At 43.8% G+C, this 57,645-nt stretch carries 53 protein-coding genes (1 of these 53 cut by a window edge); 34 read left to right on the forward strand and 19 right to left on the reverse strand.

Translation table 11 applies throughout. From position 1 onward, the window contains the following. The 7 genes from BET10_RS16150 to BET10_RS16180 all read left to right on the forward strand — a co-directional run. Positions 1–952, forward strand: partial view of a sensor histidine kinase gene (locus tag BET10_RS16150; protein ID WP_070986627.1) — the 3' portion only. The gene continues 74 nt to the left of window position 1, outside the view; the window shows 952 of its 1,026 coding nt (coding positions 75–1,026); its start codon lies beyond the left edge, outside the window; it ends in the stop codon at positions 950–952. Continuing rightward, complete coding sequence (locus tag BET10_RS16155; protein ID WP_070986628.1) at positions 949–1,614, forward strand: LytR/AlgR family response regulator transcription factor; 666 nt, start codon at positions 949–951, stop codon at positions 1,612–1,614. The genes BET10_RS16150 and BET10_RS16155 overlap by 4 nt, the downstream gene beginning before the upstream one ends. Before the next feature lie 98 nt (positions 1,615–1,712). Then, positions 1,713–2,270 (forward strand): type IV pilus modification protein PilV, encoded by a 558-nt coding sequence (gene pilV / locus BET10_RS16160; RefSeq protein ID WP_070986629.1) that lies wholly within the window; start codon positions 1,713–1,715, stop codon positions 2,268–2,270. 4 nt (positions 2,271–2,274) lie between these two features. Further along, a complete protein-coding gene (locus tag BET10_RS16165; protein WP_070986630.1) occupies positions 2,275–3,267 on the forward strand; it encodes a PilW family protein in 993 nt (330 codons plus the stop codon). Beyond that, the gene (locus tag BET10_RS16170) at positions 3,255–3,728 is read left to right on the forward strand and encodes a pilus assembly protein PilX (protein ID WP_070986631.1); all 474 of its coding nucleotides are present in this window, start codon (positions 3,255–3,257) and stop codon (positions 3,726–3,728) included. Before BET10_RS16165 ends, BET10_RS16170 begins: the two co-directional genes overlap by 13 nt. Before the next feature lies 1 nt (position 3,729). After that, positions 3,730–6,762 (forward strand): pilus assembly protein, encoded by a 3,033-nt coding sequence (locus BET10_RS16175; protein WP_096348961.1) that lies wholly within the window; start codon positions 3,730–3,732, stop codon positions 6,760–6,762. Beyond that, the gene (locus tag BET10_RS16180) at positions 6,749–7,168 is read left to right on the forward strand and encodes a type IV pilin protein (RefSeq protein WP_070986632.1); all 420 of its coding nucleotides are present in this window, start codon (positions 6,749–6,751) and stop codon (positions 7,166–7,168) included. Before BET10_RS16175 ends, BET10_RS16180 begins: the two co-directional genes overlap by 14 nt. 1 nt (position 7,169) lies before the next feature. On the opposite strand, the gene BET10_RS16185 is transcribed toward BET10_RS16180, so the two are convergent. After that, positions 7,170–7,688, reverse strand: coding sequence for a GspH/FimT family pseudopilin (locus tag BET10_RS16185; protein ID WP_170829169.1), 519 nt, complete (start codon positions 7,686–7,688; stop codon positions 7,170–7,172). Between the two features lie 86 nt (positions 7,689–7,774). Then, positions 7,775–8,323 carry a GspH/FimT family pseudopilin gene (locus BET10_RS16190; protein ID WP_070986634.1) on the reverse strand — a complete coding sequence of 183 codons (549 nt, stop codon included), beginning with the start codon at positions 8,321–8,323 and terminating at the stop codon, positions 7,775–7,777. A gap of 130 nt (positions 8,324–8,453) precedes the next feature. Here BET10_RS16190 and glnB point away from each other — a divergent pair, with 130 nt between their 5' ends. Beyond that, positions 8,454–8,792 carry a nitrogen regulatory protein P-II gene (glnB, locus tag BET10_RS16195; protein ID WP_070986635.1) on the forward strand — a complete coding sequence of 113 codons (339 nt, stop codon included), beginning with the start codon at positions 8,454–8,456 and terminating at the stop codon, positions 8,790–8,792. A gap of 85 nt (positions 8,793–8,877) precedes the next feature. On the opposite strand, the gene BET10_RS16200 is transcribed toward glnB, so the two are convergent. Then, on the reverse strand, positions 8,878–9,636 hold the full coding sequence (locus tag BET10_RS16200) for an outer membrane protein assembly factor BamD (protein ID WP_070986636.1): 759 nt from the start codon (positions 9,634–9,636) through the stop codon (positions 8,878–8,880). Between the two features lie 123 nt (positions 9,637–9,759). Here BET10_RS16200 and rluD point away from each other — a divergent pair, with 123 nt between their 5' ends. From rluD to BET10_RS16220, 4 genes are all read left to right on the forward strand, one after another. Beyond that, positions 9,760–10,737, forward strand: coding sequence for a 23S rRNA pseudouridine(1911/1915/1917) synthase RluD (rluD, locus tag BET10_RS16205; RefSeq protein WP_070986637.1), 978 nt, complete (start codon positions 9,760–9,762; stop codon positions 10,735–10,737). A 9-nt stretch (positions 10,738–10,746) separates the two neighbouring features. Beyond that, positions 10,747–11,472: a peptidoglycan editing factor PgeF gene (pgeF, locus tag BET10_RS16210; RefSeq protein ID WP_070986638.1), complete on the forward strand. Its 726-nt coding sequence runs from the start codon at positions 10,747–10,749 to the stop codon at positions 11,470–11,472. A gap of 89 nt (positions 11,473–11,561) precedes the next feature. After that, on the forward strand, positions 11,562–14,135 hold the full coding sequence (gene clpB / locus BET10_RS16215; protein ID WP_070986639.1) for an ATP-dependent chaperone ClpB: 2,574 nt from the start codon (positions 11,562–11,564) through the stop codon (positions 14,133–14,135). A gap of 435 nt (positions 14,136–14,570) precedes the next feature. Then, positions 14,571–15,341 carry a response regulator gene (locus BET10_RS16220; protein ID WP_070986640.1) on the forward strand — a complete coding sequence of 257 codons (771 nt, stop codon included), beginning with the start codon at positions 14,571–14,573 and terminating at the stop codon, positions 15,339–15,341. A gap of 76 nt (positions 15,342–15,417) precedes the next feature. Here the strand turns inward: BET10_RS16220 and BET10_RS16225 are convergent, their stop codons facing one another. Then, a complete protein-coding gene (locus BET10_RS16225; protein WP_070986641.1) occupies positions 15,418–16,965 on the reverse strand; it encodes a methyl-accepting chemotaxis protein in 1,548 nt (515 codons plus the stop codon). Between the two features lie 201 nt (positions 16,966–17,166). On the opposite strand from BET10_RS16225, the gene BET10_RS16230 reads away from it, so the two are divergent. The 5 genes from BET10_RS16230 to BET10_RS16250 all read left to right on the forward strand — a co-directional run bounded on the left by BET10_RS16230 (position 17,167) and on the right by BET10_RS16250 (position 24,278). After that, the gene (locus BET10_RS16230) at positions 17,167–18,105 is read left to right on the forward strand and encodes an NADP-dependent oxidoreductase (RefSeq protein ID WP_070986642.1); all 939 of its coding nucleotides are present in this window, start codon (positions 17,167–17,169) and stop codon (positions 18,103–18,105) included. Positions 18,106–18,164: 59 nt separating this feature from the next. Then, complete coding sequence (gene gshA, locus BET10_RS16235; protein ID WP_070986937.1) at positions 18,165–19,742, forward strand: glutamate--cysteine ligase; 1,578 nt, start codon at positions 18,165–18,167, stop codon at positions 19,740–19,742. Between the two features lie 123 nt (positions 19,743–19,865). After that, positions 19,866–20,474, forward strand: a complete 609-nt coding sequence (locus BET10_RS16240) for a transglycosylase SLT domain-containing protein (protein ID WP_070986643.1) — start codon at positions 19,866–19,868, stop codon at positions 20,472–20,474. Positions 20,475–20,672: 198 nt separating this feature from the next. Next, complete coding sequence (locus BET10_RS16245) at positions 20,673–23,633, forward strand: pentapeptide repeat-containing protein (RefSeq protein ID WP_070986644.1); 2,961 nt, start codon at positions 20,673–20,675, stop codon at positions 23,631–23,633. A 105-nt stretch (positions 23,634–23,738) separates the two neighbouring features. Further along, on the forward strand, positions 23,739–24,278 hold the full coding sequence (locus tag BET10_RS16250; RefSeq protein WP_070986645.1) for an SRPBCC family protein: 540 nt from the start codon (positions 23,739–23,741) through the stop codon (positions 24,276–24,278). Positions 24,279–24,350: 72 nt separating this feature from the next. Here BET10_RS16250 and BET10_RS16255 read toward each other — a convergent pair whose 3' ends face one another. After that, positions 24,351–24,740: a hypothetical protein gene (locus tag BET10_RS16255; protein WP_070986646.1), complete on the reverse strand. Its 390-nt coding sequence runs from the start codon at positions 24,738–24,740 to the stop codon at positions 24,351–24,353. A gap of 154 nt (positions 24,741–24,894) precedes the next feature. Here BET10_RS16255 and BET10_RS16260 point away from each other — a divergent pair, with 154 nt between their 5' ends. Then, complete coding sequence (locus BET10_RS16260) at positions 24,895–25,647, forward strand: Nif3-like dinuclear metal center hexameric protein (protein WP_070986647.1); 753 nt, start codon at positions 24,895–24,897, stop codon at positions 25,645–25,647. A gap of 22 nt (positions 25,648–25,669) precedes the next feature. Here BET10_RS16260 and BET10_RS16265 read toward each other — a convergent pair whose 3' ends face one another. Then, a complete protein-coding gene (locus tag BET10_RS16265) occupies positions 25,670–26,419 on the reverse strand; it encodes a YdcF family protein (RefSeq protein ID WP_070986648.1) in 750 nt (249 codons plus the stop codon). A gap of 59 nt (positions 26,420–26,478) precedes the next feature. After that, positions 26,479–27,366, reverse strand: a complete 888-nt coding sequence (locus BET10_RS16270) for a LysR substrate-binding domain-containing protein (RefSeq protein ID WP_070986649.1) — start codon at positions 27,364–27,366, stop codon at positions 26,479–26,481. Positions 27,367–27,653: 287 nt separating this feature from the next. Between BET10_RS16270 and metE the strand changes: the two genes are divergently transcribed. Further along, on the forward strand, positions 27,654–29,927 hold the full coding sequence (metE, locus tag BET10_RS16275) for a 5-methyltetrahydropteroyltriglutamate--homocysteine S-methyltransferase (protein WP_070986650.1): 2,274 nt from the start codon (positions 27,654–27,656) through the stop codon (positions 29,925–29,927). Between the two features lie 75 nt (positions 29,928–30,002). Here metE and BET10_RS16280 read toward each other — a convergent pair whose 3' ends face one another. Further along, positions 30,003–32,378: a bifunctional diguanylate cyclase/phosphodiesterase gene (locus tag BET10_RS16280; RefSeq protein WP_070986651.1), complete on the reverse strand. Its 2,376-nt coding sequence runs from the start codon at positions 32,376–32,378 to the stop codon at positions 30,003–30,005. A 187-nt stretch (positions 32,379–32,565) separates the two neighbouring features. Here BET10_RS16280 and pyrC point away from each other — a divergent pair, with 187 nt between their 5' ends. The 4 genes from pyrC (at position 32,566) to radD (ending at position 36,502) form a co-directional block, all read left to right on the forward strand. Next, positions 32,566–33,606 carry a dihydroorotase gene (gene pyrC / locus BET10_RS16285; protein ID WP_070986652.1) on the forward strand — a complete coding sequence of 347 codons (1,041 nt, stop codon included), beginning with the start codon at positions 32,566–32,568 and terminating at the stop codon, positions 33,604–33,606. Positions 33,607–33,923: 317 nt separating this feature from the next. Then, the gene (locus BET10_RS16290) at positions 33,924–34,133 is read left to right on the forward strand and encodes a cold-shock protein (protein WP_070986653.1); all 210 of its coding nucleotides are present in this window, start codon (positions 33,924–33,926) and stop codon (positions 34,131–34,133) included. 203 nt (positions 34,134–34,336) lie between these two features. After that, positions 34,337–34,642: an H-NS histone family protein gene (locus BET10_RS16295; protein WP_070986654.1), complete on the forward strand. Its 306-nt coding sequence runs from the start codon at positions 34,337–34,339 to the stop codon at positions 34,640–34,642. Between the two features lie 114 nt (positions 34,643–34,756). Then, positions 34,757–36,502, forward strand: a complete 1,746-nt coding sequence (radD, locus tag BET10_RS16300) for a DNA repair helicase RadD (protein ID WP_070986655.1) — start codon at positions 34,757–34,759, stop codon at positions 36,500–36,502. Between the two features lie 32 nt (positions 36,503–36,534). On the opposite strand, the gene BET10_RS16305 is transcribed toward radD, so the two are convergent. Then, positions 36,535–36,864 carry a ribonuclease E inhibitor RraB gene (locus BET10_RS16305; protein WP_070986656.1) on the reverse strand — a complete coding sequence of 110 codons (330 nt, stop codon included), beginning with the start codon at positions 36,862–36,864 and terminating at the stop codon, positions 36,535–36,537. A gap of 162 nt (positions 36,865–37,026) precedes the next feature. Here BET10_RS16305 and BET10_RS16310 point away from each other — a divergent pair, with 162 nt between their 5' ends. From BET10_RS16310 to BET10_RS16320, 3 genes are read left to right on the forward strand one after another with little or no spacing between them, the layout of a single operon-like run. Beyond that, positions 37,027–38,763 carry an autotransporter assembly complex protein TamA gene (locus BET10_RS16310; RefSeq protein WP_070986657.1) on the forward strand — a complete coding sequence of 579 codons (1,737 nt, stop codon included), beginning with the start codon at positions 37,027–37,029 and terminating at the stop codon, positions 38,761–38,763. Continuing rightward, entirely contained in the window at positions 38,763–42,440 is a 3,678-nt protein-coding gene (tamB, locus tag BET10_RS16315) for an autotransporter assembly complex protein TamB (RefSeq protein ID WP_070986658.1), read from the forward strand. Before BET10_RS16310 ends, tamB begins: the two co-directional genes overlap by 1 nt. Before the next feature lie 50 nt (positions 42,441–42,490). After that, positions 42,491–43,360, forward strand: a complete 870-nt coding sequence (locus tag BET10_RS16320; protein WP_070986659.1) for a peptidylprolyl isomerase — start codon at positions 42,491–42,493, stop codon at positions 43,358–43,360. Here the strand turns inward: BET10_RS16320 and queF are convergent. Next, positions 43,347–44,192: an NADPH-dependent 7-cyano-7-deazaguanine reductase QueF gene (queF, locus tag BET10_RS16325; RefSeq protein ID WP_070986660.1), complete on the reverse strand. Its 846-nt coding sequence runs from the start codon at positions 44,190–44,192 to the stop codon at positions 43,347–43,349. The two genes, BET10_RS16320 and queF, sit on opposite strands and share 14 nt — an antisense overlap. A 61-nt stretch (positions 44,193–44,253) precedes the next feature. Between queF and syd the strand changes: the two genes are divergently transcribed. Then, a complete protein-coding gene (gene syd / locus BET10_RS16330; protein WP_070986661.1) occupies positions 44,254–44,793 on the forward strand; it encodes a SecY-interacting protein in 540 nt (179 codons plus the stop codon). 1 nt (position 44,794) lies between these two features. Here the strand turns inward: syd and BET10_RS16335 are convergent, their stop codons facing one another. Genes BET10_RS16335 through BET10_RS16345 form a run of 3 tightly spaced genes read right to left on the reverse strand, consistent with a single transcriptional unit; the run spans position 44,795 to position 46,106 of the window. Further along, the gene (locus tag BET10_RS16335; protein WP_070986662.1) at positions 44,795–45,568 is read right to left on the reverse strand and encodes a Zn-ribbon-containing protein; all 774 of its coding nucleotides are present in this window, start codon (positions 45,566–45,568) and stop codon (positions 44,795–44,797) included. 1 nt (position 45,569) lies between these two features. Continuing rightward, positions 45,570–45,830, reverse strand: a complete 261-nt coding sequence (locus BET10_RS16340) for a hypothetical protein (protein WP_070986663.1) — start codon at positions 45,828–45,830, stop codon at positions 45,570–45,572. A 48-nt stretch (positions 45,831–45,878) separates the two neighbouring features. Continuing rightward, a complete protein-coding gene (locus BET10_RS16345; protein WP_070986664.1) occupies positions 45,879–46,106 on the reverse strand; it encodes a DUF2789 domain-containing protein in 228 nt (75 codons plus the stop codon). Positions 46,107–46,208: 102 nt separating this feature from the next. On the opposite strand from BET10_RS16345, the gene BET10_RS16350 reads away from it, so the two are divergent. After that, positions 46,209–46,859 (forward strand): N-acetyltransferase, encoded by a 651-nt coding sequence (locus BET10_RS16350; RefSeq protein ID WP_070986665.1) that lies wholly within the window; start codon positions 46,209–46,211, stop codon positions 46,857–46,859. Positions 46,860–47,458: 599 nt separating this feature from the next. Here BET10_RS16350 and BET10_RS16360 read toward each other — a convergent pair. The 3 genes from BET10_RS16360 to BET10_RS16370 form a co-directional block, all read right to left on the reverse strand. After that, on the reverse strand, positions 47,459–48,496 hold the full coding sequence (locus tag BET10_RS16360; protein WP_070986667.1) for a S66 family peptidase: 1,038 nt from the start codon (positions 48,494–48,496) through the stop codon (positions 47,459–47,461). A gap of 74 nt (positions 48,497–48,570) precedes the next feature. Further along, the gene (locus BET10_RS16365; protein ID WP_070986668.1) at positions 48,571–48,876 is read right to left on the reverse strand and encodes a DUF3301 domain-containing protein; all 306 of its coding nucleotides are present in this window, start codon (positions 48,874–48,876) and stop codon (positions 48,571–48,573) included. Next, positions 48,877–49,905: a DUF3549 family protein gene (locus tag BET10_RS16370; RefSeq protein WP_070986669.1), complete on the reverse strand. Its 1,029-nt coding sequence runs from the start codon at positions 49,903–49,905 to the stop codon at positions 48,877–48,879. 128 nt (positions 49,906–50,033) lie between these two features. Between BET10_RS16370 and BET10_RS16375 the strand changes: the two genes are divergently transcribed. From BET10_RS16375 to BET10_RS16385, 3 genes are read left to right on the forward strand one after another with little or no spacing between them, the layout of a single operon-like run. Continuing rightward, a complete protein-coding gene (locus BET10_RS16375; protein WP_070986670.1) occupies positions 50,034–50,369 on the forward strand; it encodes a YqcC family protein in 336 nt (111 codons plus the stop codon). Continuing rightward, entirely contained in the window at positions 50,363–51,097 is a 735-nt protein-coding gene (gene truC, locus BET10_RS16380; RefSeq protein WP_070986671.1) for a tRNA pseudouridine(65) synthase TruC, read from the forward strand. The genes BET10_RS16375 and truC overlap by 7 nt, the downstream gene beginning before the upstream one ends. Then, positions 51,097–51,540: a flavodoxin gene (locus BET10_RS16385; RefSeq protein ID WP_070986672.1), complete on the forward strand. Its 444-nt coding sequence runs from the start codon at positions 51,097–51,099 to the stop codon at positions 51,538–51,540. The genes truC and BET10_RS16385 overlap by 1 nt, the downstream gene beginning before the upstream one ends. Before the next feature lie 74 nt (positions 51,541–51,614). Here the strand turns inward: BET10_RS16385 and BET10_RS16390 are convergent, their stop codons facing one another. Continuing rightward, the gene (locus tag BET10_RS16390) at positions 51,615–53,180 is read right to left on the reverse strand and encodes a lytic transglycosylase (protein WP_070986673.1); all 1,566 of its coding nucleotides are present in this window, start codon (positions 53,178–53,180) and stop codon (positions 51,615–51,617) included. 85 nt (positions 53,181–53,265) lie between these two features. Continuing rightward, positions 53,266–54,033, reverse strand: coding sequence for a hydroxyacylglutathione hydrolase (gene gloB / locus BET10_RS16395; RefSeq protein ID WP_070986674.1), 768 nt, complete (start codon positions 54,031–54,033; stop codon positions 53,266–53,268). A gap of 52 nt (positions 54,034–54,085) precedes the next feature. On the opposite strand from gloB, the gene BET10_RS16400 reads away from it, so the two are divergent. Next, a complete protein-coding gene (locus BET10_RS16400) occupies positions 54,086–54,841 on the forward strand; it encodes a class I SAM-dependent methyltransferase (RefSeq protein WP_070986675.1) in 756 nt (251 codons plus the stop codon). A gap of 9 nt (positions 54,842–54,850) precedes the next feature. Here the strand turns inward: BET10_RS16400 and rnhA are convergent, their stop codons facing one another. Then, the gene (gene rnhA / locus BET10_RS16405; protein ID WP_070986676.1) at positions 54,851–55,330 is read right to left on the reverse strand and encodes a ribonuclease HI; all 480 of its coding nucleotides are present in this window, start codon (positions 55,328–55,330) and stop codon (positions 54,851–54,853) included. A gap of 70 nt (positions 55,331–55,400) precedes the next feature. On the opposite strand from rnhA, the gene dnaQ reads away from it, so the two are divergent. Together dnaQ and BET10_RS16415 are read left to right on the forward strand one after the other, a co-directional pair. Then, positions 55,401–56,108, forward strand: coding sequence for a DNA polymerase III subunit epsilon (dnaQ, locus tag BET10_RS16410; protein WP_070986677.1), 708 nt, complete (start codon positions 55,401–55,403; stop codon positions 56,106–56,108). Between the two features lie 11 nt (positions 56,109–56,119). After that, positions 56,120–57,496, forward strand: coding sequence for a TIGR03503 family protein (locus BET10_RS16415; RefSeq protein WP_070986678.1), 1,377 nt, complete (start codon positions 56,120–56,122; stop codon positions 57,494–57,496). Positions 57,497–57,645: the final 149 nt, after the last annotated feature.

Below are 57,645 nucleotides of genomic sequence, written 5' to 3' on the forward strand. Positions count from 1 at the left end.
GATCACCTCTCAAATTCTCGCCTGTGTACTGGCGTTTGCACCATTGAGTTATGAAAGTGTTTGGGTTCGCTTAGGGATATTCAGCTTATTTATTCATTGTGTGAGTGCTGTTGGCTTCAGCACACTTTATTGCCTACGTAATAAAGTGAGTCGCTATGGCTTTGTGAGCCAAGTAATGCTAACGCTCGTTATATTTCAGTGTATAACCATGCTGATAAGTGTTGTTGTTAGTTATTATTCTGCTCTTTATGATGGTATTTTTGATTGGACATTTGTGCTGAAAAATATGGCGATATGTTTGTTTGTATCGTTGTTTTTTATTCACTCAATGACGATTTTTTTGGATAAGCTACAAACCGTCGAAACGCTCTCAAAAGTGGAGTTTGAAGCGCTGAGTGCCCGAATTCGACCACACTTTTTGTATAACAGCTTAAACACCATTGCTGAACTTGCTCATTGCAATGCCGATGACGCAGAGCAAGCGGTACTCACTTTAGCGCAGCTATGTAAGGCAACGATGCGCGCACAACAATTAGCCTTGTTAAGTGATGAATTACAGCTCGCAAAGCAATATTTAGCGCTAGAGCGTTGGCGCTTTGGTGAGCGATTAACAGTCAACTGGTTTGTGCCTGAGTCTATCCCTAGGATTCAACTGCCGGTATTAACGGTTCAGCCTCTGTTGGAAAATGCGGTTATTTATGGCGTAGAGCCTGCTGCTCAAGCCACGCAGATCGATGTGGGTCTACATATAGAAAAGCAGTATGTGGTGCTTACTATCAAAAATGGTTATAACAGGACTCGAAAAGCAACTCATCAAGGCCAAGGCATTGCCCAAAACAATATCCGCGCTAGGTTAGCACATCATTTTGGCGAACGTGCAAGCTTGGAGATTGAACAAGGCGAGCATGTATACACGGTTACCCTGTGTGTGCCTCTGGATCACTTGTCATGAAGTATTTGGTGGTGGACGATGAACCATTAGCACGTCAGCGAATTCAACGCCTGTTATCACCTTTATCTGATTACGAATGCTGTGCACAAACGGGCAATGCAGAAGAAGTTATATCATTGGTTGAGTGCCATCAACCACAGTTGGTGCTGCTGGATATTAGCATGCCGGGCATGGATGGATTAGAGGTTGCCAAGCGACTCAGTACGATGGACCCCTCCCCGAAAGTGGTTTTTATTAGTGCGCATCCTGAGTACGCTTTAGAGGCATTTGGGGTGTTTGCCAGCGGTTATCTGGTTAAGCCCGTTCAGCAAAGCGAATTGCACGCATTGTTAAGACATTTGTTTCCACCAAGAATCAAGTACTCAATTGGTAATCATATTCGTTGGCTGGAAGTGGCTGACGTATTAGTTGCTCGCGCTGAGGATAAATATACGCAGCTGTTTTTTGAAGGCGGGGAAGCGGTGGTTGATATGAGCCTTAAACAGTTGCAGATACGTTATCCTGAGCATTTTGTACAGGTACATAGAAACACGTTAGTAAAGCGTACTCAGATGCAATCACTTACTTACGATGGTGATGGTTACTACGTCTATGTAACTGGGTACCCCGAGGCCATCGCGGTTAGTCGTCGGGCTGCACAAGCGATTAAATCAAGCTCTTAACCGTTTATCGGTCCATTGAACCGTTTATCTGTAAACTGCTTGCTTATGTTTTGCAAAATTATAGGCTAACCTCATGAAGCTCCTTTTTTCGTTGTATTATGCGGATAACATCGTCTCACAATAAAGGCTTTACATTACTTGAGGTATTGATTGCATTTATGGTGCTAAGCTTTGGCCTGCTAGGTGCCGTCGCACTGCAAGCGAAGGCGAAGCAAGCTAGCTTTGATGCCATGCAAAGAGCCGCAGCGCTCGCCTTAGCTAAGGATATAGTTCAACGCTTGAGAGTGAATGATACACAGGCGCTTAGTACCCACTATAAAGTCGTTTTTAGTAGTTCTTCCACTTTAAACCCAGTCAACAGGTGCTTTAGTCAGCAGTGTGATTCTGCCAGTATTGCAGCTATGGACATTGAGCATTGGCGTCAGGCTATTCGCGCCAGAGAAAATACCGGTTCTTTAGATAATACCACTGTGTGCATTACGCCTTCTGTGGTCGGCGGCACGCGTAACCGAGGTTACAACGTAGAGGTTGTGGTTGCTTGGCAAGGTAAACAAGCAATGAAAGCAAGCTCAGATAATCAAGCAATTAACTGCGGTGAAAAAAACGATAAACGTAGACTCGTGGTGATTAACAGTTATGTGCTGGTGAGGGCTTAAGTACATGCGAGTGAAGGGCTTTTCCATTGTTGAGCTATTGATAGCACTGTTTATTGGCACCTTGATACTCGGGGGCGTGGTCGCAACCTATGTGAGCATGAAAGTGACCACCAGAGATACGCTTGCCATTGGTGAGATGCAAGAAACAGGACGCTTGGCGTTGTCTATTTTAGCACGCGATATTGAGCAGGTTGGATTTTGGGGCACCTTTTACGAAGCTGGATTTAGTGAAGAGAACGTGACGATGGCAGAATCTGTCGGTAATCCAAGAGGAGATTGCTTTGGTGGTATCAACAACGGCAGCTTTCCTGATAGAGCGCCTTCCAATTTTCGTTCTATTTATGCTGCCGTAGCCACCGATAATACCCTTAACTGTATCTCAAATGCGAAGAAAAGCACCGAGGCCGTGCAACTTAAGTTTTTAGAAGGTAATCAGTTGCCAAACGTGGCTGCCATGCAAACAAATCGTTACTACTTTATTGCCGATCAGGAGCAGGCAATATTCACTTCTGGTCAGCAACGCACGGCATTACCTACCGTAAACTCTACGCTTTGGCCATACAGCCATCATGTTTACTACGTCAGTGAGCAGCAAGTGACGCTGCGTGATCAAACGATTACTATTCCGGTATTATCACGTCGGCGCTTAACGGTGAATGGCGGTATGATCAGTGAAACGGTCATGGAAGGTGTCGAAGACTTACGTTTGGTGTTTGGGCTTGATACCAATGCAGATAACCGAGTGGATAGTTACCGTAGTACTGAGGACATGACCGCTGCTGATTGGGAGCGGCTCAATGGTATTTTAACCGTGCAACTATTTATTTTGGTCAGAGCACTGGAGCCCGATCCCGATTTAAAGCTCGCAAATCAAACCTACATCTTAGGATCAGACCCTGACAAGCGGGTACATACATTCAACGATAACTTTCGTCGCACGGTGTTTTCTACCACCATCAGGCTTAACAATATGGGGTCAATATTATGGCGCTTGTAAAGCAGCAAAGAGGTATTGTTTTGATCACTGCGATGATCATGATAGTGGCGGTAACTGCAATAGCAGTCACCTTGATGAGCACCAGTAGCATTGATTTGAAAATTACTAATGCAGCGCAAGAACGTGAAGAAGCTGAGAGCTTGTTAATGGGTGAGGTGCAAAGGGCGGTGGCACAGCAAGCCGCGCTTGCAGAGCAAAGCTTATTTACGTTTAGCCGAGAACAGTTAGAACAAGGTAACAACACCTTTGACGGACAGAACGGGGCCACAAATAGGGTAACAAGCCTTAATAATGGCCCGATGGAAATTAGCTGCCCACGTTCGTACAGCGCGACAAACGGATTGATATGTAACATGACGCAACTTGAAACCACTATCAACTACGGTAGTAAAGACCAATACACCATCACTGTGGTAACGGGCGTAGGACAAGAAATGCTCAGTGTAAAAGAGGGTCGTTAAGATGATGAAGTGGTGGCTACTTTTACTCACAGTTATGGCTTCTCATGCGTTGGCTGAAGATATTGAACTATACATAAAACGCAATGCGGATGTGACTAAAAAGCCGAGAGTTATGGTGGTGTTTGATACCTCTGGGAGTATGGCGTTCTCGAGTACCACAGGGGAGGATTGTGGATATGACTATTTTTATGATACGTATATTTTATGTGCGGATAACCGTTTAGGTGTGGCCAAGACCGCTATCACAACGTTAGTTAACGATAATCCAGATATTGATTTTGGGCTTATGCGTTTTAACGACAGTAATGGTGGTTATATATTGGCTGGCCTTGGCTCAAATACCAATAAAATTAAAAACCAGATCAATGCACTTGAGGCCAATGGGGCCACCCCTTTGAGCGAAACTCTTTGGGAGGCATATTTATACTTAACTGGTGGTAGTCGCTATTATTCTTGGTATTGGCCATCGTCGCAGCGAGACACGAGTGTTGAACGTTACAGCAAATATATTTCCCCGTTTGAGTCGATTGCAGCTGATCCAAATATTTGTAGCAGCTCGGCGAATTTGATTGTGATGACGGATGGTGACCCTTCTAACGACAGCCAAAGCAATTGGAATATTGCAACAGAATACTGGAACACATTTTCAAAAAGCGCGACCACCGTACACGATAGCTATATGCCCGCACTTGCGGAAATTATTCGTCATAAGGAAGATTTATATACTCAAGCAGGTAGTGTGGAAGATAGAGGGCGGGTGTACACCATAGGTTTTGGTCGTGGTATGAGCGATGAAGGTACCGAAATCTTGCAAAAAACTGCGGATTTGGGAGGGGGGATTTATACGCAAGCGAATACACCACATGAACTATCAGAAGCGTTAAAAAATCAAATCGACAATATTCGTCAGCTCAACGACAGCTTTTCGTCACCGTCAGTTTCGACCAGTAGCTCTGATCACACCCGAAGTGGCGAGTCTTTGTATTACACTATGTTCTATCCTGAGAGCCACACTCGTTGGCAAGGTAACCTTAAAAAACTTAAGTTTTCAGATGATAAAGTGGTGGATATGCACGGTGCGCCAGCCCTTGATGAAAAAGGCTTAATTAAGGCAAGTGCAACCACTTTTTGGTCGCAAAGTGGCTCTCAAGATGGTAACAGCGTGAAACGTGGCGGGGTTAATTATCAGCTTAGTCAGCAAATCACACGAACTATTTATTCTGACTTTGGTACTGACGCGTTACTTCCGTTGACCATTCGACAGGGGCGCACTAGATATAAAAATAGAAATAAATTTGCTCGAAAGTTTGGCACGAATGCTTCGCAGCTGCAAAACACCATAGACTGGCTTTATGGCAAAGATGTTGACGATGAAGATCAGGATAATAATACCCAAGAACGCCGTGATACCATATTTGGTGACCCGCTGCACTCAAAGCCAGTATCTATGGATTATGGCAATGGTGACATACGTATAGTTGTTGGCACCAACGACGGATTTTTACACATGTTTAAGGACAGTGGAAATACCGTACAAGAAAGCTGGGCCTTTATGCCGGAGTATTTATTTAAAAATGTTTCGGATATACGTAACAGTAAACCAGATACAAAACTTTATGGTATGGACGGACCGTTGACCATTTACTTTCATGATACGCAAAAAAATGGCGTGGTAGATGGCAACGATAAAGTATGGTTGTTTGCCGGCATGCGCCGTGGTGGGGCGCGATATTATGCCTTTGATATTACCTCTCCAGATAGCCCTAAGCTGATGTGGGGAGGGCCCTTAGTTGGCGGTCAAGGGGGCTTTGAAGAACTCGGTCAAAGCTGGTCAAAGCCTGAAGTTACGTTTGTTGAAGCAAAGGGTGACTCACCGGTGCTTATCTTTGGAGCAGGGTATGATACTGGCAAAGATAACTACACCAAAGCCACCGATCAGATTGGACGTGGCATCTTTGTGTTGGACGCAGCAACGGGTGCCCTTGTCTGGTCTTTGACGCCAAAAACAGGCTATAAGGGGGCACATAGCGTGGCTGGAGATGTTGCTATGTTGGACTCAAACTATGATGGTTATACCGATAGGCTCTATTTTGCTGATACGGGAGGGGATGTGTGGCGGGTTGATATGCCAAGTGCTGCGCCCAACGATAGTAAAAAGCCTTGGACGCACCATAAGCTTGCCCAATTGGCACAAAATGGTAGTAGTGGCGATCGGCGCTTTTTTTACAAGCCCGCCGTAGTGAGAACATTTTTCAGTAAAGTAACGGTTACAACAACCCCTGATGGTAGCGTCAAAACGCGTAAAGATACGCCATACGAGGCGGTGATGTTAGGCTCTGGTAACCGCTCACGGCCCACATTAACGGGTGTTAATGACTACCTGTTTATGATCAGAGATGAGCACACTGTCACCCAGTCATTTCAAACGAATGTACCCGAGGTTATCACAATTGGCAATTTAATGGATATCACCGGTGACCCATTTGCGTTGCAGCGCAGTAGTCTTGAAGGATTTACCAATGTTGAAGCAACACTGGGCGCTTTTAAGGGATGGAAGTACGCGCTATCTGGCAATGAAAAGTCGCTGGCAGCACCTGTCGTTGCTGGTGGTATTGCTTATTTTACCTCGTTTACCCCACCTGCGAATGTCAGTCGTTGCGAGGTATCGACAGGAAAGGGCCACATGTACGCGTTTCACCTGCATTATGGCACACAAGTGTATGAACAATTGAAATATGAAACCACCCACACAGTACCAGATACACCAAAAGTTTACTTTAGCTGTGAAGGTGGAAGTGAGAGCGAAAGCTGTAAAACGGTGGTACGTATGGTCGGTCCTGCACTAGACACTACCGTGAATAGTCAAGATGGTGGCCCCTCTGCGGGGACCCCATGGACTCCATCGGCGCTGGTGGACGACCCTGTACCAGTGCTGGTTGATGGCAAGGTTTCTCTGGTCAAACCAAGTTTGGACTTTGGTTTAACAACACGACAAATGTTTATCTATAAAAAAGAGCAAAATGATGAAAAGTAACAACAGGATGGATGGATTTACATTGCTTGAAGCGCTGATTGTTTTGGTGATCTTAGGTATCGTCCTATCAATCGCCTATCCAAGCTACCAAACTCATTTAATGAAAGCTGCTAGAGCAGAAGCAATGGTGTTGTTACTGGATGCGGCAAACAGACAGGAGCAATATTTTATTGATAATAGAGTGTATACCAGCACTTTATCAGACATAGGTGTGCCAGAGAAAACAGAGAACGGTTACTATTCTTTGTCTGTGACAGTGAATGATGATGAGTTTGAAGTGAAAGCGAAACCCATTGCAGGACCCGTCAAAGATGATCAGCAATGTACCGAGCTAACAATTAATGAACTAGGCCAAAAGCTCAGCTCTGGGAGTGGCACAAACGAACTATGTTGGAATCAACAATAAATCACAAAGGGCATTTGTCTGTGTCTCTCAGGCGCGCCCTGCCTGAATTGCTGATACTCATCTCTAAACCCGCGGATAGTCCTTGATACTCAGGCAAACAGTAAACAAAGGTGCCATTAGTGAAGCCCTTAATTGAGCCATCGCGGTTAAACACAATCGCGCGACGTGGGTAAACTAAATTGTCCGTTGTGTGAATTGGCTCAAGTTCATATAGGCGCTTGTCTTTGGCATCAAATACTGTTGGCTCACCGCCATCAATAAAAACTGTGATGGATTTGTGCCATTGATCCTCTTGACAGCGGTTGTGCTCAAGATGGCATACCGTCGCTTGAAAACCTGTAGCACTGGCATGTGCTTTAGCAAGGCTTAAGGCATGTTTAATGCGCTTCAGGGCATATTCTGGTCGGTGTTCAGAAACGATTTCACCATAGCTAGACAGGGCGAGTGTAAGTAAAGTAGCCATGATAGCCATAGTTAAAAGTGATTCAAATAGGGTTAACCCTGCTTCCTTGCTGAGCATAGCGATGTCCATCCTTGGACCTTTATTGCTGCTAATTTAGTTAAGGCTAGTGCATATACAAGTAAACACAAGGCAAACTTTGGATGTTAGTTACATTTGTCTTGGCTTGTGCCATTGAACAATGCATTACCAGATAGCGTCACGGTGAGCATTTGATTGTTTTTATCCTCAGCGCTTGGACAATACACAAACTTACCGGCAGCGCTGGTAATTTGCCCGCTGCCATCAAAACGGATCAAAGAAGCGGTAAATTTCAGGGTATCCGCGCTATGTACGGGACCTAACGCACGTATAATGGTTTCTTCGTCACTATTAAATTGACCATCGTTATTAAGATCAACAAATGTTGCTATGGCATTATTTGCCCAGCTTGGTTGGCAAGCAAAGTCGCTTTTGTCTCGTAGTTTCTCTGCGTTTACAGGACATAAGATGACAATTTGGTCATCGGCGGCTGCTTTTGCTCGCGCAAACGTAATATTACGTTTCAGTTCAGTTAGATATGACTCTGCTCGATTGCTATCGAGTAAATTGTTATTCGCATAAAAGGCAATTGAAGCCAAAGTGGCTAAAATGACAAGAGCGATGAGCAACTCAATTAGAGTGAACCCGCGAAGCTTTAACAAGTGAGGGCGCATATTCAACAGTGGCTCCAACTTTAATTTTCTTCATTATGGCGTGGTTTTTTACCCTAACGCAATGACTTTGTTTGCTAACATTTTTAGGATTGATTAAAATCGACGCACCATCACAGTAAAGTACAAAACCATGAAAAAAATAGAAGCGATAATTAAACCATTTAAGTTAGATGACGTAAGAGAAGCTTTGTCAGACGTTGGTATTACGGGTATGACCGTGTGTGAAGTAAAGGGCTTTGGCCGTCAAAAGGGTCACACTGAGCTATACCGTGGCGCGGAATACATGGTGGATTTTTTACCTAAGGTAAAGCTTGATATCGTGCTGGCTGACGAAGATGTAGAGCGTGCGATTGATGTTATCCTGAAAACTGCTCAAACCGGTAAAATCGGCGATGGTAAAATCTTTGTGACTGAAGTTGAGCGCGTGGTGCGAATTCGTACTGGTGAAGAAGACGAAGACGCGATTTAACTCTGTTATAGCTGTAAGACTCAATAAAAAATCCCCGCTTATATTGCGGGGATTTTTTATATTCGTTTCACGCTGGTTGATGAGGTTAGCGTTTGTTTAGCTCTCTAGTTTGACGGGCATGTTCGCTCAAGTCACTTAAGCCTAGTTTTTCGTAGCTCTTTTCCATGATTTCCAATGCACTGTCGAGGTAGCTACTTTGTGAGTAATGTTCAACAACATACTTACCGCGGTTTGCTGCGGCCAAGTAAGCTTCACGTTCAAAGTAATACTGTGCCACTTTTAATTCATAGCGTGCCATCTTGTTTAACAACCAAACGAGGCGCTTTTTAGCTTCTGGTACATAAGCGCTATCAGGGTAGCTGTTAATTAGGGTGGATAAATCTTGGAACGCCACGCGCGTGCGGTTGGCATCGCGGTCCGCTCTATCAACACCGAAATAGTCTTGGAATGCGTTTTCGTCTGCTTTGATATTGACCAAGCCACGCATGTAGTACATGTAATCAAGATTTTTATGGTTTGGATTTAAACGTATAAAACGGTCGATGCTTGCCAGCGCTTGATCAGTATTGCCTGTCTGGTAATAAGCAAATACCAAATCCATCTGCACTTGACGAGAATACGGACCAAAAGGGTATCGAGCATTAATTGCACTTAACAATTCAATTGCGCGCGCATACAAGCCTGAGTCTAAAGTTTGTTTGGCATCTTCATATAACGCTTGGGCTGATTTATTGGGTACGCGTTCTATTTCATCTTGCTCTGGCGCTGAAGAACAGGCCGCTAAGCCTAAAAATGAGGCGCTAAGTACAATGGCAAAGGCGCGCGTCCTTAAGTTATTAGTCATTTTATTTTACTACCTTTGTTGTCTTCGGCTAGGCCAAGTCGGTAAAACCGAGTAAACTATGCATTTATGCGATTCTAACCCAGTCGAGCACAGCTTGCACTGGTAAATTAGGTAAAGTTACAGATGTCAGAGCAAATTTCCCTTCAAGCTGAAGTCCCAACCGAATTAGGTGGTAAACGTCTAGACCAAATATTGGCGCAATTGTTCCCTGATTTTTCACGTTCAAGAATAAAAACTTGGATTTTAGATGATAAAGTCACCGTCGATGGCGCAGTGCTCAATACACCTAGAGAGAAGCTACTCGGTGGAGAAGTGGTTGCAATCGAAACTCAGATTGAAGCCCCACGCGAATATGAGGCGCAAGATATCGCACTAGACATTGTGTACGAAGACGATGATATCCTAGTGATTAACAAGCCAATGGGCTTGGTGGTGCACCCAGGTGCAGGTAATCCAGATGGCACAGTACTGAATGCGTTGTTACATCATCATCCAGATATTATAAATGTGCCTAGGGCCGGTATCGTGCACCGTTTAGATAAAGACACAACAGGGTTAATGGTGGTTGCAAAAACTATTCAGGCGCAAACCCATTTGGTGAAAAATCTTCAAGCACGAGAAAACTTTACCCGTGAGTATGAAGCAATATGTAACGGCACCATGACAGCAGGTGGTATGGTTGAAAAGCCAATCGGCCGCCATGCAACAAAACGTACCCATATGGCGATTCACGAAATGGGTAAGCCAGCTATCACTCATTACCGAGTTGCGGAAAAGTTTCGCGCTCATACGCGTTTACGTTTGCGTCTTGAAACGGGTCGTACCCACCAGATTCGTGTTCATATGGCATATTTGAATCACCCCTTGATTGGTGATCAGCTCTATGGTGGCCGTCCACGTCCTCCTCGCAATGCTACGCCTGAGTTGTTTGCACAGTTGAGAGACTTCAAGCGTCAAGCGCTGCATGCAATTAAGTTGAGTATTGCACACCCCATAACGGGGGAGATGATGACTTGGCAAGCGCCTGTTCCAGAGGACATGCAAATTTTGACTCAGGCGTTGCGTGAAGATACTAAGATTAACCCTGACCTGTCATTGTAAGGATAGTTGATGATACTGCCCAATTGGCCCATACAGCATCGAGTCAGTGCGTTGTCAACAACACGCCTCGGTGGCTATTCAAATGAGCCTTTTGACAGTTTTAACTTAGGCTATCATGTTGGTGATGAAATCACTGCGGTGGATAGCAATCATCAGCGGTTACTTGAGTACTTGCCTCGGCCTGCGCAGTGGCTTGAGCAAATACATAGCGCAAAGGTCATAACGGTAACAAGCCGTACAACTGCTACCGTTTGGCCGCAAGCTGATGCGTTATACACTCGTGTAGCACAACAGCCATTGGCGATAATGACGGCGGATTGTTTGCCCATTCTGCTCGCTAATGAACAAGGCACGGAAGTGGCCGCCATTCATGGTGGCTGGCGGCCTTTAGTGCAGGGTATTGTTGCCAATACACTAAGTCTATTTGACAGTCCTGCTGAACAACTATACGCGTGGCTTGGGCCAGCGATAGGGCCACTGACATTTGAAGTCGGTAGCGAGGTCAAGACACAGTTTTGCGAACAAAACGATGCACATAGCAGTGACTTTAGCGCGCAGGGTGATGGTAAATATCTTGCTGATATTTACGGTATTGCGCGCAAGCAATTGGCATGCTCTGGTGTTGCTCGCATCTTTGGCGGGCAATTTTGCACTGTCAGCCAAAGAGAGCTATTTTTTTCTTATCGTCGTGACGGGCAAACTGGACGCATGGCCAGTTTGATCTGGCGCAATTAATCCCATTTTCCTCGCTTTCGTTACTTGAACATTCGCACAACAATACCCATTAATTAACTAGTTATTAGTTTTTGATAGGTAGATGCACGATGCGTTTAGACAGATTTACCAGTAAATTTCAGGCGGCGCTCTCAGATGCGCAATCTCTTGCGCTAGGCAGAGATCACCAGTTTATTGAGCCTGTACACCTGATGTATGCGTTGTTACAGCAAAATGGCTCTAGTGTTCGCGCATTGCTTGCTCAGGCGGGCGTAAGCGCGGATGAGTTAAACAGTAAACTTTCTCAGGCCATTGAGAAAGTTTTTAAAGTTGAAGGGATAGGCGGTGACGTTCAGTTATCCAACAATCTAGTTTCGCTGATTAACTTGTGTGACAAGTACGCGCAAAAGCGTAAAGATCAATACATCTCCAGTGAATTGTTCGTATTTGCAGCCTGTGAAGATAAAGGGCCTTTGGGCGATATCTTCAAATCGTTAAATATCACTCAGCCGAAAATAGAAGCTGCAATCAAAGCGATTCGTGGTGGCCAAAAAGTTGATAGCCCTAATGCAGAAGACACCCGTCAATCATTAGAAAAATACACCATCGATCTGACCGAGCGAGCAGAGCAAGGTAAGCTAGACCCTGTGATCGGGCGTGATGATGAAATTCGTCGCACTATTCAGGTTTTGCAGCGTCGTACCAAAAATAACCCGGTATTAATTGGTGAACCGGGGGTGGGTAAAACAGCCATTGTTGAGGGGCTTGCACAGCGTATTATTAACGGTGAAGTGCCTGAAGGTTTAAAGAGCAAGCGAGTACTCTCGTTGGATCTTGGGGCGTTAGTTGCTGGCGCTAAATATCGTGGTGAGTTTGAAGAAAGGCTCAAATCAGTGCTAAATGAGCTGGCTAAAGAAGAAGGCCAGGTTATCTTGTTTATTGATGAGGTCCATACCATGGTTGGCGCCGGTAAAACTGATGGCGCTATGGATGCGGGCAACATGTTAAAGCCTGCATTGGCACGCGGTGAGCTGCATTGTGTCGGAGCAACCACCCTTGATGAGTATCGCCAGTACATAGAAAAAGATGCAGCGCTTGAGCGCCGTTTCCAAAAGGTATTCGTCAGTGAACCAAGCGTTGAAGATACCATTGCGATATTGCGTGGCCTAAAAGAGCGCTATGAGCTACATCATTCGGTGGACATTACCGATCCTGCCATTGTTGCAGCGGCAAATCTGTCACATCGTTATATCAGCGATAGACAACTCCCAGATAAAGCGATTGACTTAATTGATGAAGCTGGCAGCTCTATTCGTTTGCAAATTGATTCTAAACCGGAGCAGTTAGACAAATTAGAGCGCCGTATCATTCAGCTAAAACTTGAGGACAATGCGCTGGCAAAAGAGAAAGATGAAGCCAGCCAAAAGCGTCGTAGTGAGATGCAATCGCTGATCTCAGACTTAGAAACAGAGTACAAGGAGCTTGATGAGGTATGGAATGCTGAAAAAGCCTCATTGCAAGGCACACAGGTGATCAAGGCTGAGTTGGAACAAGCACGTTTGGACTTAGAAGTTGCGCGCCGTGCGAGTGATTTGCAGCGTATGTCTGAATTACAATACGGCCGAATCCCTGAACTGGAGCGCAAGCTAGACCTCGCGTCTCAGGCCGAAATGCAAGAAATGAGCCTGTTGAAAAATCAGGTCGGGGAAGATGAAATTGCCGAAATCCTATCTCGCTGGACAGGGATCCCTGTAGCAAAAATGCTTCAAGGAGAGCGTGAAAAGTTGCTTCAAATGGAAGATGAACTTCACAAAAAGGTCATTGGTCAAGATGAAGCTGTGAACGCGGTTGCCAACGCGATTCGTCGTTCTCGTGCAGGCTTGGCTGATCCGAACCGTCCTATTGGCTCGTTCTTGTTCTTGGGACCAACAGGCGTGGGTAAAACCGAGTTGACCAAAGCATTGGCGCATTTTATGTTTGACACTGAAGATGCCATGGTGCGTATAGACATGTCAGAGTTTATGGAGAAGCACTCCGTTGCTCGTTTGGTCGGTGCACCTCCAGGTTATGTAGGGTATGAGGAAGGTGGCTACTTGACCGAAGCTGTACGTCGCCGACCTTATTCTGTGGTGTTACTTGATGAGGTTGAAAAAGCACACCCTGATGTATTCAATATTTTATTGCAAGTGCTAGATGACGGGCGTTTAACAGACGGACAGGGGCGCACGGTTGATTTCAAAAACACGGTAATCATTATGACCTCCAACCTTGGCTCAGATATCATTCAGGAGCAGGCGAGCAATAACGACTACGCAATGCTTAAAGAGCTAGTGATGGGCGTTTTAGCAAGCCAATTTAGACCTGAGTTTATCAATCGTATTGATGAAACTGTGGTCTTCCATCCATTAATCAATGAGCATATCAAACAGATTGCCAGTATTCAGTTAGAAAAATTGGAGTCTAGGCTTAACGATAAGGGTTATCAGTTTACCCTAACGCCTGCGGCGCTTGAAAAAATTGCAGCCAGTGGTTTTGACCCAGTATTTGGTGCGAGACCGTTGAAACGGGCTGTACAGCAATACATCGAAAACCCACTTGCACAGCGCTTGTTATCAGGTGAATTTACCAGTGGTGATAATATTACCGTCGATGTACAGGACGATGATATTATCTTTGTAAAATAAACAGTTAGGCAGGCCAAAGTGACGACCACTGATGGCCTGCCATTTAATTTAAGCTGGTGTTGTTACATCCATTAACACCTCCAACCACCCTGCCCTCATTCTTTTTTCTATATATAGTTGTTTTTTTATACGCAAAAATGAGTATAATCACTGTGCGCTGGGGCTAGCAGGTTTTACCTCCCCCCAATCTTGAAGGATCTAGGTTTAAGTCGTTTTTTGTTTCACTACTTGATAGTGAAGATGAACCTGTAGGTCTTTACCTACCCATTTATTTCTATGAGAACACACTAATTGTTTACCAAATAACAGCAATGTAATTGTTGTTATCAGAGCTGGGTGTGCTACAACTAAGTTATGAAGGAATCGCTAACGTTGCCGTATCATGTTCGCGTTTTATGATTACCGTGTTCTCTTATCCTATTAACGGAGCATTAAATGCAAGATGTGAGCTTCTTGGTCGTTGACGATTGTCAATTGGTACGTAACCTAGTGCGGAACACCCTAGAAAATCGTTTGGGTGCTGAGAATGTTTATACCGCCACTAATGGCAAGGAAGCGCTCGAACTGCTCAATGCAAGAAGCATTGATATTATTATTGCGGACTGGCAGATGCCAAAAATGGATGGCGATGAGTTACTTCGTACAATTCGCAAATCAGACAAGCACAAGTTAACCCCATTTATCATGATGAGCTCGTTAGGCGATAAAGAACACGTACTGGCAGCCATTCAAAATGGGGTATCACAGTATGTGATGAAACCATTTAGCGCAGATAAGCTCGAAGATGCAATTCATAAATCATGGAATTCGGCGAATCGACGCGGTGCTGTTCGCTTGTCCGCCCTACCTGAGCATAGGGTGCGTATTCAGACCAGTAACCGTAAGTTAGCTGGCATAGTAAAAAATATCAGTCATACGGGGATGTTGATAGAGTTAACCTACAGCCGTGAACTTAACTTGTTTAATAACTACTCGATTGAGCTGGATATTTTCGATTTAAACCACGAAGGTAATATGCTTATTGAGCCACTATACGGCGTACCCGTTCGTCTTATAGCGGTTGAGCCTAGCACTAGTAAAGCGAATGTTTGTCAAATGGGGATCCGCTTTAACCGAGAAATGTTGCACGAAACAGTGAAAGGCAAACTGGACTATCTACTGAAGAATCTGGGGCAAGATAGCGGCGACCTTATTCAAGATAACTAGTTGCTAAATATCGCTAGTTGTGACGTAAAAAAGCCTGCAATATGCAGGCTTTTATCGTTGATTGAACCATATCCGTTTAAGTCCTAAACGTTAGTATCATTCCTGATATCTTATTGGCACTTTCTACCAGTTTGGCTGCATCCTCTGCAACACGGTAGCTAAGTTGCAGGTTGTCATTACCGTGCTTACTAATATTACCGATATTCTCGTTGATTTCGCAGCTTACCACTTGCTGTTGTTCAGCGGCAGCTGAGATTTCTTGCGCTGATTGAGCTATTTCACTGATTTGGTTGAAAATGGTTTCCAGTGCTTGTTGGCTTTGTTGACTGGCCTGCGCACAGTTATCAGCTCTGTCTTTGGTACTTTGCATTACCTTTGACCAACTAAATAGCGTATCCTGAATTTCTTTGACAGACGCATAAATGTGACTGGTTGCATTTTGTGTCCTCGAAGACAGTGCCCTAACTTCGTCTGCTACCACAGCAAACCCTCGACCATGCTCTCCTGCACGAGCAGCTTCAATTGCAGCGTTAAGCGCTAGCAAATTAGTTTGTTCGGCAATACCCTCGATTTCAGTCATTACCTTGCCAATTTTATCTGCTTCATTGGCCAGTGAGGTTGCTGTTTGCGCCGCTTCGTCTACTTGTCCAGCCAGAGTATTAACCATGTGACTGTTTTCCGCCATGGTGGACTTAATATCCTTACAATGCTGTTGTGTTGTCTCTACTTTTTGTGCGGTTGCGCCGGTATTGTGTGAGATGTCGCCAATGGTGCTACTCATTTGCGACATTGCCGTTGCGATTGAGTCTAAGCGCTGGCTTTGTGCCTGAATTCCTTGTTCCGTGCTACTTGATTTTTCATCCAAGCCAGTAGCAATACTTTTAAAGGTAAAAGTTGCATCTTTCATACGGCCCAATACGGTGCGTAGTTTTGCCTGTAGCATACCTTGGCTATACTGTGCCACGCTAAAAGGGTGATGGCCGTTGTATACATATCTCGATACTGAATCGAATTGTGCTTGTTGATCACGTAATGCTTTTGGGGTTCTAATGAGTTCGTCGTAATTAACCGCCACAAGCAAGGCAAAAGTAAGCAGCAGCAGTAGAGCGGCACTAGTACCAAAAGACCAAAATGTTGCAATAACGGCTGCGATGGTGATTACTCCACTCAGTGCTCTGCGTAAACTGTATTGTTCGCTCCAGTGCCAAATGTTCTTGCCTTGATTAATTGCATCATATAACTTTTGAGCACGTTGTTTGAGCCCTGTGTCAGGGCGCACGCGTACGGATTGATAACCAGTTAACTGTCCATGTTCAAAAATAGGGGTTACAAATGCGTCAACCCAGTAGTATCGGCCATCTTTACAGCGGTTTTTCACAACCCCACGCCACGAATGACCTGCTTTGAGTTTGTCCCAAAGCTCCTTAAAAGCAGCTTTGGGCATATCAGGATGACGAACGATATTGTGATTTTTGCCAACTAACTCTTCGCGGGAGAACCCAGATACCGAGCAAAATGCATCGTTGGCGTAGGTTGTTACGCCACGAAGGTCAGTAGTTGAGACCAATTGTTGGCTATCATCAAAAGTCACTTCTTCATTAATTGTATTTTGTCCACGACGCATAATTTCTCCCTATGGATAACGAGTTAGGCAATTTTAGTCACTAACACGTTTACCACCTAATAAAATCACCAAGGTTGATGACTTTGTTAAGTTACGTTGTCCTGAGTGGTAGTGATAGACAGGCGTAATCATACCATTAAGATTTTCATTAATTGTGTTAGATTATAGCGAGTTATAGAGTAAGGCAACAAGGCGAGTATCATGACAGAGTTAAACTACGTGTACGGGATTGAACAATTTGGTGATGTAGACCAAATTGTGGCGCGACAGATTGTCGAAAAAGCGTTGGAGGAGCAAGGTGTACGAATTGAGGTATTGGCCTCCAGCGTTAATCCGATTGATATTAAAACACGTATGGGGCTGGGCTTTGTTGCGGCACAAAAACCAGTGAACGATTTCATGGGTCTTGGTTATGATGTCTATGGGCGCATAAAGGCGCTAGGCAGTCAGGTGAAAAACTTTGCTGTAGGTCAGTATGTTATTGGTATGGTGGGGTTTGCACATCATCCCGGCTGCTATGCACAACAGGTTGATGCTCACGTGAGTGAAATTATTCCATTGGCGCAGAAAGAAAATTCTGCAATAGCGGGTCTTTGTTTGAGCGGTTTAACTGCTTATCAAGCTTTGCAGTGTGTTCCGGTTAGTTTAGAGATACCTATCTACATTAATGCGCCTACGGGTGGCGTTGGACATTTAGCGGTGCAGCTAGCCAAGCTTGAAGGTAGAAAAGTGATAGCGCTTTCGAGTCGGCCCAATCATGAGTTGTTGGCCAAGTTGGACGTTGAAGTGATGGATTATGATTCTTTTTTCGATACGCCAAGAACGGGTCAGTTGCTCGATTTAGTCGGTGGAGACAGAGCGATTGAGTTACTTGATAATCTAACCGCAGGGAGTGAGGTGGTCACGGTTCCAACAATTAGTAAAGAGCAGGTATGTGAACATGCAAAGCGTAAACAAATCAATGCACAGGGGATGGTTGTTGAGGCAAACTGCGATGACCTCAATAAATTGTATCGAGCGGTTAGAAGTGGCAAACTGACTGTGCATATGGATAAACAGTTTGCACTACCTGAGGTAGCTGACGCACACCGTTACATGGAAAAAGGCGTGCATAGCGGAAAAGTCATTATTTTGGCTTGAGTATTCCTAGTTTAGCCCCCATAACTTTGGCATTGCCTTATTTGGCCGAGGATATTTTTTTGATAACAACAGATTTACAGACAATACTTGCAGCATTGTCGATGCCTGAGCACAAGCATACCATCAGAGGTATTAAGCGTGGAATAGAGCGAGAGGCCTTAAGGATTGAACGCGATGGTAAGATTGCTCAAACCCCTCATCCAAAAGGCGCGGGACATCCATTAACACACAGTAGCATTACAACCGATTTTTCCGAGTCTTTGTTGGAATTCATCACGCCGGTGAGTGAATTTCCAGAGCAAACTTTGAGCCAATTGCAAGAACTACAAAAGTACACTCTGTCTAAAATGGGTGACGAGTTGCTTTGGCCGATGAGTATGCCTTGTTTTATCAACGATCAGAGCGACATCGCGCTGGCACAGTTTGGTGATTCAAACATTGGTCGCATGAAAACGCTATATCGCGAAGGCCTCAAGAATCGTTACGGTAGTATGATGCAGGCGATAGCGGGTGTGCATTTTAATATCTCATTTCCCGATTCGCTTTGGCAAAGCTTGCAAACAGTTGAAAGCAATACTTCACCGTTACAGCACTTTATATCAGATAAGTACTTGGGCCTGATCCGCAACTTTAAGCGAGAGCTATGGCTGGTTAGTTACCTATTCGGAGCATCTCCTGCGTTGTGCTCGTCATTTTTGCAGGGCAAAGAAAGTCATTTACCGTTTAAAAAGCTAGGCACAGGTACTTTGTATCTTGAGCATGGCACGGCGCTACGTCTTGGTGATCTTGGGTATACAAACAGCGCACAGTCGTCTTTGAAAGTGATGTATAACAGCTTAGATGAGTATATTGCTGGATTACGTGAGGCAATACGTTGTCATTCAGACCTCTACGGGGAGTTAGATGACTACACCAGTGAGACCCCCAAGCAGCTCAATAAAAATATTTTGCAAATTGAGAATGAGTTCTACTCTCCAATTAGGCCAAAACGTAATGCACTGAGCGGTGAGCCGCCCACGCATGCCCTAGAGCGTGGCGGTATTGAGTATGTGGAAATTCGCGCGCTGGACGTGAACCCATTTGTAGATACGGGTATTAGCATCGAGCAGATAAACTTCTTGGATGTATTTTTAACGTATTGTTTGCTGAAACCTTCACCAGAAATGAGTTGGGATGAGCAAAAGTTAAGTCAGGAGAATCTAACCACTGTAGTAAATCAGGGCAGGGACCCAGAAGTGAAATTACTGCAGGGCAACCATCAAGTCACGTTAAGACAGTGGGCTGAGCATATCTTTACTGACCTTAAAGATGTGGCTAAATGGATGGATGAGGCTTATGGTAGTGACAAGTATGTTAATACAATCAATGAATTAAGCTCATGGGCTTCACAGCCAGAAAAAACTTTCTCGGGCCGCTTGCTTTCGGAGCTAAAGCAAAAGCAGCAGGACGGTGGTGTATTAGCGCTTGATTTAGCAGCTAAATATAAGGCATCTTATCAAGACGTAAGCTATTCAGAATATAGTGAACAGGGTCTTGATCTTGCAGCAGATGAGTCACAGCAAGCAGCAATTGCAATTAAGGACAATGACGATAAGGATTTTGTAGCTTTCTTGAGAGATTATTTTGCCAGAGCCTAGGCAAAAAAAAGCGCAGCCTAATAAGCTGCGCAAATAAATTTCAGGGATGAAACAATGCTAAACTGCTGCATTCATAGGTTAAGACAGGCATTATTTATAAAAGTTCAATGGGTTCGTAAAAAAATGCAAAAATTTATAATTTTATTGCCTGTAGTGTTACTTCTAGCTGGTTGTGCAACAGCTCCACCAAAACAACCCAATGATATCTGTAAGATTTTTAAGGAAAAAGAAGATTGGTACTACGATGCGCGTGATGCTCAAGACAAATGGGGATCGCCAAAACATGTATTAATGGCAATGATGTACCAAGAAAGCTCCTTCAAACATGATGCTGCACCACCTATGGAATACTTCTTATGGTTTATTCCAGTTGGGCGTGCAAGTTCTGCATATGGCTATTCTCAAGCTAAAACTCCGACATGGAGTGATTATATTCGTGAAACGGGTAACTCAGGTGCAGATAGAGATGACTTTGAAGATGCTATCGACTTTATGGCTTGGTTTGTTTATAAAACTCATAAAATCAATGGTGTTTCTAAATGGGACGCTTATGCACAATACCTCAATTATCATGAAGGTTGGGGTGGGTATAAGCGCGGCACATACCGAAAGAAGAAGTGGTTGATGGCCGTGGCCAATAAGGTTAAGCATCGTGCAAGCCGTTATGGCGCACAGCTCAAACGCTGTGAAGAAGACTTAGACAAAAACTGGTTTGAACGTTTGTTTGGTTAAATTTTATTGAGAGGCTGCTATTGCGGCCTCTCACTCCCTCCTTTTACTGTGCAAACATTACCCGCACGATAAACTTCCTAAGTAATATTTCAATTGATTAACGACATGAAAGTACTGGATATTTAAATTTACCTGCGTATTGTAGTTAAAAGTTATTATTTTGTGCGTCATGGTTACGCCTCATTGCAAGGACCCGTTATGAGCAATCAGTATGATCTAACTTTGGAACAGCCCGTTTCAATTTGGAATAAGCCACTTGAGCTACCTATCAAAGAGCTATTTAAAAGCCTAGGTAAGGCGACGGTTGCTGGTGTATTTGCTGACAGCAAAGGCCTATATGAAAACTTTGTTGAGGCCTCCAGCGTTTTAGGGTTTGAGAAAAACCCACAGCAAGCTGCGTGGGTATTGGTGTTTAAAAGCCTGCAAGCGACGCTTTGTGAATTAGTACCTGATTATCAAGACTTATTTGAGTGTGAGCTTGATGATACAGGGGTTGAAGCACTGAGTGATAATATGGCTAAACAGCTGAACGACGTGCCACTTGGGATTAATCCTGACTTCTTTGACTACCCTGAAAACCTGTCGTTATTTGCGCATATCAAACCGGCCATTACTTTTTGGCTTGAAAGCTTAGGGATGCGCGCACAAGACGCAGAAGGTTTTTTCGCTCGTTTAAAACAAAGCTTTGCTTTGGCACTACATAAAGAATGGCACAACAACCGAGAAGATTACCTATGCGTTGCTGAGCACCTGCAAAGCCCTTTTGCAAGCTGCACCAAAGAGCAGCGAGGTTGGCATGTGTATAAGGTGTGGTTACAAGAACAGGTTAACCAACGCATGTTTGCTGAGGCGTTTAGTCTCAGCCAAGTGTATGTCAATCTTAATGCCTACTATAAAGTGGCGGTGGATAACGATGAGCAAGAGCTGCTGCGTAGCACAGTGTCTAATACAAAAAAACAGGTTGTTGACCTGCACGCTGAAATAAACAATTGGGCGATACAGTTTAATAAGAGTTGCGCCATTAAAGTGATTAGTGGGGGTCCTGGTTCCGGTAAGTCATCATTTGCGAAAATGTTTGCAGCCACTATGGTGCGCGAGCGCCCAGAAATACGTGTGGTGTTTATTCCGCTGCACCACTTTGACCCAAGCGATGACCTACTTAATGCGCTCGCCCGTTATGTAGAATCAGACCCATACTTACCCACTAACCCATTGAATAAGAAACAAAAAGAACATCGAGTGTTGTTGATTTTTGACGGACTAGATGAGCTTGCTATGCAAGGCAAATTAGCGGCTGAGACCGCTAACCACTTTGTTGAAGAAGTGATCAGTAAAATAAACCGCTTTAACGATGCGGGTTTCCAATGGCAAGCATTGATCACGGGTCGAGAGATGGCGGTTCAGTCGGTAGCAGCAAAGCTTAGGGGGTTACAACAGCTATTGTATGTGCTGCCCTATTTTGTAGAGCAGGATGAAGATACGGATGATAGCGAGTATATCGACCCTGAGAAATTGCTGGCAACGGATTTGCGTGATACTTGGTGGCAAAACTATGGTCGGGCCAAAGGAGTAAGCTATGAAAAGCTACCCGAACCATTGGCTATCAGCCAACTGCAACCCATTACGCAGGAGCCGCTACTGAATTACTTGGTGGCGTTGAGTTTTGAGCGTGGGGAAGTAGTTTTTGATGAGCACTTAACGCTTAACCAAATCTATCAGGATTTGTTAGATGCGGTGTATCACAGGCAGTGGGATCATGGTGGCTATAAGCAAACGAGAGACCTAGAGAAGCCGCATTTTATCCGCGTGTTAGAAGAAATTGCCTTAGCAGTTTGGCATGGTAATGGCCGTGTGGCCAGCATTAGCAAAATTCAGCAACAATGTGAGAGCAGCCGCGTCACAAAATATCTAGAGGTATTTCAAGAAAGCGCTAAATCGGGGATCTCTCGTTTATTGACCGCGTTTTACTTTCGCCAAAGTGAGTTATTAGACGGGCAAGATAAAACCTTTGAATTTACTCACAAAAGCTTTGGTGAGTACTTAATTGCTCGGCGCATTGTGCGTGAAGTGGCAGCAATTACCAGTGAGGTCAATCGCAACATCGCAGACCCAGATGTGGGCTACGATCAGATAAGCGCACAGGCACGCTGGGCAAAACTCAGTGGCCCCACAGCATTAGATGAGTATATATTTAATTTTTTGGTAGATGAGGTGGGTTTACGTCACATAGACGATGTGCAGCAATGGCAAACATGTTTTGCGGGACTGTTCTCGCGGACACTGCGCAAAGGCATGCCCGTTGAAGAGCTTCAATTGGCCACATTTAGTGAGATGCAAAAATATGCCCGTAATGCCGAAGTGGCGCTGCTGGCGATTCATCATGCTTGTGGCTGTGCTACCGAAAATGTTTCGGATTTGAGCTTAGAAAATAGGTATAGCTTTTCTCAGTGGCTTTTACGGGCACAGGGGGCAGGGGTGGCTAGAGACTATTTACCTGCTCGGTGCTTTACTCATATCGATTTACAACAGTGCAATTTTGAATTCAAAGATCTAAGAAAGGCTAATTTACAAAATAGTAATCTAAATGGGGTCAGCTTTGTGGGGGGGTATTTAGCTCAAGCTAGGTTGCAAGGCGTGAGCGCGATAGAAAGTAGCTGGGTGGGCGCGTCTTTGACTTTTGCTAATGCGTCTTATGCAGATTTCGCGAGCGCTGAATTTGACCACGCTAATATGCGTCACTGTGTACTAAACTCAGCCTGTTTTGAAGGCGCGACATTTATTCAAGCTCGCTTATTGGGTTCAACGTTCATCAATGCAAATTTAACCAATGCAAATTTAACCGATGCAGATTTAAGGCATGCAGATTTAACCAAGGCAGATTTAACCAAGGCAGATTTAACCGATGCGGATTTAACCAATGCGGATTTAACCAATGCAAATTTAACCGATGCAGATTTAACCGATGCAGATTTAACCGATGCAGATTTAACCAATGCAGATTTAAGGTATGCAGATTTAACCGATGCAGATTTAACCAATGCTATTTTAGATCACGCCAAGCTTCGCGGGGCTACATTAAAAGGTACAGTTTTAATCGGTGTAGACTTAAGCAAGGTTGACCTAAGTGAGGTGGATTTATCTGAGGCAATTATGGAGTAAGCTTTTTTATGCTAACTTCCAAGCAACAAGCATCTTAGTGAGTTTTCTCTTGAAGCTGTAAAATCGTCTATGCTTGATGATGGATAATTAAAAAAGGACCAAAGCATGTTCAAAAAAATAATAATCATTTTGCTGCTGATTATCGCCTCACCATTTATTCTCGCGCTGTTTGTGGCTGATAGCTATCATGTGGAACGTGAAGTGGAGATTGAGCAACCCCTCGAGCAGGTATTTTCTTATATCAAGTTGTTAAAAAACCAAAGTAACTACAGTACGTGGGCGCAGATGGACCCAGCTATGGAAGCCGAGTACCGAGGAGAGGACGGCACCGTGGGTTTTGTTTCTGCTTGGCGAAGTAAGCACCCTGAGGTTGGGGTAGGCGAGCAGGAGATCATCAAGATTGACGAAAACAAACGTATCGATTTTGAACTGCGCTTTAAAGAGCCGTTCCAGTCAACCGATCCTGCTTATATGATCACTGAATCCACCCTCAATGGTACAAAAGTTAAGTGGGGTTTTAACGGTCATATGGATTACCCGATGAATTTAATGTTGTTACTTATGGACTTTGAGCAAATGTTGGGTGATGACTTACAAGTGGGGCTAGACAATCTCAAAGAGGTGCTTGAACATCCAGTAGAATAACTGGACGAAAGCAAAATTCAGACATAAAAAAACCGCAAGATGCGGTTTTTTTATAGCTACAAAACGTGAGTGTTAAACAACACCACGTGGCAGGCGACAATCATGGTCTTTACCAGCAAGCTCAGCTATCCAAAACTCTTCGGCTGTATAGCCTTCAGCGTTTTCTTTAACGACTTTAAAAGCCGCTTTCTTTTGTGCTTTTGCAGGAGCAGCTTTGCTTGTTTTTGCTTTTTTAGCTGGAGCCGCTTTCTTTGCAGGTGCTGCCTTTGGTGCTTCACTCTTAGTTGAAGAACCAGAAGTAAGCTCTTCTGTCAGTGCTGCTACGTCAGCAAGACGCAGGTTTTTCCCGCCATCAATGCTGTACCAACCAGGTTTGGTTGTGATCTCAGGCTTTTTGCCGTGGGCAGCTTCGTAAGCAGCTTCAAAAGCGCTTAATACTTCAGTTTTATCTAGTTTACTCATCGTAGATCCTAGTCGTTTTATACGCGGGATTAAGATTAATGAGTAGTTATACCCATATTTGCGCAATTTTTCAATTTTTTAAGGGTTTTGCTTCCATTTTGGCTGTATAAACGCCAGAATTTGACAAATTTTCAGAAATAATACTGGTAACTTCATGAAACGTTCAGAATTTACACACACTCTAACTGAGCTGTTAAAACCCGACGCAATCCGAGATTTTGCCCCGAATGGTCTGCAAGTCGAAGGAGCAGAAAATATTCGCAAGATTGTGACAGGGGTGACTGCCAGTCAGGCATTGGTTGATACTGCAGTAGAGCTACAAGCGGATACTATTTTGGTTCACCATGGCTATTTTTGGAAAGGTGAGTCACAAGTGATCACCGGCATGAAAAAGCGCCGTATTGCAACGTTGCTAGCCAATGATATCAATTTATATGGCTATCACCTCCCGCTTGATATCCACCCAGAGCTTGGAAATAACGCACAGCTTGCAAAACTTTTGGATATTGAGGTGCTAGGTGGGCTTGAAAGCGGGCCGACAAGTGTTCCAGTCCATGGGCGATTAAGAACCCCAATGTCTGGTGAAGTATTTGCTGAAAAGATTGCCACCGTGCTTAATCGCAAGCCACTCATTAACATTGTCAGAGATAAACCTATAGAAACCATAGCTTGGTGCACAGGCGGTGGGCAAGGTTACATTGATTTGGCTGCCAGCCGAGGCGTTGATGCCTATCTAACAGGTGAAGCCTCAGAGCAGACGATTCATAGCTCCAATGAACAAGGTATTGATTTTTTTGCGGCAGGGCACCATGCTACAGAGCGTTACGGTATCAAGGCGCTTGGTGAATACTTAGCTGAGCAATACGGCTTTGACGTCACCTTTACTGATATTGATAACCCAGTTTAAACAAAGCTTTTTAAAGAGGCGCTTAGAGCGCCTCTGGATCGATTATTCGTCGAACCTTTATCCAAAGCGTTCCTAACATTTCATGATAATGCGTGGTGACAGCTTCAAGTACGGAGACTTGCGCAATAAACTGCTTATAATCTGGCGCGTTATGCAGATTATGAAACTGTGTTGGGGCTGCAATCGTATCGACCCCTTGCGCCCAGAATAAATTCTTTGCGCGTGCCATATGGCTGGCTGACGTCACTAAGGCAACCTGCCTATCCACTAAATAGGGCGCTAACAGTTTTGCTTCGTCTTTAGTATCCATAGCGGATGGGTTAGCACGTACTCGAACGCTTGGGATACCCAGCGCTATTGCTGTCTGTTTCATAAGTGGGGCACTTTGGTGACCCGACACAATCAGCTCGGCACTCTTATAGTGATGTGCCAATCTTAGCCCTTCGATAAGTCTGGCTGATGAACAGCCTGTGAGCTGCGCATTGGCAAGTTGCTGACTATTAGGATGGACGCCGCAACCAAGTACCACGATTTTGTCTATTTTTGGGTGTTTGCTGACATCGAAGGTGTGCCATTGTGATTCAGCAGAGGTGGTAATCTTACTGGCAAAAAATGGGGTGCTGATACACCACAGCGCGATCACCGTAAGCCAGAGCATAATATATGACTTCAGGTTGGCTTTGCTTACAAATAACAAACATATTGCAACAATAATTAATGACAGTGGTAGTGGCATCAGTAGGCCACCAAGCACTTTCTTAAACAAAAACATAAGAAACCCAATCAATTAGCTTGGGTTCAGTTTAGTTAATATTACACAAAAATCATAGCTTAACGAGAATTGTTCTGTTTACAGGTGTTTAAAAAGTGTCTGTACACAGGGTTATCCTTCATGGTTTTTTTCATCGCTAGGTACATTGGGCGATTAAGACCAAGCGCCCCAAGAGGGATAGATTTAATAAGGCCTTGGCTTTCATAAGGGGTAACCAGCCAATCTGGTAATGCTGCGACGCCCATGCCCGCACTGACAAGTTGAAAAATGAGTAGCCCTTGGTCAACGGTTTTCAATGTACCGTCAAAGCGTGCATTTTGTATAAAGTGTTTGAAGATGTCTTGTCTCTCGCGCGGAATAGGGTAGGAGATAATGGTTTCATCTTTAAGATCTAATGCGGTTACATAGGCTTTTTTAGCCAATTCATGGTCGGGTGAGACAATCAGCTTGAGTTTGAAATCAAACAGGTGCGCATATTCAAGTTTATCTTGCTCACGCATGTCCGAAGTGAGCACCAAATCCAGCTCATCTTCTAATAGTTCAGGGATCGCGTCGTAGCTAAAGCCCCGCTCGTAGTCGACTTTGATATCAGGCCAAAAGTTATTAAATTCTTTTATGGTTGGTAATAACCAGTGAAAACATGCATGGCATTCAACGCTGAGTCTCAGTTGAGAAATTGGCTGATTTAGGCTCTCTTTTAAACGACATTTTGTTGCTTCTACACGAGGTAACACGTCATTGGCAAGTTCTAGTAATAACATACCTTGTGGTGTAAAACGCACCGGTTGGGTCTTTCTTTCGAATAACTGACAATCAAGTTTATTTTCTAAGTCTTTAATTTGATGTGACAAAGCTGATTGCGTCAAGAACAACTCACGGGCCGTATTAACAAGCGAACCAGTGTCTTTAAGGGTTGCGATGGTTTTCAAATGCTTTATGTCGATCATCTTTAATAAATCTCATTATTAGTGTGAGTTAAACTCAGATTGCTCTGCTTGAATCTCAGTCATTACCTAATAGTAACGTCTAGACGTCTAGAAAACTAGCAATCGATGATTAATTTTTAACAAAATCACTATAGCATTATTTTTGACAGCGTTGTCATTATTTATTTAACTTTTTTTCAAAAAATACAAATTAATTTTATTCAACTTCCTCCTGAGAAAGCATCATTTGTATTCACACTGCTCATCAAATAGATTTCTAGACATCTACACATTCAAAGGAGAGAGGCATGACACAAATACATAACTTGGGTTTTCCCCGCATCGGAAAAAAGCGCGAACTAAAATTTGCCATAGAAGCATATTGGGCAGGCAAGATCACACAGGATGAACTGATTGAAAAAGGACGTGAAATTAGAGCGCAAAACTGGAAGTTGCAGGCTCAAGCTGGCGTAGAGCTTTTACCCGTAGGGGACTTTGCTTGGTATGACCATGTTTTAAATACAAGTTTATTGCTCGGAGCCGTGCCTGAGCGCCATCGCAACCATAACGAAGAAATCAACTTAGACACGCTATTTCGTATTGGTAGAGGTAAGGCCCCAACTGGGTGTGCCTGCGCCGCCAGTGAAATGACGAAATGGTTTAATACTAATTACCATTATATTGTACCTGAGCTAGAACAAGACCAAACCTTTACGCTATCTTGGTCTGAGCTATTTGAGCAGGTTGAAGAAGCACAAGCGTTAGGGCATCAGGTTAAACCTGTGCTGGTAGGCCCCGTTACTTACTTACACTTGTCAAAATGTGCTAAGGAGCCATTTGAGAAGTTGGCTTTACTTGAACGTATTTTGCCAGTGTATCAACAGGCTTTAAGCAAGCTTGCAGATTTGGGCGTTGAATGGGTGCAAATTGACGAGCCAGTCCTTGCTTTGGAGGTCAGCGATGACTATCGTGCGGCACTAAAAAAGAGTTTTGAGCTGCAGTCAGGTCGGGGTGTAAAGCTACTACTGGCGACTTATTTCGACTCAGTGAGTGATTATCTTGCAGACATTAGCGAATATCAGGTTGATGGCGTACATTTTGACTGTGTCGCAGGCCAGTATGATATTGCGCAATTGCATGAGACATTGAGGCCTGAGCAAGTACTGTCATTAGGTGTTGTTAACGGTCGAAACATTTGGCGTACTGACTTACAAGCTCTTTACCAGAGCATTGTAGGTGTGGCTACTAAGCGAAAAGATAAGCTTTGGCTTGCGCCTTCTTGTTCACTATTGCATACGCCGGTTGACTTAGAGCAAGAGACGAAACTTGATAGCGAGCTACGCTCATGGTTGGCATTTGCGACCCAAAAAGGGCAAGAGCTGGCACTGTTAAAAAAAGCGTTAGTTGCTCAAGATGAACAGCTTCTGGAGGAATACAGTGCACCAGTTAAAGCTCGGTTGACTTCATCACGTGTTAACAATCAAGTAGTACAACAACGCGTAGCTGCTTTGACTGAGCGTGATGGACAAAGAAATAGTGAGTTTGCTAAGCGTATCGAAGCACAACAAGCATCCTTATCTTTGCCTTTATTGCCAACGACAACGATAGGCTCGTTTCCACAAACAAAGGCTATTCGTGCAGCAAGGCGTGATTTTAAAGCGGGTAATCTGCCATTTGAGCAATATCAAGCGCAAATGGAGGCTGAGATTCGCTATGCGGTGGAGGAGCAAGAGGCACTGGATTTAGATGTGTTGGTGCACGGTGAAGCTGAGCGTAACGACATGGTTGAGTACTTTGGTGAATTGCTAGAAGGCTTTGCGTTTACTCAATTTGGTTGGGTACAAAGTTATGGTTCACGCTGTGTAAAACCCCCCGTTATTTGGGGAGATGTATCTCGTCAAAAGCCAATGACAGTGGCTTGGACGAAGTACGCACAGTCACTGACCGAGAAAAAGATGAAAGGCATGCTAACAGGGCCTGTGACAATCTTGTTTTGGTCTTTCGTTCGTGATGACCTAGACAAGCCCTGTATCGCTAACCAAATCGCATTGGCCCTAAGAGATGAAGTAGTTGATTTACAAAATGCTGGCATCGATATTATTCAAATTGATGAACCCGCATTTAGAGAGGGGATGCCACTTAAGGCGAGTCAGTGGCAAAGTTATTTGGATTGGGCGGCGTATGCTTTCAGGGTGTCAGCCAGTGGTGTTGAAGACAAAACTCAGATCCATACGCATATGTGCTATGCCGAGTTTAATGACATTATCGCAGCGATAGCTGATATGGATGCGGACGTCATCACCATTGAAACTTCTCGTTCAAATATGGAGTTGCTAGCGGCGTTTGAGCACTTTGATTATCCGAATGATATTGGACCGGGCGTGTATGATATTCACAGTCCTAATGTACCAGAAGTGGACTGGATGAAAGCGCTGATACATAAAGCGGCTCAGAAAATTCCGGTTCAGCGTTTATGGGTTAACCCAGATTGTGGCCTCAAAACTCGGGCTTGGGAAGAAACTCGTCAGGCGCTGGCTAATATGGTGAGCGCTACCAAGGAATTGCGTAACGAACTTGGTTGATTAAGCTAAAATAAAAAAGCCCATATCAGCATGGGCTTTTTCACGATATGTCTGCTCTGAAATGTATCAACATTCTTAAATCGACAAGGTCATTTGGGTGTTGTCAATTAGAAATTGCATAGCTTGTTTTGCTGGCAGCGGTTTAGAAACCATAAAACCTTGACCAAATTGACAGCCCTTACGTTTTAACAAAGCCCACTGTTTCGGGTTCTCTATGCCTTCTGCAACCACTTTTAAGTCAAGTGAGCGGGCCAGTGACAGAATAGCATCGACCAAAGGGTTTTCTTTGTGAGTTAGTTGATCCACAAAGCTTTTGTCTAACTTTAATACGTGAATGGGTAATTGGTGCAGATATCCTAAGGCAGAATAACCGGTACCAAAGTCATCTAAATAAAGCTTCACACCAAGAGGCTCTAGGCCTTGAATTATTTTGGTTGCAAGCTTTAGGTTTTCAATTAAACCAGACTCAGTGATCTCTAAACAAAGTGCACCGTTGGGAAGTTGATAATCAATATACAGCTGCTGCATATAGGTGACAAAATCGAGACTAGCAAAGTGCCTTGATGAGACATTAACGGTGATTCGAATCATCGGGCTGCCTTCTTGACGCCAGCTTTGCAGTTGTTGTGCTGCGAGCTTGAGTAAATGCAAATCCAATTCGATGATCTGTCCGGTTTGCTCAGCTATCACAATAAAGTCATTGGGTGGTACTAAGCCATTCTTGGGGTGGTGCCAACGTACAAGGGCTTCAAAGCTCACAACATGGGGATCGTTTAGCGCAAAAATAGGCTGAAAGTAAAGTTCAAACTCATTGTTTTGAATGCCATGTTGCAGGTCGTTTTCTATATCTGCCTGACGTTTAAGTTTTTTTCGCATGGCGTTATTGAAATAACACACTTGGCCTCGGCCTCTAGATTTTGCTTCATACATTGCGGCATCTGCCTGTTGCAGCAGTGTAATGGCATTATCTGTGGCGTCATCAGTAAACGCAACGCCGATACTGGTGGAGGCTTGTAGTACGTGACCATCGATATACAGTGGCTTGGCAATCGCCTCATTGATGCGTTCAAGCGCTAGAGACACCTGCTCTTTATCTTTGACGTTCTCAATGAAAATAGCGAATTCATCACCACCGAGTCGGGCAAAGGTATCAGTGCGACGGATACAGCCTTTGATCATGTTAACTATGGCGACTAAAAATCGATCGCCCACATCGTGACCTAACGCATCATTAATACTCTTAAAGCGATCAAAATCCAAATATAGTAAGCAATGTGAGCTGTCCTCATCTTCTCTATCTAAACTCAAGATGGCGTGCTTTACACGTTCCAGCAGCAAATAGCGGTTGGCAAGTCCAGTTAGCTCGTCATGTAGTGCTCTGTGTTCCAATGCCTGACGTGATAGTTGTCTGTCGATCGCCATACTCACTTGACGACTGATGTAAGTTAAAATAGACAAGTGATGATGGTTAAACGCTCTGTCTTGTGTGTAGCTTTGGATAACGATCACGCCTTGAAACTGGTCATTCACAGCAAATGGCACGCCAAGCCAAGACTTAGGTGACTGGCCCACCATTTGGAAATTACCCAACTCAATATGGCGTTCAAACTCTCGGGTATTACACAACAAGGGTTTGCCCGAAGTTAAGGTAAAGTAAGAGGCGGTGTGTTTGATCTGTGCCTTAGTTACTCGCTGGTGTGCGTTACATTTAACTTTACCCTCAATCAGGTAGTCAATTTCGAGAATATCACTGTATCTGTCATATAAGCCGATAAAAAAGTTTTCAGCGGGTAACTGACTGTTAATGATCTGATATAACTCATCATAAAACGCCTCTAAGTCCAGCGAGCGATAGGTAATATTGGCGATTTTTAACAAACACTGCTCTAGTTGCTGTGCTTGATTGAGTTGCTCTATTGTTTTTGTAAGGTTGTTGAGGGTTTTTACCTGATTAATTTTAGCGCTCAGCAAATGTGCAACCGTAGACAGAATTTGTAGATGTCCTTCTGTGAAATAATCGCGTTGTGGGTGTTCACAATCAATCACGCCAAGGAGGGTGTTTTCATACACCAAAGGCACACAGATCTCAGACAAAGCAGGTCTTGAGTCAGCGATATACATCGGCTCGACCGATACGTCTCCAGAGACAAAAGCTTGCCTCGTTCTGGCGACATGTCCCGTTATCCCCTGCTCAATGGGAATTTTGGTTTGTGCAACTTTATAATCATTACTTTGGTGAGCAACACCCATGCTAGCGACTTCTTCTAAAAACTCACTCTGTTCGTCAGCAAGGTAGATCACACAATCAACAAAACCCAGACGGCTTACCACCTGAGAAGTAACATAATCAAATAATTCATCAAGTTGCGTGATTTGCAGCAGGGATGAAGAAAATTGATTAATGATGCTAAGCTGCTCAGTTTTTGATTCTAGTTTGTTGTTTGAAAGCATTCACATCACTCATATATGCAATTAAGACCAATTTAACTTACTTGTAAGACAAACGACACATTATTGCGCAAAAAAAAGCATTTTAGAAACAAATAAGCTGTTTGTGGCGCGTGGATGAGCGCAAAAACTTTACTCTGGGGTGTTAACTGCCTATGATCGGGCAAATTCAGCCGTGGAAAATAGAGCAATGACAAGTACAGTAAACACCCTTACGATTACTCGACCTGATGACTGGCACGTGCACCTGCGTGACGGAGTACAACTTAAAGATACCGTTAGAGACATTAGCCGCTATATGGGTCGCGCTATAATCATGCCTAACTTAGTGCCACCGGCTACGTGTACACAAACCGCGTTATCTTATAGAGAGCGTATTATGGCCGCACAGCCACAGGGGAGTTTTACCCCGCTGATGGTGCTTTATCTCACAGATAACACTACACCAGAAGAAATTAAAAAAGCCAAAGCAAGTGGTCATATCGTTGCCGCTAAGCTTTACCCTGCTGGAGCAACCACCAACTCAGATTCTGGTGTAACTGATATTGAAAACATTTACCCAGTGCTTGAAGCAATGCAAGAAGTGGGAATGCTATTGTTGGTTCACGGTGAAGTAACCGACTCAGCGATTGATATTTTCGACAGGGAAAAGATATTCATTGAGACCAAACTTGCTAAAGTCGTGGCAGCATTTCCAAAACTTAAGATTGTGCTTGAGCATATCACCACTAAAGATGCGGTTGAGTTTGTTGAGAGTGCTTCAGATAACGTTGCTGCCACCATCACGGCACACCACTTGTTGTACAATCGAAATCACATGTTGGCAGGCGGCATTAGGCCACATTATTATTGTTTGCCAATATTAAAGCGCAACATTCACCAACAAGCTTTGATAGCGGCTGCAACAAGCGGTAATAAAAAGTTTTTCTTAGGTACTGACTCTGCACCTCACGCTAAGGATAAAAAAGAAGCCGCATGCGGCTGTGCAGGAGCTTACACTGCACATGCAGCACTAGAGCTATATGCTGAAGCGTTTGAAGATGCGGGCGCGTTGGATAAGTTAGAAGGGTTTGCTAGCCATTTTGGTCCTGACTTCTATGGTTTGCCACGCAATTCAGACACTGTGACGTTAAAGCGTGAAAGCTGGAGTGTTCCAGAAAGTTACCCTCTAGGAGATAGCCATGTGGTGCCAATTAAAGCTGGTGCAGAAATATCTTGGAAAGTAGTCTAACTGTAATCGCTAATAACCTGAATTAAATAAAAAAAGCGCACTTATTAGTGCGTTTTTTTATTTAATAATATTATTTAATTATTAATTTTGCTGGTAATTTGTACTGTTGGTCATTTTATATGTTAGGCTTAGAATGCTTTGAGTTTTTGCTGTTCTATGGATGTAAGAGTTGCGGTAAGGAAGCTTCATTAGCTACAAGTTAATGAGCGTAAAGTGTTTTTTGCTGTATTTATTATTCCGACGGGTTGCGGCGCAAACTCAGGGAGGAAGCCTTTAAGGCGAGTGTTAAATTGATCTGACTTACAGGAATAATAGGTATGTCTAATTCTAAAACAGGTAAAGTAAAGTTTTTTAACGAATCAAAAGGCTTCGGCTTTATTGAACAAGAGAACGGTCCTGATGTGTTTGTACACTTCAGCGCTATTTCGGGCGAAGGGTTTCGTACCTTGAGTGATGGCCAAGCAGTGTCGTTTGATATTAAGCAAGGTAAAAAAGGCCCTGAAGCAGAAAATGTAGTTGTGTTATAACTTCACTATACCTGAGGAGTAACGTTCTGTTGCTCCTATTTTATTCACACTTCTAATTATTTTATCAGAACCACGTAATATAATTTGATTTATTATATTTATATGCAAAAATATAGTAATTGAAATATGAGTACAAACCTTTCAATTTTTAATTATATTATACCTTTTTTAGGTATCAACCTGATAATTTAAGAGAACAATCAATGCGAGAAATTAAATCTTTTATCAAATCTGCAAGTTTTACTGAGTTGGAAAAAGCAGCTGAATTAATAAATGACGCGATTGAGTCTCAGCGTGAACAGCAGCAAGTAAAAGAGGAAGTATTAGCACTGATCAAGGAAAAAGGTTTAACCCTTGATGATCTTGTTGCTGGCGCACCAGTAGATAAACGTGCAAAAGTTAAACCTAAATATAGAATTGAAAAAGATGGTGAAGTCTTCGAATGGACTGGCCGTGGTAAAACACCAAAAGCATTTGTGGGTGTTAATTTAGATGACTACACCATCTAGTTGAAAAACTAAGCAAGCATATTTTTAAAAGGCCCATAATGGGCCTTTTGTCTCGAAGCCTAACTTATTATGTGTATAATCGTGCAATCTTTTCTCAGTTTTCAATATTGAGAGGTGCGTATCTATACGCTAAGACCTTATCAACAAGAAGCCGTTCAAAATACCATTGCTCATTTTCGAGAGTGTGATGACCCCGCTGTTATTGTATTGCCAACCGGTGCTGGAAAGAGCTTGGTTATTGCAGAATTAGCACGCCTTGCGCGGCATAAAATTCTTGTTTTAGCACATGTAAAAGAGCTGGTGGAACAAAATGCGCAAAAATATGCCAGCTTTGGTTTAACAGCAAGTATATTCTCGGCAGGGCTTGGACAAAAGAGCCTGTGTGAGCAAGTTACTTTTGCGAGTGTGCAATCTTTAGCACGAAACTTAACGTTGCTCACAGACTATTACTCTTTGCTCATAATTGATGAGTGCCACCGTGTGAGTGGTGAAAATGATAGTCAGTATGGCAAGGTCATTAAAGCATTGAAAGCTTACAACCCACATTTAAAGGTGCTGGGTCTTAGTGCTACGCCTTACCGACTGGGTATGGGATGGATTTATCACAATCATTACCATGGCTTCATTAGGGGAGCCCCAGATAGTCCGTTCAAGCGTTGTATTTATGAACTGCCTTTACGTTATATGATAAAGAATGGCTATTTAACACCACCTAAAGAAGTTAATCCGGCTATTAGTCATTATGATTTTACTTCTCTAAAAAGCGATCAATTTGGCAGATATTCCCAAGAAGACATGAATACCTTGTTATCAGCTCAGACTCGTGCAACTTTTAGTATTGTTTCTCATATTATCGAACAGAGTAAACAGCGTAGTGGGGTGATGATATTTGCAGCGACCGTGATGCATGCAAAAGAAATATTTAGTTATTTACCCCAAGATAGTGCGGCATTAATTATTGGTGAGACAGAAACTGTTAACAGAGATAATATAATTAATAATTTTAAGAATAAGACGTTAAAATTTTTAGTGAATGTATCTGTATTAACTACAGGGTTTGATGCGCCTCATGTTGATCTGATTGCTATTTTACGTCCGACTGAATCGGTGAGTTTATATCAGCAAATCGTTGGCCGAGGATTGCGCTTATCGCAAGGAAAAAAAGATTGTTTAGTACTGGACTATGCGGGCAATGACTTTAATTTATTTCACCCTGAAGTGGGCACAAAGAAGCCAAACTCTCAAAGTGAGCCGGTACAAGTTATATGTCCAGGCTGTGGTTTTGCAAATATTTTCTGGGGTCAGCTAAATGAGCAGGGAGAGCTCATTGAACACTATGGACGCCGATGCCAAGGGCTATTAGGTGAGCCGCCCGAGCAGCAACAGTGTGATTATCGCTTTCGTTTTAAAGAGTGTCCGGCATGTGGCTGTGAAAACGATATTGCAGCACGGCAATGCTGCGAGTGCGGCGAAGTCATGGCTGATCCTGACGATAAGCTACGAGCCGCTTTAAATTTAAAAAATGCTATGGTGCTGAGGTGTAGTGGGTTGAGTGTGACCTTACTCAAAGCACAACAACTAAAAATTACCTACTTTGATGAAGATGGCGCAAGTTGTGATGAGGTTTATGACTTAGCGAACCCTAAAAGCCGCTATGTTTTTAATCGTGATTTCAGCCGACGGCTGAAAGGCAGAAGTACACAAGTGAGTTGGAAAAGTGCAGAGCAAGTGTATGAGATGTCTCATCTATTAGAAGCACCTGACTTTGTTGTGGCCAAGCAGCACAAAAAATACGGCTGGCAGGTTAGTGAAAAAATATTTGATTACCAGGGTCAGTATAGAGTTGCCGATAAATCCTAGAACCCATTATCTGGGCTCTAGGGTTAGGCGCACTATTCAGATGCCATTATACCCCAACCATCACCATAACCTTCATGGCTATTTGCGATGCTTTCTAGATATTGTTCTGTTTGGCCAAGTAACTGATGTTCAGGCACCATTTTTATTGATGTGATCACTTCCCATACACCAGTGTCTTTACACTGTTGTATTTGGGTATGTGGTGCAAGCTCGTCTTCAGCTATCGCTTTTATAAAAGACTCTGCCTGAGGCTTTTGCTCAAAGAGAATGAAAAAATCGACCGTGTGAAACTGCGTAAGGTCAATGCCTGCTTCTGCCATTTCTGCTAGAAGTTGGCCGTTATCATCATCTGGGAATTGCATATTTAGGTCCAAGTAACTCAATTATGGTTATTGTCGGCTATTCGCGAGCAAATAAAAAGAGGCAAGGAGAAATTAGCGCTTGATTGCGCATGTAATGTTCATAGGGCGTTGTGAATGAATATGGTAGAATGTGCCCAGTTTTAGATAAGGAATAGATGGTAAGTGTTTAAGGCCGTTATATTTGTGCTGCTTGCAGCACTTGTTAATATACATAGTAAAGCTCTGGCGCAACCTCAGATGCAAGAGCACTGGCAATTGCAGCATATTGATATAAAGGGCGTGGAGAGTGAGTTAGAGGACAATATTAGTCGGTATATCAGCCACTACTTAGAACAACCATTTGAGCAACAGCAACTAGATCCAATGCGCCAAGCTGTTGAGCAAGCAATGCAAGCACTTGGCTATTATCATAGTCGGCTTTCTTTCATTGTTACACCAAGCAACAATACGCTACAACTCAATATTGAAATGAGTGAGCCACTGAGCTGGAATGAAATTGCAGTCAATATGATAGGTCCGGCACAAGATGACGACGCGTTACATAACTTACTTGCAGATTTACCTATAAAAGTAGGGCAAACGGTGCGTCACGATCTCTATCAACAGGCCAAGTCGAGTTTAGAGAGCCTGCTGCTTGAGCGCGGCTATTTTGATTTTAAATGGCAACGTAGTGAGTTGTTGATTGATAAAGGTGCACGCACAGCAATCGTTAATTGGCAACTTGACGGAGGTAAACGCTATCGTTTTGGTCAGTTGCAAGTGAGTCAAAATACAAAAGCAACACAATACATCCGTTCTTTAGCGACATTTAAACAAGGTACACCTTTCCAAGGCGGATTGTTGTCCGACTACACTCTAGCACTAAATGCCACTCCCTATTTTCGCTCTGCCAAAGTTTATCCGCAGCTAAAAGACCGCCACGATGGGGTACTACCAGTGCGGGTCGATGTGCAAGATAAGCCTGATAATAGTTTTGAGGTCGGTGGCGGATATAGTACAGATTTAGGGGCAAAGGCTCGTTTAAAGTGGAGCAAGCCTTGGATCACTGATGATGGGCACTTTTTAGAAAGCAACCTGTCTGTGTCTGAGCGTCGCCAGGATATTACGGGTAGTTATACTATCCCTGTTGCAGACCCAAATAACGATGTTTGGCGCGTATTGAGTGGCTATCAATTCAACGATGATATTCAAGCAGGGATCAACAGCAAAATATGGAACATACAGTTACAGCGACAATGGTTAACGGATGATAACTGGATCCGCACGGCTTTTATCAAACGCGAGCATGAGAACACGGAACAAGATGGTGAACGCTTCGAAACCGAAATGCTACTGCCGGGGATAAGTTATGCCAAAAAGCAAACAAAAGGGGGGACAACCCCATATTGGGCAAATGAACGATTACTATCATTGGAAGTTGCCAGCGATTCATTGGTGTCATCGACATCGTTATTAAAAGCACGATGGAACAATGCTTGGTTGCGCAATTACCAACAACAGCACTTTGTGATCAGCCGCATTAACCTTGGGGCTATCGTTGTGGATGATATTCATGAAGTGCCGTTTAATATGCGCTTTTTTGCGGGTGGCGACCAAAGTATTCGAGGTTTTGCTTATCGCTCTATTGGTCCAAAAGAAGACGATAAGGAAGTGGGTGGTAAGTATCTCGTAACAGGCTCTTTGGAATATAACTACCAATTTTTGCCCAGCTGGCGTGCGGCCGTGTTCATCGATGCGGGTACCGCCACAAACGACTTTTCGGAAAAGTGGTCTGTGGGCGCTGGGTTTGGTTTTCGTTATATCACCCCTGTGGGCCCCATTCGTATTGACCATGCATGGGGGCTGAGTAAAGAAAGTAAAAGTACCCGTCTAAGTATTGTTATAGGACCAGAAATTTAATGTCTCTTATGTCACGCTTTAAAAAAATACTCGGTGGTTTTGCGGCTATTGGGGTGGTTATTTTTTGTATTGTTGCGACCGCACCGGGTCACCAATTACTGGTGGGGATTGCAAACAGTACGGTATCTGGGTTGAAGGTCAAGCTGGCAGATGGTCGGTTACTATCAGGCACTCAAATAGACATAGATTATCGTAGCGAACAATTAGTCTTTAATACGCAGGCGCTTAAGGTGTCACTGGAATGGTTTAGCTGTGCAACACTTTGTTTAGATATATCAGCCGAGCAGCTAAAAGTTGCGTTAAGCAGCACAGCGCAGGCTGTCGATGAGCAATCACAAAAAACAGCGCCTATCAGTTTACCATTCTCCATTGGGATTAACGATTTTAACGTGGCACATATCGATGTGGTCTATGATCAGCAGGGCTTCAATATTGAAAAGCTGCAAAGTGCAGTGCAGCTACAAGAGTCACATCTCAATGTTAGCAAACTACTTGTTGAGCAAGTGAATTTAAAGCTACCTGAAACAACAGAAGATAAGCCTCAGACTATACCCAGCAGTTTAGCGGGGTTAGCACTTGCACCTGTGGTTGTCCCTTTAGATGTAACGCTTGAAGATCTAAAGGTTGGAGAAATACAGGTCGTGCAAGGCGAACAAACGACCGTGGTTAATGAGCTGGTACTGCAAGGTGAAGTAAATTCACAGCAACTTAAATGGCACACACTGGCGGCAAAAGCGATGGGAGTAAGCGCAGATTCACAGGGCACGATAAGTTGGTCCAAAGCATGGCAGTTTCAAGTGGATACGTTATTAGATAAAGATGATAACCAGTTGCAAATAGGTATGTCTGGCCCTCTGTCTGACTTGAAATTGGAAGTAACAAGCCGCGGGGCTTATCCAAGTGAACTGCAAGGTAAAATAGACTTAACTCAGCAGAACTGGCCGTTTGATATAAAGCTAGTGGCGCATTCTTGGCAACTAGATGAATTGCTGCAAGCGCCATTGGAACAGTTACATATTCAGCAAGCCTCAATGGATCTTAGCGGTAATGTTAACGATTATTCTGCAAAACTAGCGCTGACTGGACTTACTGCCCCACAAACGCCTATCAATCTTACGACGCAGTTACAGGGGACGTTGAGTGGCGTTAACATCAGTGCCGCACGGTTACAATGGGAGGAGTCAATCTCAACATTGGCAGCACAACTGAACTGGCAGCAAGGAATAACAGGAAAAGTCGACGCGCAGCTTAGTCCACTGCCGATAAATATGTTTTTATCGGACTATCCTAATACGGCGCTTAGCGCTAACCTGAGTGCGGATTTTCGTGTAGCTGGTAAGCAATGGCAGGTAGATGTAAATGCATTAAAGGCGTCTGGGAAGTTGCTTGGCAAAGACCTTACAGCCCATGCTCAACTCAGTCTAGATCAGCATTTGCAGGGACAGCTTAATAGCCTCACTTTGAACTATGGACCAAGTAACTTACGGGTGTCTGGTAAGCTTGGCAAAGCGCTTACTTTATCGGGAAAAATTGATGTTAATCACCAGCATGATGCATTGATTCCGGTAGATCTGATCTCCACTGGGGACGTGACAATTAGTGGCGCTCACAATGCGCCAAAAGTGACAGCAAATATTGATATTAAACAGTTTGGCTTTGACAATTTGACAGCTAGGAATGTAAAGCTGGAGGTGCAAACCAATCGCGCCACAAATTGGGAAACCGATGCACAGATCAAAGCTCAGTATATTCAGTATGGGGCTTCGCAAGTGAGTAATGTGCACTTGTCACTAGATGGGGATGTGACACAACATACATTGGAGATAGGCACAGAAGGTGACTTGCAGGCTTCGCTTAGCATCAACGGCGGGTGGCAAAAACAACAATGGCAAGGTGTGCTCAAGACTGCACAACTGAGTTATCAACAACAAATGTTGACCTTGCTGGAGTCTGCGAAGATCAAGGTGTCACAAGGTTTTGCTCATGTAGATAATCATTGTTGGCAACTTGTGAGCAGCAAAGTTTGCGTTGCTGGCAAGCAGGATCTAATCAAAGGTACAGGAGACGCCAAGGTCGACGTACGCCAGCTTTTGCTCAAAGACATCAATCATTGGCTTGCTGATAAAGCACAACTAGAAGGGTTTGCTCATGGTGCGCTGTCAGTGGCTTGGCAAGGTGGGCTATTGGAAAAGGTGAACGGTCAGCTACAAATGCAGCAGCTAAAGGTGCATAGCCAACATGAAGGACAAACACACACGTTGCCCGTTGAGAATTTGACCACCCAACTGAGCAGCAACAACCAACTAGCAACGTTGGATTGGCAAGTTAATTCATCTGTACTGGGGCGCGTTGAAGGACTACTAGAGTTTCCATTGCTTGCGAAAAGTACAGACTCGGTTCGAGCTACGATAGACATTGTGCACATGTCGCTTTCGCCGCTGGCGCCTATTTTAAGCAAAAACCTCAAACAATCGGTAAAACTGGCGGGCAATATTAGTGGTGATATTACGCTATCAGGAGATGTGCGTAGCCCTGAGGTGTCGGGTGAGGTTAATATTTCTGACATAGCTTTTGCTACACCAATTTCTCCTATTTCTCTGGTTTCTTCGACATTAGGCGTTAAATTTGATGGCAAACAAGGTTATCTTTCAGGACAGTTGCAAGGTGTGCAGGGGGGCAGCTTGGCGCTAGATGGATTTATGGTCTGGACGCCACAGATAACTGCGCGTATTACGGCTAAAGGACAAGATTTTTTACTCTCACCCGAAGCTGATGTGGAATTGGCAATTTCCCCTGATATCACGGTTGATTATAGTAATGAACAAGCTTCGGTCGTCGGTAAATTACTCGTGCCCTTTGGTCGAATTGAAATCAAAGATATCCCAGCAGGGGCGGTTCAAGTATCCGAGGATCAAGTTATCGTCGATGCGCAAAAAGAGCGAGAGAGCCGTTCACCTATCGCTTATTCAATAGATGTTGATGTGTTAGTGGGCGATGATTTCAGAGTAAAAGCATTAGGTTTGGACAGTTACATTACCGGTCACTTAGATGTAACCAAGGTGCCCGCTAGAGCAATATTGGCAAGTGGTGAGTTATCACTTCTTGAAGGGCGTTATCGTGCTTTTGGTCAGGATCTACTAATAAAAACAGGGCAAATAGGCTTTAATGGAGCTTTGGATAAACCCTATTTAAATGTACGTGCCATACGTAATCCAGAGGTGACTGCCGATGGCGTTGAAGCAGGCATTGAATTGTCTGGCAGCATTAGTACGCCGCGATTTTCGATTTATTCACAACCCGCAATGGACCAGTCACAGGCACTTGTATATCTACTCAATGGTGAGCCGCTTGGTGAGGGGGAAAGCTCAAATAATGCAATCCTCACGCAATTGTTACTATCGCAAGGTTTAAATCGTAGCGAAAACCTAGTGGCCAAGACAGGAGAAAAACTAGGGTTTAGCGATGTATCACTCGGTGCCAGAGGCAGTGGTGACTCGACAAAGGTTGAAGTGTCTGGGTATCTGACTCCAAGTGTACAAGTCAGTTATCGTGTGGGGGTATTTGACTCGTTGAGTGAAGTGGCAGTGCGCTATCGAGTGTTTTCAAAGCTTTATATAGAAGCAACCAGTGGTTTATATGACAGTGTTGATTTACTGTATAAGTTCGATTGGGATTAATAGCGCCAATGCTTCCCTGAGACCACAAAAATAATAAAAAGGAATACACCATGCCTATCTATCGTTACTTAGCAATCGGTATGTTGACATTGCCTGCAATGCAGGTGGATGCTAATGAGCTCAAAGCCCCCCATGAAATAGTGGCACAGGCCAGTGATTCGGCATGGCGAGTGGTGGATATTGAAAATGTCTTAAAAATTCAACTTGTGACAGGTGCACTCTATGTTGAGCTTAATCCACTTCTTGCCCCCTTGCACGTTGACAATATCAAGCAACTTGCCCGCGAACGTTTCTATGATGGACTTAGTGTGTACCGGTTTGTAGAGGGGTTTGTTGCACAGGGAGGTGACGAAAGTGCTAAAAAACAGCCGCTTAAAGCTAAAAAACAACTAACTGCAGAATTTATCTATAAAAGCAAAGCACCACTTAACATTACCACACTCGATATGGTTGACGGTTACGCACAGCGTACAGGGTTTCTAAATGGTTTTGCCGTTGCGCAAAATGAGAGTGGTACGCACACTTGGCAAACCCACTGCACAGGGGCTTTTGCTATGGCTCGGGAAGACGCCCCAAATTCTGGCGGGACTGAGTTTTATGTGACGCTTACACCACAACGTTATTTAGATCAAAATACTACGGTATTTGGCCAAGTGTTGCACGGTATGGAGCATATCCAAAAGCTTGATCGCAAGCCTGAGTCAAATAAGGAGTTTAACCCAATCACTAGCGTGAAAGTGTTAGCTGATATAAGCAAAGAGGATAAACTGAGGTTTAAAGTATTTAATACTGACACAAATGACTTTAAAGCGCTGATAGCAGCAAGAAAAAACAGGCCAGAGGCTTGGTTTGTGGCCAAGCCTGACTATGCGGATGTGTGCGCAATTAAAGTGCCAGTGCACAGCTTCATTGCCGATTAGTACGTATCTGATATGCGGTGCTATCTTGGTCGCTGGAGCGATAGGGGTTGATATCTAAGCCACCTCGTCGAGTATACCGAGCGTAAACATCGAGTTTTTCAAAGTCAAAGGTGTTCATCAGTTCACAATAGATGCGCTCGACACATTGTTCATGAAACTCGTTATGACTGCGAAAAGAAATGAGATAGCGCAATAGTGACTCACGACAAACTTGGGTGCCTGTATAGGAAATGACAATGCTGGCCCAATCTGGTTGTGATGTGATTAAGCAGTTTGATTTTAATAGGTGACTGTGTAGAGTTTGGGTCACTATGTTTGTGCTTGCTGCTTTTAAGATCCCAGCCTGAGGGCTGTATATATCTACATCAATATCAAGGTCATCAATACACTCACCGGGCATTTGAGTAAATGGCAAACAAGCATAATCACTCGCTTTATATAGCGTCACTTTAACTTGTGTATTGGCAGCTTTTGATAAGTCTTTTGTTAGGATATTTTGTACGGCTTCGGCACTTTCAAATCGGCTTTGGTTGAAGCTGTTTAAGTACAACTTAAAAGACTTAGATTCAATAATATGTGAGCTTTGGCAAGGAAATACAAAGCTTGCTACAGCAACTTGTGGCTTACCTTTTAGGTTTAGCCATGATAGCTCATAGCCCGTCCAAGTATCCTCACCTTTAAAAGGCAGGGCTGATTCTTCAACACCAATTTGATCACGGTTAAGCTTACGCGCAATAGGGTGTAGTAAAGACGCATCATACTGTGATGCATACTCAGTCGTTTTACCTAATACAGAGGCTTTAAGTTCAGGGGCGTTTGTGTAATCTGTCATGTTTCACCATTTGTGGTTACAATGGCGACATTATAACGGATCCCAACACGGTTGGCAGTATATGGCTATAAAGCAAATTTTATCCCAATTACATGAAAACTTTTCGGCGCATTATCAACATGCACATCAGTCATTACCTTGTATGTACTATGACCCTCAATGGCCAAGTCCTTGTGAAGTCGGCGACCCCATTGATAATGAACGTATTCAATGGCAAGCCTCAGCGCAGCCCGACACAAATAACTTGCAACAACTGGCTGTAGCATTAGAGTGCACTTTCCCTGACGAGTTGGATGAGTATTACAGCACGTTTTTTGCGGGTAATGTTGTTGCAAAGGTAGATGGACATCAAATTGAGTTGCTTCAGGCTTGGAACCAAGAAGATTATGAGCGACTACAGCAGAATATTACCGGCCACGTTTTAATGAAGAGAAAGTTAAAGCAAGAAGAAACCGTATTTATAGGCCTGACGGAACAAGATGACCTGTTGCTTTGTGTAAAGCTAAACAGTGGTGAGGTGTGTCTCGAATATGTAGGGAAACCACCACACCATGTATTAGCCCCGAGCTTAGCGGAGTTTTTACAGCAAGTCAGGTTCTAGTTTATTGAAAATCCCAAGAAATATTTGATACCAGCTCACAGCTGTCACAGCGAAAATCAAACAGCCCAAACCAAGGTTCGCTCAGAGCCCACTCGCCATGACAGCTTGGGCACTTGCGTTGCTTTTCTGCTGCTAGGCTTTCACCGCCAACGCGGTAAAGATAGTAGTATACGGGCTTTTGCGTTAAGAAGCGGATACGCTTTGAGAGATCCATGCCTCGTCTGAATAGATCACTATTGATACTTGATATTTCTTCCAGCGCCGCAAACTCACAGCGCGTTGCGCCATTGATCTGAATTTGGTCACACGCTTGCCAATCTTCTTGCCATTTTATGAGGGCTTTATAGTCACCGTTGGCGATAGCGGGGATCTTGTAAAGTGGTACTGGTAGAAAGTCATCACCACAATATAATGGACTACATGTGTGTACATATGTGGTATATAAAATATAGCTAGAAGGCTCAGTGCATTGATCGGCCCCATTCGCATGGATATCTTGCCCGATGACCTTAACTTTGGGTGCTAGCAGTCCGGCTTTTTGCAATTGGTCAATTGCATGTTTTACAAAAGGGCTGTGATTTAGCGGGTGCAAGGCATCTTCCAGCGGACACATTACCCGAGTGATAAAGTAACCATCTTTTAGCACAGTTGGAAATTCATCACCGATGATCTGACCATTAAAGCGAAGCGCATTAACCACTCGATTGATGGCAACTTCAGCCATATCGAGGGTTGTATCTTGATAGCAATCGAATGTTAAGTCTACTACAAACATATTAACCCTTCTCCATTAGGGCTAGTAGTCTATCAAGCTTTTGCTCTATTCTATCAAGCTGGCTCTGGGAAGGCGTATCTTGCTCTGAAATTGGCTGCAAAGGCTGTTTGACTATATCTGGGTTATTCTTATAGGCACTAAGACCTGCGATGATTACAGGCATGGGAACCGAGCCATTTAAACGGGCTTTGGTTAATGCAACACTTGGGGTTTTTCCTTCTACAACTAAGTCCGCTATTGCCTTTTGTACTGCAGGATGCATGCGCTTTACTCCACACAAATAAAGCGCATCATACCATAGCTCAAAATGTTAGCGTAGCATGGCATCTAGTTCATCAATCAGTTCGCACCAATCAGCATCTTCACGCAGGGATTCTTCGATAAAATGTCGCTGCCCTTCATTCCAAAAGGGGGCTTCAGCAAGCAGCATATCGTCAGCAATGCGATGCTTATTAATGAATTGTGTGATCTGATCAGGTGAGTTGTCTAACCCTAATTGAGCAAATAAAGTGGCAAGATTGTGCTTGCTGGTATCCATAAATCACTCCGTAAGTTGCCTAAAAAACACTCTGTAACTATAGTAGACAGTGCACTTAACAACAATCCGTTTGCCCTAATAACAACAACATAAGGGGACATTATGCGTGTTCTACAACAACAAAACCTCGCAGTGAAATATCTAACACCAGAAGATATGCGTGTTGCAGCAAGCCTGTTATATCAGGCGTATCATGACGATGATGTGCTGCGTAGTGTGCTATCTGCAAAAGACGACAGTAGCTACGAAATGAAATTGAGAGCTTTTATTAGAGAGGAGCTAGCAAGCTTTGGGCAGGGGCGTCAGCCGATGGTGGGTTTGTTTGACGGCGCTAATTTATACGCAGTTGCATGTGTACTTGAGTCAGAGACGGAGCTACAAGCATCGCGGTATTGGCATTGGCGTTTGCGGTTAATGCTTAGTGCAGGATATCTGCAAACCCAGCAATTAATCGAAAAAGAAAACACCATCAGAGACGCGTTAGAAGAATATGGACACTACTACTTTCTTGCCTTTATTGCGGTTGACCCACATGTGCAAGGGCAAGGGCTTGGGCACTACTTGCTCAGTGGGTTAGACGATTTGATCTCAAGCAACAAAGATATCAGCGGCATGGCTGTTTTTATTACGCAAACGGCCCAAAAAGCATTCTTTTTAGGTCATGGTTATCAGGTAATAAAGCAGCTTTCGTTTGAGAAAGTGACAGGGGAGTTATTATTTAAGAAACAACAACCAGACGGATCGGAAAATTAGGTGTAAGACTTTTCCTACATGAATGTGCGCTAAGGTGTTTTGTACTGTTGTCATTTGTCGTTTTTTTTACATTAAGCCATTGTAATGAATGTGTTTTATTATTTTTGCAAAAATATTTCAGTGAGAAAGTTCTCTTTTTTGCCTTTTGAAGCACGAATAACCGCGTAGAATTAATCATGTCAGGACGACAAAGCGATTAGGAATCGTCAAAGGAGTGCAGAGGGTAAGGTAAGCTGCAATTGCAAGGAGCATAAGGGAGCAAGGATTGAATTAGGAACTCACAGGGAGTGAGGGTATATCAGGAAGATATACGCAAGGACGGTAGGACAAGCACATGGCGTGCGATTAAGGTGCGCTCAGGAAGAGTGAAGAGGAATGGCCAAGTCGGCAAGTGGATAGGTCACAGGAAGTGGCATGGAAAGCAAACAAGGAAGAAAGCAGGGGTATGTCTAGGATGTATACCCGTTCAGGGGATGAAAAAAAAGGTGGCTTCACGCAGTGGGAATGGAAAACCCATCATGGATGTAGTCAGAACTAGGCGCGACAGTGGTTGCGCCTTAGTTTTTTCTAGCACTTTATTATTCAGCTCAACATATCATTCATTGGCCACTAAAAACCTTTTCCATTAGCGTAATAGAGCCTTGCTGTGGGTCGACTTTGCATTGAATACCCAGCGGCAGTACAATTTGCGGGTCGGTATGGCCGAAATCTAAATTGGCAATCACCACTAATTGGTCGTTATTAAACTCTTCTTTGACAACGTTTAGCACCGTTTCTTCCAATACATATTGCTCATGTTCACTATAGTCTCTTGGTCGGCCAATTAGCAGGGCACTGAGTTGCTCAAATACTCCCATTACGCCATAATTTCGCAACCAGTAACGTATGTACTCCACTGATGGCTTCTCTTGTGAAGTTTCCAAAAAGAGTACTTTTTGCTGCCAGAAACTGAAATCTGGCCAGTAATCTGTGCCTTTAAGCATTTCTAACACTTCTATACAGCCGCCAAATAATCTGCCAGTTGCGGGAGCATTCCCTTGTAACACTTGTGGCCCGCGACTTTTAATAAATGGATGGCATAGCCCCGTATGGGCCGTGTTTGCCCAGTCAGGATAGCCATGACAAAAGTGACTAAATGTAGGAAGTGTGCGGGTGGTTGGGTTAGTGGTTAAAAATGTCTTAAGGTAGTTTTGATAGCTATCATCAAAGTTGTGTAGTTGCGCGAATCCAGCCATCACTGACGGACCGTTGAAGGTAACGATACCCGATTGATTCAATGTTGTCGTCAAGCTGGTGCTGTCTGAGTAGCCCATGTAGAGTTTTGGGTTTTGGCTGATCATGTCCAAATCTAAATACTTCAATATTCGCGCTGAGTCAGAGCCACCAATAGTGGCTATGATCGCGTCCACTTCTGGGTCTAAAAACGCAGCGTTGATATCATCGGCACGTAGCTTGGGATTGTTAAATAGTTTGTCAGCATCCATCGTGGCGGTGGGATAGGGTTTAACTGTGAACCCAAGGGCTGTTAAGTTGTTAATGCCTTGCTGATAAATATGTGGGAATGTAGACGGTCCTCCCCAAGATGGAGAAACAATGGCAATAGTGCTGTCAGAGTGCAAATAAGATGGCTTTTTCACAAGCGCTATCCTTAGTCAGCAAAAGATTACAAGAATAAGCGGCTATTATATTGGAATCAATATAATTCTAAGTACTAGGATGCCATACGATGTGGCGGAATATCAGCTTTCATTAAGCGGCTATTTTCAAGGTGTAATACGCCCTGATAAACGGTTTCACCATCGGAGCTGAATTCAAAAATAAACTGGCTTTTTATACCAGGCTTACCACTTTTGAGTATGCCTAGCCGACGTTTTTGACACGCTACACTCAGAAGCTGAACTTGCAGCTTATCAGCTTGATGTTGGGCGTGATCTTTAGCCGCTTCAGCGGCCTGTCGAGAGGTCCAAAATAGTGCTATTACCGCACCTACGAAAATAAAAAGCCAAAGTGTTGCCATCTATGAAAATAACCTGCCAATTGCGCGAGACAAATCATCACTACGATTTTCTGCCCTTAGAATGCCTAAAACATGTGGGCGCAAAGATGGAATTGCAACTAGATCTGCAAAAATACTTGCAAATAAGCCCTCTATTTTTGTGTTCTGAGCAGCTGACTCCAAAAATTTAAATAGGCGCTCTGAGTCTAAAAAGACTTCCCAACAGCGTCCAGCCAAAGTGAGTAAAATGTCAGATTCTCTGCCGTACTCACTGCTCAAAATAGTGTCAACACTTTGTGCCAACAAGCCTTGCGCATGACTGCCAGAGATGGCTCTGAGGTTGCACACTAGCTCATCAAGATTATTTTCATTGATACTGTTATTTATTTCATTTTGTAGCTTCTCTGAGAAACGGGTGTCGATAGCAACGTGTTCTAACATTGCGCTCAGAGGTTGTTTCACTTCAAGCGGGAGTGAAGCCCAAATGGCTTGTAAGTTTTCACTATTTTGGCCATGATCAAGGCGAAACGCAAAGTCAGCAAGGCCTTGAACAGCAAGGCTTTGCCAGTCATCAGCTGGCAATTTGCCAGAAAAGTACAGCTCAGTGTATTCATAATATTGCGACGCAGGGCGTTTTAGCTCGGTTTTTAACAAGGCATTGAAAGCGGCTAATTTATTGGCATTCGGTGTAAAAACATAGGGGTTATTATCAAGTTTTCCGTCGGCTTGCTGGCCTGTTAACTCGGTTCCCAAAGCTTCTAATACCATGCTTGCAAAGTGGTCGCGGCTGGCTACTATCAGCTTGCTTTGCTCATCCAGTGGAAATTTTAAAAACCACACATACGGGTCAACGGTGGCTTGGTTATCCCAAAATTGAATGGCCAGTAACGCATGTCCACCAAGCGGGTATGGGTAGGGGGCTTGTGTTGTTTCAATTTGCGCAAAGTGTTGTTTGTCGATTTTCGTGATCCTGCGACCAATATCATATACTCGCCACTGTGTGCCCGCGGCACTCAAAAGTTCGCCTAAAGTAGAAATTTGCGCTGTCATGATTCACCCACTTAATGATTAGAGCGCGAGATTATACCTGTTATTCGCATCTCTGATAAGCAAGCTATGGGTAAAGAATGGCAGTTTAGGTATAATTGCGCCATTAAAAGGTATACAGAGTTTTGATAATGAACAGTTCGTTTCATCAACATGTTATGAAACTTGTCCAAGAGTTGGAGCAAATACTTAAGTCAGCTTCACTTTGGCAAACACAGCCAATAGACCCAAGCTTGCTGCAATCTGCCCAGCCATTTTGCTGTGATACGTTGCGCTTTGAACAGTGGCTACAATTTATATTCATTCCTAAAATGTTGCAACTTCTCAATCAACATGCTGATTTGCCAAGGAATATAGCGCTAACACCGATGGCTGAGGTTTCACTCTCTGCTCATGGCCACGTTGCAAGTGTTAAGCATATTCTTTCAAGACTAGATGAGAGCTTGTCAAAAGGTGAAATATGCTAGAGATCATTTATCAAGACGAGAATTATGTCGCGATTAACAAACCATCGGGCTTATTGGTACATCGCTCCTTTTTAGACAAACGAGAAACGCAATTTGCGATGCAAATGCTAAGAGATCAACTTGGTCAGCATGTTTTCCCTGTACATCGTTTGGATAGGCCAACCTCGGGTGTGTTACTGTTTGCTTTGAGCTCTGAGGCAGCACGTGATATGAATCAGGTATTTATCGATGGCAACATTGAAAAGCGCTATCTAGCACTTGTTAGGGGGTTTGCGCCTGAGTCTGTCTATCTGGATAAACCTCTCAAGGAAGAGCTAGATAAAATAGCGGACAAATTTGCGGATCAAAACAAAGCGCCGCAGGAAGCGCAAACGCAGTTTAATTGCCTACATCAAGCCAGTTTGCCTATCCCATTCGGGAAATACCCGAGTATTCGATACTCTTTAGTGGAGTGCTTTCCAAAAACAGGGCGAAAGCATCAAATTCGCCGCCACCTAAAGCACTTATCTTGCCCAATTATTGGTGATGTGAATCATGGTGATAACAAACATAATCACTTCTTTTTTGAGCACTTTGGATTACAAAGGTTGATGTTGTTCGCAACTTCACTTAAGTTTGTTCATCCTTATACAAATAAAACCATAACGATTAAAGCGAGCCTAGGTGAAGCTATGTTGTCTATTTGTGCGCAATTGGGCTGGCCAACTACTGAAAAGGATTACGAATAATGGCGTCTGTGTCTATTTTTGTGGGTAGTGTGTACGGCAATGCCGACAACCTAGCTATCGAAGTTAAAAATAAGCTAGAGGGTCTTGGTCACCAAGCAACTGTATACGAAGGGGGAACGATGGAGCAGCTGCAAAATGCCAGCAATATTTTGTTTATTTCCTCGACAACAGGTTCAGGTGATTTACCCGAGAACTTACAACCTCTGTTTATGCAGATGCAAAGCCAGTTTCCAATGCTTACCAATAAGAAAGTCGGTGTGATTGGACTGGGAGATATTAGCTATGGAGAAACATTTTGTGGCGCAGGGCGGCAAATTGATGCTTTGGTTCAAGAGCTTAATGCGACCATTCCCATTGAGCGCCTAGATATCGATGCGTGTGAGCATTTTGAACCGTGGGAGCCTACAGGCCCATGGCTCATGCGTTGGGCTGCACACTTATAATAGCAGCCTCATGCTATTATGTTGTAGCTACATAATAGCGGACAGCGAATAAAAAAGCGCCAAACGGCGCTTTTTTAAGAGTTTTTCACATCAACTTTAAGCTTCAATTTTTGACCTGGGTACAAGTACTTTTGGCCTGCTAGGTCATTCCACTTTACAATCTCTTTAACCGTCAGATTAAACTTAGAAGCGATACGTGCTAATGAGTCTCCGCGCCTTACTTTGTAAGTAATCGTACGGTTAGTTGCAGCAATTTTTTGTGCTTTTGCCTCTTGATAAATTGTAAGTTTTTGCCCTAAACGCAAAATCGAGTTGGGCTTTAGCTTATTCCAACGTGCAAGTTGTTTAATAGTCACATCGTATTCACGACTGATGTCCCACAAAGTATCACCATTGGTGACAATGTGTGTTTTCTGCGCTTGAGGTGCTTTAGCCACTGCACTACGTACACTGGTTGGTAAGTGTTCACTTTTAAGCTTTCCCTCGCTAAGAGGAACGAGTAGGTTCTGGCCTATTTGGATAATGTGTGAATTTAGCTTATTTAACGACTGTATTGCGCTAGGACTGGTCGAAAACTTCGCTGCAATTACAGACAGCGTATCGCCTTTTTTAACCGTGTAATGTTGCCAGCGAAGCCTGTCTTCAGCAGATGTGGCTGCTAACTTCTCTTTAAATACATCAACTTTGTCTGCAGGAAGAAGTAACGAGTGCGGGCCATTCGGGTCGGTTGCCCAGCGATTGAAAGCTGGGTTGAGTCGATAAAGCTCCGTAAGAGAAATATCCGCCATATCGGCGGCCATTGCTAAGTCGATTTGAGAGCCAATATCTACAGACTCAACCACCTGTGCATTGATGATCTTTCTCCAGCTGACATTAAACTCATCCTGTCGTTTTAATAAATCAGACAGAGCTAGCAACTTAGGAACGTAAGCGGTTGTTTCTTTTGGTAAGTCTAATGACCAAAAATCCGTAGGCAGGTGCTTTTTGCGATTTTTTCTAATTGCTTTTAATAATCGACCCTCGCCCGAGTTATAGGCCGCAATTGCATTTAGCCAGTCGCCCTCAAGGGTTTTATGTAGATAACTTAGATAGTCTAGTGCTGCACGAGTAGATTGAACAATGTCTCTGCGGCCGTCGTACCACCAGTTTTGCTTGAGATTAAAACGCTCACCAGTTTGTGGCATAAATTGCCAAATTCCAGATGCACTGCGGTGTGAATAGCCAAATGGGTCGAATGCACTTTCAACTATGGGTAGCAATGCAATTTCAATTGGCATTTGACGTTTTTCAACTTCCTCCACAATAAAATAGAGGTAAGGCTCCGCGCGCTTGGCAATTCTGTTTAAATATGCCTGATGGCGTTGATAGTAGTTTCTTTCCGCAACCACGGGGCGATTCTGCGGAATATCAATAGAAAGTTGGTAGCGAATGCGCTCCCACACATCGTCAAATACTGGTGGTGGCTCATCCGCTTCTATTGGTTCTTGAATTGCACTAAGCAAGGTGTCACTGATCTCTGCAGGGCTTGCGTTATTAAGCTGCGATAGCGTTTCTTCGGTAGTCTTATCTACAGGAGTTAGTGTCTGACAACCGCTACTCAGTAGCGCTGCTAATACAACAGAAATGGACAATTTATTCATAGATAACTTTCTTTTAGTCAAGCAAAAACCCGCCAATACTACCTGTTAAGTACATATATTTAAAGTGGTTAGTATAGCCTACAGATTAAAAGGCGTCTTTCCACGCTCTCAAAGCTGCAAAAACCTGCCAAGGGTCACTCTGGTTTCGCGTAAACTGTGTTGGAATGTGCTTACAGATATGCTCGAGATCAGCGCGTAAAAAAGGGTTCACCAAGCGCTCCTTAGCCATTGTGGTGGGCAAGGTTGGCAACTCTTGGTTACGTCTTTGGTTTACCCATTGTTGATAATCTTGAATATCTTGGTTATCTGGCTCAACGGCCTGAGCAAAAGCTAAATTAGCCGTGGTATATTCATGGGTACAATAGATTTGCGTGTGATCACTAAGGGAAAGCAACTTTTGTAGGGATTGCCACATTTGTATTGGGTTGCCTTCGAACAGACGTCCACAACCTGCGCTAAATAGGGTGTCTCCCGTAAAGCTGTGTTGATCGTTGATGTAGCAGATATGATCCAGAGTATGGCCTGGTGTTTCGATAATCGAATACTGTTTGCCCAGAACACTCACTTCATCCCCTTCGACTAGTGGCTGAGTTATTCCTTCAAAAGGTGAGCTTTTGGGGCCGTAAATAGGGATACCTGGTGCAAAGGTTTGGAGTTCTGACACGCCGTCAGTGTGATCCCAGTGATGATGTGTGATCAAAATACCTTGCAGTTTTGCACTGTGCTGTGCCAAATAATTCATGACTGGAGACGCTTGTCCTGGGTCAACTACCCACACAAGGTTTTGCTTGGTGTCTCGGATAGCCCAAATATAGTTATCTTGGAAAGCTTTTATTGGCTCGACTTGCACCATAGTTAATTGCTCTATAAAGTGAACGGTAGCAATAGTATAACGGGCAAACTCAATGAAACCAGCCTTAAGTTTTCAACAAGGTCCAAAGCCGCTAGAGTGGCAAGATTTTCCCCACGGCGACTATTTAAGGGCTGGGGTAGAAAGGCGTGTAGGCAAATGGTTGCCGCGCATGTTTGGCTATCACATGTTGAAGTTAGGGAGTCTTAGCGGCCAAATCAGTACTGCCAAAAGTGCTATCAAGCATCAGGTTTGTGTTGCTCCACATCAGTTGCAACATGTTGGTGTAGTAGCTGAAGTTGACGAGTTGCCATTTTCAGAGCATAGCGTTGATGCATGCATTTTAAGTCAGTGCCTAGAGTATCACTCTGATCCGCATCACATATTGCGTGAAGCACACCGTACCTTAATTCCCGGCGGTTACATAGTAATAACAGGGTTTAATCCATTTAGTTTGTGTGGTTTGGCAAATTTATTGCCTTTTAGTAAAGAAAAATTACCTTGGTCAGGGCGGTTCTTTACCCCCTCACGGGTTAAAGACTGGTTAGATTTATTGGGGTTCGAAATCTTAGCCGACGAGAGATTTATTCACGCCTCCCTTGCGCGAGGTAGTCGTTTATCTCGCTTTGCTCCATGGCGACGTTTTTGTCGCCAGTATTTAAAGCCAATGGGAAGTTGTTATATGTTGGTGGCTCGCAAACGTGTTGCACCGCTGACGCCTATAAAACCCAAATGGCACGCTCGTCCAAAGTGGGCGCCCGCAGTGAAAAGTGCACGGCTGACGCAAACTCGCTCATCAAATGAAAAGTAACTCGGTCTGCTAGCTGTTTTTTACTTGGGCTTGATATCCTTCATCAATCAGTAAGTTATGTGATGACGCAGCTTCACGGGCAAGGTCGTCAACTAACTCATTGTATTGGTTACCGCTATGGCCTTTGACCCAGCGCCATTCAATGGTGTGTCTTTGGCAAGCGCTGTCTAACCGCTGCCACAAATCTACATTTTTGACTGGGGCTTTAGAGGCTGTTTTCCAATTGCGCTTTTTCCAATTCTCAAGCCAAGATTCAATACCTTGCTTAACATACTGACTATCGGTATAAAGTATGACATGGCACGCTCTGGTGAGTGTTTCTAGAGCAACGGTTGCGGCAAGCATCTCCATGCGGTTGTTTGTTGTCAGTTGGTAGCCTTGTGAGAGCTTTTTTTCATGACCTTGGTAACTCATATAAATGCCATAGCCACCAGGACCTGGATTGCCAAGACACGATCCGTCAGTATAAATCTCTACGGTTTTTTGCACGAATAGACCTGTTTTTATGTAGAATATATGTATTAATGGCTAACCATAACAAAGTTGGGCACCAGACGATATGCTAAAACGACAAATAGTCCTAGATACGGAAACTACAGGCATCGACCCTAAAGCAGGGCATAGGATCATAGAGATAGGTTGTGTGGAGCTTGTGAATCGCCGACTTACCGGTAATAACTTTCATGTTTACATCAATCCGCAACGAGAAATAGAAGAAGAAGCGATTGACGTTCACGGTATCACCAATGAGTTTTTGCGGGATAAACCGCTTTTTCATCAGGTAGCTCAGGAGTTCTTTGATTACATAAAAGGTGCTGAACTGGTGATCCATAACGCGCCCTTTGACGTCGGATTTATGGACCATGAGTTTGCTATGCTTAAGCAAGGCTTTCCTGTAACACATGATTACTGTGAGGTGTTGGATACGCTTGTTATGGCGCGAAATTTGCACCCAGGTCAGAAGAATAACCTTGATGCATTATGTCGACGCTATGACATAGACAACTCAAAGCGAACATTGCACGGCGCATTACTGGATTCTGAGATACTGGCAGATGTTTATCTGGGTATGACTGGCGGCCAGGTTAAGCTGAACTTAGCAACGGGTAATGACAGTAATGAACAAAATGACAGTGGCGGTATTCGTCGTTTAGCTGCGGATAGGCCCGCATTAAAAGTTGTCAAAGCCACAGATGAAGAGTTACAGGCCCATTTGGCCAGGCTACAGGTTGTCAATAAAAATGGCGAAACCTTGTGGCAAAATTAGTGAGGTAAATTATGAAACGGTTGTGGTTCGTTCTAGTTATGACATGGCTCACCATGACACTGGTTACTACTTCTGCACTTGCCACTCCTCAAGTGACAGTATTAGAGCGTGACGGAGTCTCAAATGAAGTGCCACTACTGGACAACCGCTTTCGAATTGATCATGAGGTTGAAAAAATCTCGTTACTATTTTTTCGCAAACCAGGCTCTCCCGCGGTTGTTTTGGTGCAACCTGATGGTAGTAAAATTTATGCAACACATGCGTTACGTGATGACAGCTTACAGTGGTATGACGAAGTTAGCTTTGACTTAGTCGTGATTTCTAATCCCACACCTGGCCCATGGCAAGTGATAGGTAGTATCCAAGATGGTAGCCGAGTGATGGTGGTGGGGGAGATTGAACTGGAAGTAGAGGCTCTGCCACCCCTCATTTTTAGGGGGGAGACCCTAAAAGTTACCGGACGTGTCACCAATGATGGCAAACCAATCGAAATTGGCTATTTCAGAGACGTCATCTCCTTAGTGGTTGATTTTGTCAGTACGAACAATGACAACTACGCCAACTTTGGGGCAGGCACGCAGAGTGTCACAGAATTTAAAGATGATGGTAGAGATTTTGATGAGCGTCCTTTAGACGGTGTGTTCACAGGAGAGTTTAAACTGTCATTTCCAGCAGGAGAGTGGCGACCTGAGTTTCTTATTGAAACACCGCTTGTTAAGCGCAAGGTCGTGGGCAAACCGATTTTACTCTCTGAGCCCCCGTTCAATTTCGAGTTGACTCTTTCTGACAACGAAGAGTTTGAACATGAGTTGAGGATCAAGATCGACAATGAAATTGTTAAACCTGAAAGTGTTATATTCCAAGGTAAGATTTTCTATCCAAATGGCGAGGAGCAGGCCTTTACCATAGAGCCAAAAGAGCGCTTGTATAGAACACTTGCTATTAAGAACTATGATTGGGGTCGTTATAGTGTTGAGCTTTCAGCATTTGGTGAAAATATTAATGGCCGCGAGTTCATGGCAACTTTGCCTGAATATAAGTTTGAAATTGAACGGCCAATAGAAAAGGTGCCAGAGCTACAAGTGCCAATCAACACCATACTCATTCCTGAGCCAGAACCAGAACCTGAGATCAATACGCCTCTAGTGGTCAGTATAATTGTATTGGGGAACCTACTTATTTTGCTGGCAGGGTGGGTCGCGGTACGTGTGTTGATTCAAAATAAACCAATTAATCTAAAGTTTAAGTTACCTTTTGGTAAATCTAAGAGTGAAGACAAACAATCGACAGAACCCAAAAGTGAAACTCAAAAACAAAACTCAGACGAAAGTGGTTCAAAAAATGATAAATCAGGTGATATTTTGAACCTTTCGATGTCAGATGACTAAAAAAGCGGGTATTTTTCAAAAAAACTGTTGACTCTCATGGGGTCGATTCGTATTATTCACGCCGCTGTCAGGGAGCAGTCTGGTAGCAAGAATAATGCGGAGTGGTAGTTCAGTTGGTTAGAATACCGGCCTGTCACGCCGGGGGTCGC

Origin of the sequence: Pseudoalteromonas amylolytica (assembly GCF_001854605.1) — a bacterium.
Classification (GTDB): domain Bacteria; phylum Pseudomonadota; class Gammaproteobacteria; order Enterobacterales; family Alteromonadaceae; genus Pseudoalteromonas; species Pseudoalteromonas amylolytica.

Coding starts and splice junctions, on each gene's coding strand:
- BET10_RS16270 (WP_070986649.1), bottom strand. CDS start 27,366: ATGATCGACATAAAGCATTTGAAAACCATCGCAACCCTTAAAGACACT.
- BET10_RS16175 (WP_096348961.1), top strand. CDS start 3,730: ATGATGAAGTGGTGGCTACTTTTACTCACAGTTATGGCTTCTCATGCG.
- clpB (WP_070986639.1), top strand. CDS start 11,562: ATGCGTTTAGACAGATTTACCAGTAAATTTCAGGCGGCGCTCTCAGAT.
- pgeF (WP_070986638.1), top strand. CDS start 10,747: ATGATACTGCCCAATTGGCCCATACAGCATCGAGTCAGTGCGTTGTCA.
- BET10_RS16230 (WP_070986642.1), top strand. CDS start 17,167: ATGACAGAGTTAAACTACGTGTACGGGATTGAACAATTTGGTGATGTA.
- BET10_RS16280 (WP_070986651.1), bottom strand. CDS start 32,378: ATGCTTTCAAACAACAAACTAGAATCAAAAACTGAGCAGCTTAGCATC.
- BET10_RS16335 (WP_070986662.1), bottom strand. CDS start 45,568: ATGTTTGTAGTAGACTTAACATTCGATTGCTATCAAGATACAACCCTC.
- BET10_RS16220 (WP_070986640.1), top strand. CDS start 14,571: ATGCAAGATGTGAGCTTCTTGGTCGTTGACGATTGTCAATTGGTACGT.
- BET10_RS16190 (WP_070986634.1), bottom strand. CDS start 8,323: ATGCGCCCTCACTTGTTAAAGCTTCGCGGGTTCACTCTAATTGAGTTG.
- BET10_RS16200 (WP_070986636.1), bottom strand. CDS start 9,636: ATGACTAATAACTTAAGGACGCGCGCCTTTGCCATTGTACTTAGCGCC.
- BET10_RS16385 (WP_070986672.1), top strand. CDS start 51,097: ATGGCGTCTGTGTCTATTTTTGTGGGTAGTGTGTACGGCAATGCCGAC.
- pilV (WP_070986629.1), top strand. CDS start 1,713: ATGCGGATAACATCGTCTCACAATAAAGGCTTTACATTACTTGAGGTA.
- rluD (WP_070986637.1), top strand. CDS start 9,760: ATGTCAGAGCAAATTTCCCTTCAAGCTGAAGTCCCAACCGAATTAGGT.
- BET10_RS16265 (WP_070986648.1), bottom strand. CDS start 26,419: ATGTTTTTGTTTAAGAAAGTGCTTGGTGGCCTACTGATGCCACTACCA.
- BET10_RS16305 (WP_070986656.1), bottom strand. CDS start 36,864: ATGCAATTCCCAGATGATGATAACGGCCAACTTCTAGCAGAAATGGCA.
- BET10_RS16365 (WP_070986668.1), bottom strand. CDS start 48,876: ATGGCAACACTTTGGCTTTTTATTTTCGTAGGTGCGGTAATAGCACTA.
- BET10_RS16340 (WP_070986663.1), bottom strand. CDS start 45,830: ATGCATCCTGCAGTACAAAAGGCAATAGCGGACTTAGTTGTAGAAGGA.
- BET10_RS16225 (WP_070986641.1), bottom strand. CDS start 16,965: ATGCGTCGTGGACAAAATACAATTAATGAAGAAGTGACTTTTGATGAT.
- BET10_RS16185 (WP_170829169.1), bottom strand. CDS start 7,688: ATGCTCAGCAAGGAAGCAGGGTTAACCCTATTTGAATCACTTTTAACT.
- BET10_RS16255 (WP_070986646.1), bottom strand. CDS start 24,740: ATGAGTAAACTAGATAAAACTGAAGTATTAAGCGCTTTTGAAGCTGCT.
- pyrC (WP_070986652.1), top strand. CDS start 32,566: ATGACAAGTACAGTAAACACCCTTACGATTACTCGACCTGATGACTGG.
- BET10_RS16370 (WP_070986669.1), bottom strand. CDS start 49,905: ATGACAGCGCAAATTTCTACTTTAGGCGAACTTTTGAGTGCCGCGGGC.
- BET10_RS16250 (WP_070986645.1), top strand. CDS start 23,739: ATGTTCAAAAAAATAATAATCATTTTGCTGCTGATTATCGCCTCACCA.
- truC (WP_070986671.1), top strand. CDS start 50,363: ATGCTAGAGATCATTTATCAAGACGAGAATTATGTCGCGATTAACAAA.
- syd (WP_070986661.1), top strand. CDS start 44,254: ATGGCTATAAAGCAAATTTTATCCCAATTACATGAAAACTTTTCGGCG.
- BET10_RS16345 (WP_070986664.1), bottom strand. CDS start 46,106: ATGGATACCAGCAAGCACAATCTTGCCACTTTATTTGCTCAATTAGGG.
- BET10_RS16170 (WP_070986631.1), top strand. CDS start 3,255: ATGGCGCTTGTAAAGCAGCAAAGAGGTATTGTTTTGATCACTGCGATG.
- BET10_RS16245 (WP_070986644.1), top strand. CDS start 20,673: ATGAGCAATCAGTATGATCTAACTTTGGAACAGCCCGTTTCAATTTGG.
- BET10_RS16415 (WP_070986678.1), top strand. CDS start 56,120: ATGAAACGGTTGTGGTTCGTTCTAGTTATGACATGGCTCACCATGACA.
- BET10_RS16165 (WP_070986630.1), top strand. CDS start 2,275: ATGCGAGTGAAGGGCTTTTCCATTGTTGAGCTATTGATAGCACTGTTT.
- BET10_RS16295 (WP_070986654.1), top strand. CDS start 34,337: ATGCGAGAAATTAAATCTTTTATCAAATCTGCAAGTTTTACTGAGTTG.
- glnB (WP_070986635.1), top strand. CDS start 8,454: ATGAAAAAAATAGAAGCGATAATTAAACCATTTAAGTTAGATGACGTA.
- tamB (WP_070986658.1), top strand. CDS start 38,763: ATGTCTCTTATGTCACGCTTTAAAAAAATACTCGGTGGTTTTGCGGCT.
- BET10_RS16350 (WP_070986665.1), top strand. CDS start 46,209: ATGCGTGTTCTACAACAACAAAACCTCGCAGTGAAATATCTAACACCA.
- BET10_RS16390 (WP_070986673.1), bottom strand. CDS start 53,180: ATGAATAAATTGTCCATTTCTGTTGTATTAGCAGCGCTACTGAGTAGC.
- BET10_RS16375 (WP_070986670.1), top strand. CDS start 50,034: ATGAACAGTTCGTTTCATCAACATGTTATGAAACTTGTCCAAGAGTTG.
- BET10_RS16240 (WP_070986643.1), top strand. CDS start 19,866: ATGCAAAAATTTATAATTTTATTGCCTGTAGTGTTACTTCTAGCTGGT.
- BET10_RS16180 (WP_070986632.1), top strand. CDS start 6,749: ATGATGAAAAGTAACAACAGGATGGATGGATTTACATTGCTTGAAGCG.
- BET10_RS16260 (WP_070986647.1), top strand. CDS start 24,895: ATGAAACGTTCAGAATTTACACACACTCTAACTGAGCTGTTAAAACCC.
- dnaQ (WP_070986677.1), top strand. CDS start 55,401: ATGCTAAAACGACAAATAGTCCTAGATACGGAAACTACAGGCATCGAC.
- BET10_RS16320 (WP_070986659.1), top strand. CDS start 42,491: ATGCCTATCTATCGTTACTTAGCAATCGGTATGTTGACATTGCCTGCA.
- queF (WP_070986660.1), bottom strand. CDS start 44,192: ATGACAGATTACACAAACGCCCCTGAACTTAAAGCCTCTGTATTAGGT.
- BET10_RS16400 (WP_070986675.1), top strand. CDS start 54,086: ATGAAACCAGCCTTAAGTTTTCAACAAGGTCCAAAGCCGCTAGAGTGG.
- BET10_RS16290 (WP_070986653.1), top strand. CDS start 33,924: ATGTCTAATTCTAAAACAGGTAAAGTAAAGTTTTTTAACGAATCAAAA.
- metE (WP_070986650.1), top strand. CDS start 27,654: ATGACACAAATACATAACTTGGGTTTTCCCCGCATCGGAAAAAAGCGC.
- gloB (WP_070986674.1), bottom strand. CDS start 54,033: ATGGTGCAAGTCGAGCCAATAAAAGCTTTCCAAGATAACTATATTTGG.
- BET10_RS16155 (WP_070986628.1), top strand. CDS start 949: ATGAAGTATTTGGTGGTGGACGATGAACCATTAGCACGTCAGCGAATT.